This window comes from Pararhizobium sp. DWP1-1-3, from assembly GCF_049896125.1.
Lineage (GTDB): Bacteria > Pseudomonadota > Alphaproteobacteria > Rhizobiales > Rhizobiaceae > Pararhizobium.
The window spans coordinates 500860-558037 of sequence record NZ_JAFCTR010000002.1 but is presented as its reverse complement, the minus strand read 5'-3'; the positions used below and the strand labels follow the sequence as shown (position 1 = coordinate 558037).

The 57178-nt window shown below is 60.3% G+C and carries 51 protein-coding genes (2 of these 51 running past the window's edge); 35 read left to right on the top strand and 16 right to left on the bottom strand.

Annotated features, from left to right (window positions below; translation table 11 throughout):
* The 12 genes from flgK to ACP7BS_RS07190 form a co-directional block, all read left to right on the top strand.
* On the top strand, window positions 1-920 hold the 3' portion of the coding sequence (gene flgK / locus ACP7BS_RS07245) for a flagellar hook-associated protein FlgK (protein ID WP_426229077.1). Its footprint begins 523 nt before the window's first position; 920 of the gene's 1443 nt are visible here — the last part of the coding sequence; its start codon lies off the left edge, out of view; the stop codon is at window positions 918-920.
* Window positions 921-924: 4 nt separating this feature from the next.
* On the top strand, window positions 925-1998 hold the full coding sequence (locus ACP7BS_RS07240; RefSeq protein WP_426229076.1) for a flagellar hook-associated family protein: 1074 nt from the start codon (window positions 925-927) through the stop codon (window positions 1996-1998).
* A gap of 37 nt (window positions 1999-2035) precedes the next feature.
* A complete protein-coding gene (flaF, locus tag ACP7BS_RS07235; protein WP_426237257.1) occupies window positions 2036-2383 on the top strand; it encodes a flagellar biosynthesis regulator FlaF in 348 nt (115 codons plus the stop codon).
* A complete protein-coding gene (gene flbT / locus ACP7BS_RS07230) occupies window positions 2380-2829 on the top strand; it encodes a flagellar biosynthesis repressor FlbT (protein ID WP_426229074.1) in 450 nt (149 codons plus the stop codon). The genes flaF and flbT overlap by 4 nt, the downstream gene beginning before the upstream one ends.
* Window positions 2820-3227: a flagellar hook assembly protein FlgD gene (gene flgD, locus ACP7BS_RS07225; RefSeq protein ID WP_426237255.1), complete on the top strand. Its 408-nt coding sequence runs from the start codon at window positions 2820-2822 to the stop codon at window positions 3225-3227. The genes flbT and flgD overlap by 10 nt, the downstream gene beginning before the upstream one ends.
* Before the next feature lie 6 nt (window positions 3228-3233).
* Window positions 3234-3500, top strand: a complete 267-nt coding sequence (fliQ, locus tag ACP7BS_RS07220; RefSeq protein ID WP_426229072.1) for a flagellar biosynthesis protein FliQ — start codon at window positions 3234-3236, stop codon at window positions 3498-3500.
* 163 nt (window positions 3501-3663) lie between these two features.
* Window positions 3664-5751, top strand: coding sequence for a flagellar biosynthesis protein FlhA (gene flhA, locus ACP7BS_RS07215; protein ID WP_426229071.1), 2088 nt, complete (start codon window positions 3664-3666; stop codon window positions 5749-5751).
* A complete protein-coding gene (fliR, locus tag ACP7BS_RS07210; RefSeq protein ID WP_426229070.1) occupies window positions 5748-6500 on the top strand; it encodes a flagellar biosynthetic protein FliR in 753 nt (250 codons plus the stop codon). Before flhA ends, fliR begins: the two co-directional genes overlap by 4 nt.
* 3 nt (window positions 6501-6503) lie before the next feature.
* Window positions 6504-6917 (top strand): hypothetical protein, encoded by a 414-nt coding sequence (locus tag ACP7BS_RS07205; RefSeq protein WP_426237253.1) that lies wholly within the window; start codon window positions 6504-6506, stop codon window positions 6915-6917.
* A 120-nt stretch (window positions 6918-7037) separates the two neighbouring features.
* Window positions 7038-7601: a rod-binding protein gene (locus ACP7BS_RS07200; protein ID WP_426237251.1), complete on the top strand. Its 564-nt coding sequence runs from the start codon at window positions 7038-7040 to the stop codon at window positions 7599-7601.
* Between the two features lie 106 nt (window positions 7602-7707).
* The gene (locus ACP7BS_RS07195; RefSeq protein ID WP_426229067.1) at window positions 7708-8076 is read left to right on the top strand and encodes a hypothetical protein; all 369 of its coding nucleotides are present in this window, start codon (window positions 7708-7710) and stop codon (window positions 8074-8076) included.
* Complete coding sequence (locus ACP7BS_RS07190; protein WP_426237249.1) at window positions 8076-8645, top strand: hypothetical protein; 570 nt, start codon at window positions 8076-8078, stop codon at window positions 8643-8645. The genes ACP7BS_RS07195 and ACP7BS_RS07190 overlap by 1 nt, the downstream gene beginning before the upstream one ends.
* Window positions 8646-8664: 19 nt before the next feature.
* Here the strand turns inward: ACP7BS_RS07190 and ACP7BS_RS07185 are convergent, their stop codons facing one another.
* Entirely contained in the window at window positions 8665-9654 is a 990-nt protein-coding gene (locus tag ACP7BS_RS07185) for a glycosyltransferase family 2 protein (protein WP_426237247.1), read from the bottom strand.
* Between the two features lie 159 nt (window positions 9655-9813).
* On the opposite strand from ACP7BS_RS07185, the gene ACP7BS_RS07180 reads away from it, so the two are divergent.
* The 3 genes from ACP7BS_RS07180 to ACP7BS_RS07170 are packed head-to-tail and all read left to right on the top strand — an operon-like array spanning window position 9814 to window position 12793.
* Window positions 9814-11091 (top strand): glycosyltransferase family 4 protein, encoded by a 1278-nt coding sequence (locus ACP7BS_RS07180; protein ID WP_426237245.1) that lies wholly within the window; start codon window positions 9814-9816, stop codon window positions 11089-11091.
* Window positions 11088-11903, top strand: a complete 816-nt coding sequence (locus ACP7BS_RS07175) for a WecB/TagA/CpsF family glycosyltransferase (RefSeq protein WP_426229063.1) — start codon at window positions 11088-11090, stop codon at window positions 11901-11903. The genes ACP7BS_RS07180 and ACP7BS_RS07175 overlap by 4 nt, the downstream gene beginning before the upstream one ends.
* Window positions 11904-11914: 11 nt before the next feature.
* The gene (locus ACP7BS_RS07170; RefSeq protein ID WP_426229062.1) at window positions 11915-12793 is read left to right on the top strand and encodes a DUF6492 family protein; all 879 of its coding nucleotides are present in this window, start codon (window positions 11915-11917) and stop codon (window positions 12791-12793) included.
* Between the two features lie 4 nt (window positions 12794-12797).
* On the opposite strand, the gene ACP7BS_RS07165 is transcribed toward ACP7BS_RS07170, so the two are convergent.
* Window positions 12798-14063: a lipopolysaccharide biosynthesis protein gene (locus tag ACP7BS_RS07165; RefSeq protein ID WP_426237243.1), complete on the bottom strand. Its 1266-nt coding sequence runs from the start codon at window positions 14061-14063 to the stop codon at window positions 12798-12800.
* A gap of 185 nt (window positions 14064-14248) precedes the next feature.
* Here ACP7BS_RS07165 and ACP7BS_RS07160 point away from each other — a divergent pair, with 185 nt between their 5' ends.
* Together ACP7BS_RS07160 and folD are read left to right on the top strand one after the other, a co-directional pair.
* Window positions 14249-16348 (top strand): GumC family protein, encoded by a 2100-nt coding sequence (locus ACP7BS_RS07160; RefSeq protein WP_426237241.1) that lies wholly within the window; start codon window positions 14249-14251, stop codon window positions 16346-16348.
* Between the two features lie 186 nt (window positions 16349-16534).
* A complete protein-coding gene (folD, locus tag ACP7BS_RS07155) occupies window positions 16535-17434 on the top strand; it encodes a bifunctional methylenetetrahydrofolate dehydrogenase/methenyltetrahydrofolate cyclohydrolase FolD (protein ID WP_426237239.1) in 900 nt (299 codons plus the stop codon).
* Window positions 17435-17456: 22 nt separating this feature from the next.
* Here the strand turns inward: folD and ACP7BS_RS07150 are convergent, their stop codons facing one another.
* A complete protein-coding gene (locus tag ACP7BS_RS07150; protein ID WP_426229058.1) occupies window positions 17457-18488 on the bottom strand; it encodes a LacI family DNA-binding transcriptional regulator in 1032 nt (343 codons plus the stop codon).
* 296 nt (window positions 18489-18784) lie between these two features.
* On the opposite strand from ACP7BS_RS07150, the gene ACP7BS_RS07145 reads away from it, so the two are divergent.
* The 7 genes from ACP7BS_RS07145 to ACP7BS_RS07115 all read left to right on the top strand — a co-directional run bounded on the left by ACP7BS_RS07145 (window position 18785) and on the right by ACP7BS_RS07115 (window position 26518).
* Window positions 18785-20143 carry an ABC transporter substrate-binding protein gene (locus tag ACP7BS_RS07145; RefSeq protein ID WP_426237237.1) on the top strand — a complete coding sequence of 453 codons (1359 nt, stop codon included), beginning with the start codon at window positions 18785-18787 and terminating at the stop codon, window positions 20141-20143.
* 312 nt (window positions 20144-20455) lie between these two features.
* Complete coding sequence (locus ACP7BS_RS07140; protein WP_060504665.1) at window positions 20456-21466, top strand: carbohydrate ABC transporter permease; 1011 nt, start codon at window positions 20456-20458, stop codon at window positions 21464-21466.
* A 1-nt stretch (window position 21467) separates the two neighbouring features.
* The gene (locus tag ACP7BS_RS07135; protein ID WP_426237235.1) at window positions 21468-22613 is read left to right on the top strand and encodes a carbohydrate ABC transporter permease; all 1146 of its coding nucleotides are present in this window, start codon (window positions 21468-21470) and stop codon (window positions 22611-22613) included.
* Window positions 22614-22657: 44 nt separating this feature from the next.
* On the top strand, window positions 22658-24310 hold the full coding sequence (locus ACP7BS_RS07130) for an alpha-glucosidase (RefSeq protein ID WP_426237233.1): 1653 nt from the start codon (window positions 22658-22660) through the stop codon (window positions 24308-24310).
* A 60-nt stretch (window positions 24311-24370) separates the two neighbouring features.
* Window positions 24371-25459 (top strand): ABC transporter ATP-binding protein, encoded by a 1089-nt coding sequence (locus tag ACP7BS_RS07125; RefSeq protein WP_426123712.1) that lies wholly within the window; start codon window positions 24371-24373, stop codon window positions 25457-25459.
* A 145-nt stretch (window positions 25460-25604) separates the two neighbouring features.
* Window positions 25605-26012 carry a hypothetical protein gene (locus ACP7BS_RS07120; RefSeq protein WP_426229055.1) on the top strand — a complete coding sequence of 136 codons (408 nt, stop codon included), beginning with the start codon at window positions 25605-25607 and terminating at the stop codon, window positions 26010-26012.
* Window positions 26013-26152: 140 nt separating this feature from the next.
* A complete protein-coding gene (locus tag ACP7BS_RS07115) occupies window positions 26153-26518 on the top strand; it encodes a GFA family protein (protein WP_426229054.1) in 366 nt (121 codons plus the stop codon).
* Window positions 26519-26802: 284 nt separating this feature from the next.
* Here the strand turns inward: ACP7BS_RS07115 and edd are convergent, their stop codons facing one another.
* The 5 genes from edd to ACP7BS_RS07090 all read right to left on the bottom strand — a co-directional run bounded on the left by edd (window position 26803) and on the right by ACP7BS_RS07090 (window position 33844).
* A complete protein-coding gene (gene edd / locus ACP7BS_RS07110) occupies window positions 26803-28623 on the bottom strand; it encodes a phosphogluconate dehydratase (RefSeq protein ID WP_426237232.1) in 1821 nt (606 codons plus the stop codon).
* A 187-nt stretch (window positions 28624-28810) separates the two neighbouring features.
* Window positions 28811-29509 (bottom strand): 6-phosphogluconolactonase, encoded by a 699-nt coding sequence (gene pgl, locus ACP7BS_RS07105; protein WP_426237230.1) that lies wholly within the window; start codon window positions 29507-29509, stop codon window positions 28811-28813.
* Between the two features lie 10 nt (window positions 29510-29519).
* Complete coding sequence (gene zwf / locus ACP7BS_RS07100; RefSeq protein WP_426237228.1) at window positions 29520-30995, bottom strand: glucose-6-phosphate dehydrogenase; 1476 nt, start codon at window positions 30993-30995, stop codon at window positions 29520-29522.
* 109 nt (window positions 30996-31104) lie between these two features.
* A complete protein-coding gene (locus ACP7BS_RS07095) occupies window positions 31105-32391 on the bottom strand; it encodes an NAD(P)/FAD-dependent oxidoreductase (protein ID WP_426237226.1) in 1287 nt (428 codons plus the stop codon).
* A 16-nt stretch (window positions 32392-32407) separates the two neighbouring features.
* Window positions 32408-33844, bottom strand: a complete 1437-nt coding sequence (locus tag ACP7BS_RS07090) for a glutamine synthetase family protein (RefSeq protein WP_426229049.1) — start codon at window positions 33842-33844, stop codon at window positions 32408-32410.
* A 172-nt stretch (window positions 33845-34016) separates the two neighbouring features.
* On the opposite strand from ACP7BS_RS07090, the gene ACP7BS_RS07085 reads away from it, so the two are divergent.
* From ACP7BS_RS07085 to ACP7BS_RS07075, 3 genes are all read left to right on the top strand, one after another.
* A complete protein-coding gene (locus ACP7BS_RS07085) occupies window positions 34017-35201 on the top strand; it encodes an NAD(P)/FAD-dependent oxidoreductase (RefSeq protein ID WP_426237472.1) in 1185 nt (394 codons plus the stop codon).
* A gap of 223 nt (window positions 35202-35424) precedes the next feature.
* Entirely contained in the window at window positions 35425-35580 is a 156-nt protein-coding gene (locus tag ACP7BS_RS07080; RefSeq protein WP_426237224.1) for a hypothetical protein, read from the top strand.
* A 355-nt stretch (window positions 35581-35935) separates the two neighbouring features.
* Window positions 35936-38464 (top strand): methyl-accepting chemotaxis protein, encoded by a 2529-nt coding sequence (locus ACP7BS_RS07075; protein ID WP_426237222.1) that lies wholly within the window; start codon window positions 35936-35938, stop codon window positions 38462-38464.
* Window positions 38465-38531: 67 nt separating this feature from the next.
* Here the strand turns inward: ACP7BS_RS07075 and ACP7BS_RS07070 are convergent, their stop codons facing one another.
* Complete coding sequence (locus tag ACP7BS_RS07070; RefSeq protein ID WP_426237220.1) at window positions 38532-38684, bottom strand: hypothetical protein; 153 nt, start codon at window positions 38682-38684, stop codon at window positions 38532-38534.
* Window positions 38685-38850: 166 nt separating this feature from the next.
* Here ACP7BS_RS07070 and ACP7BS_RS07065 point away from each other — a divergent pair, with 166 nt between their 5' ends.
* The gene (locus ACP7BS_RS07065) at window positions 38851-39723 is read left to right on the top strand and encodes a LysR family transcriptional regulator (protein WP_426237218.1); all 873 of its coding nucleotides are present in this window, start codon (window positions 38851-38853) and stop codon (window positions 39721-39723) included.
* A 65-nt stretch (window positions 39724-39788) separates the two neighbouring features.
* On the opposite strand, the gene ACP7BS_RS07060 is transcribed toward ACP7BS_RS07065, so the two are convergent.
* Both ACP7BS_RS07060 and aceA read right to left on the bottom strand, forming a co-directional pair.
* Window positions 39789-40028 carry a hypothetical protein gene (locus tag ACP7BS_RS07060; RefSeq protein WP_037119629.1) on the bottom strand — a complete coding sequence of 80 codons (240 nt, stop codon included), beginning with the start codon at window positions 40026-40028 and terminating at the stop codon, window positions 39789-39791.
* A 191-nt stretch (window positions 40029-40219) separates the two neighbouring features.
* Window positions 40220-41509, bottom strand: coding sequence for an isocitrate lyase (aceA, locus tag ACP7BS_RS07055; RefSeq protein WP_426237216.1), 1290 nt, complete (start codon window positions 41507-41509; stop codon window positions 40220-40222).
* A gap of 228 nt (window positions 41510-41737) precedes the next feature.
* On the opposite strand from aceA, the gene ACP7BS_RS07050 reads away from it, so the two are divergent.
* Window positions 41738-43147 (top strand): helix-turn-helix domain-containing protein, encoded by a 1410-nt coding sequence (locus tag ACP7BS_RS07050; RefSeq protein ID WP_426237214.1) that lies wholly within the window; start codon window positions 41738-41740, stop codon window positions 43145-43147.
* Window positions 43148-43160: 13 nt separating this feature from the next.
* On the opposite strand, the gene ACP7BS_RS07045 is transcribed toward ACP7BS_RS07050, so the two are convergent.
* Window positions 43161-44114, bottom strand: a complete 954-nt coding sequence (locus tag ACP7BS_RS07045) for a fatty acid desaturase family protein (protein WP_426237212.1) — start codon at window positions 44112-44114, stop codon at window positions 43161-43163.
* A gap of 344 nt (window positions 44115-44458) precedes the next feature.
* Between ACP7BS_RS07045 and ACP7BS_RS07040 the strand changes: the two genes are divergently transcribed.
* From ACP7BS_RS07040 to ACP7BS_RS07025, 4 genes are all read left to right on the top strand, one after another.
* Window positions 44459-45553 carry a polyamine ABC transporter substrate-binding protein gene (locus tag ACP7BS_RS07040; RefSeq protein ID WP_426237210.1) on the top strand — a complete coding sequence of 365 codons (1095 nt, stop codon included), beginning with the start codon at window positions 44459-44461 and terminating at the stop codon, window positions 45551-45553.
* 93 nt (window positions 45554-45646) lie between these two features.
* On the top strand, window positions 45647-46789 hold the full coding sequence (locus ACP7BS_RS07035) for an ABC transporter ATP-binding protein (RefSeq protein ID WP_426237208.1): 1143 nt from the start codon (window positions 45647-45649) through the stop codon (window positions 46787-46789).
* Window positions 46790-46793: 4 nt separating this feature from the next.
* Window positions 46794-47705, top strand: a complete 912-nt coding sequence (locus ACP7BS_RS07030) for an ABC transporter permease subunit (protein ID WP_426229040.1) — start codon at window positions 46794-46796, stop codon at window positions 47703-47705.
* 2 nt (window positions 47706-47707) lie between these two features.
* Window positions 47708-48523, top strand: coding sequence for an ABC transporter permease subunit (locus ACP7BS_RS07025; protein ID WP_113313256.1), 816 nt, complete (start codon window positions 47708-47710; stop codon window positions 48521-48523).
* 25 nt (window positions 48524-48548) lie between these two features.
* On the opposite strand, the gene ACP7BS_RS07020 is transcribed toward ACP7BS_RS07025, so the two are convergent.
* A complete protein-coding gene (locus ACP7BS_RS07020) occupies window positions 48549-48809 on the bottom strand; it encodes a DUF6460 domain-containing protein (RefSeq protein ID WP_426229039.1) in 261 nt (86 codons plus the stop codon).
* A gap of 69 nt (window positions 48810-48878) precedes the next feature.
* Window positions 48879-50717 (bottom strand): AsmA family protein, encoded by a 1839-nt coding sequence (locus ACP7BS_RS07015; protein ID WP_426237206.1) that lies wholly within the window; start codon window positions 50715-50717, stop codon window positions 48879-48881.
* 173 nt (window positions 50718-50890) lie between these two features.
* Between ACP7BS_RS07015 and ACP7BS_RS07010 the strand changes: the two genes are divergently transcribed.
* Window positions 50891-52843, top strand: coding sequence for an acetoacetate--CoA ligase (locus ACP7BS_RS07010; RefSeq protein ID WP_426237204.1), 1953 nt, complete (start codon window positions 50891-50893; stop codon window positions 52841-52843).
* A gap of 284 nt (window positions 52844-53127) precedes the next feature.
* Here ACP7BS_RS07010 and ACP7BS_RS07005 read toward each other — a convergent pair whose 3' ends face one another.
* Window positions 53128-54195, bottom strand: a complete 1068-nt coding sequence (locus ACP7BS_RS07005) for an alpha/beta hydrolase family protein (protein ID WP_426237202.1) — start codon at window positions 54193-54195, stop codon at window positions 53128-53130.
* Between the two features lie 148 nt (window positions 54196-54343).
* On the opposite strand from ACP7BS_RS07005, the gene ACP7BS_RS07000 reads away from it, so the two are divergent.
* The gene (locus tag ACP7BS_RS07000) at window positions 54344-55369 is read left to right on the top strand and encodes a helix-turn-helix domain-containing protein (protein ID WP_426237470.1); all 1026 of its coding nucleotides are present in this window, start codon (window positions 54344-54346) and stop codon (window positions 55367-55369) included.
* 30 nt (window positions 55370-55399) lie between these two features.
* Here ACP7BS_RS07000 and ACP7BS_RS06995 read toward each other — a convergent pair whose 3' ends face one another.
* Window positions 55400-57178 carry the end of an ATP-binding protein gene (locus ACP7BS_RS06995; RefSeq protein WP_426237200.1) on the bottom strand. 2055 nt of this gene lie beyond the right edge of the window, so only the last 1779 of its 3834 coding nucleotides appear in the window; the start codon falls outside the window, past its right edge; the stop codon is at window positions 55400-55402.

The following is a 57178-nucleotide window of genomic DNA, read 5'->3' as shown; positions in this document are numbered from 1 at the left end:
ACGCAGTACAGGGCGCGACAGCCAGTGGCACGGACGCAAGCGATGCGCTCGACCAGCGCGACAAGCTGCTTCGCCAGATTTCCGAGATCGTCGGTATTTCCACTGTAACACGCGCCAACAACGATACGGTCATCTTTACGTCCGATGGCACGGTCCTGTTCGAAAACAGCGCGCGCGCGGTGACTTTTCAGCCAACGCCCGGTTTCGGTGCATCGATCAACGGCAACGCGATCTACGTCGATGGCGTACCGATGAAGCCAGGTAAAGGCGCCGACACCAGCGCCGAAGGCAAGCTTGCGAGCCTGCTCCAGTTGCGGGATGAGACGGCACCAAAATTTCAGTCCCAACTCGATGAAATCGCCCGCGGTTTGGTGACGCTCTTTCAGGAAAACACCACACCCGCGACCACGGCCAAACCGGGTCTCTTCACCTGGGCAGGTGGAACCGTGCCTGCGGCCGGCACAACTGTCACCGGCATGGCGGCATCACTGACGATCAATCCATTGGCCACAAGCAATCCGACGCTGGTCCGCGACGGCGGCTTCAATGGCCCCACCTACAAGTCGAATACTGCAGGAAGTTCCGGTTACACGGCACTTCTGGACAAATTTGTTACATCGCTCAGCGCCGATATGCCTTTCGATCCTGCGACGGGGCTCGACGGCTCAAGCAGCATCCTGGATTTTTCCGCTTCCTCGATCGGTTGGCTGGAAGAGCAGCGAAAGACGGCATCGACCGCCAATGACAACAAGACGGCCATGCTGTCGCGCACGCAAGATGCGTTGAGCAACGTCACAGGCGTCAGTCTCGATGAGGAACTATCGCAGTTGCTGGACCTTGAGCAGTCTTACAAGGCATCGGCGAAATTGGTCAGTACGGTGGATGCCATGATGGCGGCCCTTCTGCAAGCTGTAGGATAAAATCATGAAAACGTCTTTCGTTTCCAATCTGGCCATTCAAAATGCCATGCGCCTGACCATCCAAAGAGGTCAGACGGAAATGATCAAACTGAACAACGAAATCGCGACCGGCGTTCACTCGGATTATGGTCTGGCGCTTGGGGGCTCTACCTCCCGCTCGGTCAACATTTCATCGCAGATCGATCGGTTGGCGACGCTGAAAAGCACCAATTCCATTGTGACGCAAAGGCTTTCCGGATCGCAGGAGGCGTTGAAGACGACGCTGGACGCTGCCCAGAAGTCGCTGTCGTCGCTGATGGCTTTCCGGGATAGCGGCACCGATAACCTTTTGAAAATCGCGCAGGACCAGAATACGGCAGCGATGACGACATACACATCGGCCGCCAACACGTCTCTGAATGGTGAATATCTGTTCTCGGGCATCAATACCGATGTCAAGCCTGTCACCGGCTATACGGATACATCCGCCGCCAAGGCGTCCTACGACGCGGCATTGACGACTTTTATCGGCGCGCAGCCCGTTCAGGTGCCGCCGCTGACGTCGGTCAGCCAGTTCACCAAGGCGCAGATGAACGACTTCATCGAAAATACCCTGGAACCGATGTATGCCGACCCGTCTGTGGCCGGGTCGAAATGGACGGATTGGTCGAGCGCCTCCAGCCAGAACATGACCAGCCGTGTCAGCGTCAACGAAGTCATTCAGAGTTCGACAAACGTCAATACCGAAGGCTCCCGGAAATTTGCTCTCGCAAGCGTGATTTCCAAGGAACTTCTTAGCGCCAACTTAAGCAATGAGGTTCGCGGCGCGGTCACCGACAAAGCCGTCGAATACATGGGCGAAGCCGTCACCGGACTGATCAGTATGCAGAGCAATCTTGGCCTGTCGGAAGAGCGCGTCAAGAAAGCGAACACGTCGATCGACGCGCAAACCAAGATTGTCAAGTCATACCAGCTGGACCTGGAGGGGATTGATACCGTCGGGGCGGGGACCATGCTGAAGACATTGCAGACCCAGCTCGAGGCTTCCTACACGCTGACCTCGCGGCTTCAGCAGCTGAGCTTGATTAACTTCCTCTGATGCGCTGAGGGACAGGACAAACATGAAGGATGTCTGAATGTATCAGTTTTCATATGCCGAGATCATGGAGGATGGCGTTGCCGACTCCAAGGATCGCGAACGGCAGGTGCTCGATCGCTCGATAGCGCTGCTCTCAGCCGCAAAGCGACAGAAGGGCTATTCGCGGGAGGCGATCGAGGCGATTTACTACACGCGGCGGGTCTGGATCCGGTTTATCGAGGATCTTCGTGCTTCTGACAATCAGCTAAACGACGAACTGCGCGCCAATCTTATTTCCATAGCCATCTGGATTCTCGGTGAGACAGAGAAGATCCGCAAACGCGAATCCTCGAATTTCCAGGGCGTAATCGATATCACAACCATCATCAGGGATGGACTCAAATGAAAAGCACACTGCGTATTTCGCTAAAGTCTGGCGAGCGGATTTTTGTCAACGGGGCAGTGCTGCGTGTCGACCGCAAGGTGGCCGTCGAATTCCTGAACGACGTGACATTCCTCCTCGAAAACCATGTTCTCCAGCCTGAAGATGCGACGACCCCGCTGAAGCAGCTCTATTTCATCGCTCAGATGATCCTGATCAATCCGGAAGGCGCCGAGCAGTCGACGAACATGTTCCGCAAGTCGGTCGTCATGCTTCTGACTTGTTTCAAGAACGAGGAGATCGTTACCGAGCTGAAGAAAGTCGACGGAATGGTGACACAGGGCCGGGCCTTCGACGCCCTGAAGGCGATCCGCGGTCTTTATGCTCTCGAAGACAAGATCTTGAACAATCAGGAAATCACCCCTGCAACGATCGAACAGATTCGCAAGGAGATTGCACCATGGCGGTAAGCGGCGTTAACAACAGTTACATACCCTCGGCGTCCGGCACGGAATCAGGGACCGACAAGGCAAAGGCAAGCCTGAACTATGACAGCTTCCTGAAGCTGCTCGTGGCCCAGATGAAGAACCAGGATCCGACCCAGCCGATGGATTCGACCCAGCAGATCGCCCAGCTCGCGACCTTCTCGCAGGTCGAGCAGACGATCAAGACCAACACCAATCTGGAAAGCCTGCTGCAGCGCACGTCGCTGAGCGAAGCCAATGCCGTGATCGGCAAGACGGTGACCAGCGCCGACGGCAAGACAACTGGTGTCGTCAAGGAAGTGAAGCTATACTCGGATGGAATCATTGCCGTCCTCGATAACAAGAAAGAACTGGTTATCGGACCCGGCGTTACCATAAAGTGATAGCTCATGAATGAGGCGGATGCCCTCGATATCGTGCAGGCGGCGATCTGGACAGTGGTCGTCGCTTCCGGGCCCGCCGTCGCTGCCGCCATGGTTGTCGGCGTCGTCATCGCCTTCATCCAGGCGCTGACCCAGGTCCAGGAAATGACCCTGACCTTCGTACCGAAAATCCTCGCAGTGCTTGTCACCATCGCGCTTTCCGCCTCGTTTGTCGGTGCGCAAATCTCGATTTTCACCGATGTCGTCTTTTCCCGCATCCAAACCGGCTTCTGACGTTCCGGCGAAGCTGAAATGGGCGCACCGAGAAAAGCGCGTCGCCTTTCCTCCTTTCGACATCGATGCCACCTTCGCGCAAGTTTGGTGCGTTAGGCCTGCTGCTTAGTTTGGGCAGCAGGTATGAATGCTGTCCGCCTCTCATGACGAGACGGAATTTCCGATGGCACAACCTCCTGCTCTGATCATCCCGAAAGTCGCGCCCAAGGGCCGCGATGTCGGCTTTGCCCTCGGCATCGTCGCGATCCTGTCGATTCTCTTTCTACCGATTCCGCCGTTTCTGATCGACATCGGGCTGGCCTTCTCCATCGCATTCTCCGTGCTCATCCTGATGGTCTCGCTGTGGATCCAGAAGCCGCTGGATTTCTCCTCCTTTCCGGTCATTCTGCTGATCTCCACCATGACCCGCCTGGCGCTCAACATCGCCACGACGCGCGTCATCCTTTCGCATGGTCATGAAGGACACGATGCAGCCGGCGGTGTCATCGCCGGTTTTGCGGAACTGGTGATGGGTGGCGATTTCGTCATCGGCCTGATCGTCTTCCTGATCCTGATCACGGTGAACTTCATCGTCATTACCAAGGGTGCGACGCGTATCGCCGAAGTCGGCGCGCGTTTCACCCTCGATGCCATACCCGGCAAGCAGATGTCGATCGACGCCGACCTTTCGGCTGGTCTGATCGACGAGAAGGAAGCCCAACGGCGCCGGCGTGAGCTGGAAGAGGAAAGCTCCTTCTTCGGCTCGATGGACGGTGCGTCGAAATTCGTGCGCGGCGATGCGATCGCCGGCCTTTTGATCACCGCCATCAACGTCTTCGGTGGCATTATCATCGGCTACGTTCGCCACGACATGTCGATCGGCGAAGCGGCCGACGTCTTCGTCAAGCTGTCGGTCGGTGACGGTCTGGTTTCGCAGATCCCGGCTTTGATCGTATCGCTGGCCGCCGGCTTGCTCGTTTCGCGTGGTGGCACGTCGGGTTCCACCGATCAGGCCGTCATCAACCAGCTCGGCGGCTACCCGCGGGCGCTGATGGTGGCGTCCGGGCTGATCATCATGCTGGCGTTCATGCCGGGTCTGCCATTCTTCCCGTTCGCCATTCTTGGTGGAGGCATGGCGTTTCTCAGCTGGGTCATCCCCCGTCAGCTGGCTGCGGCCAACAAGCTCAAGCGTGATCAGGACCAGCAGACGGCGCAGCTGAAAACCGATAGCGAAAAGGACTCGGTCAAGTCGGTCCTGAAGACGGCCGAGATCGAACTGCTGCTCGGCAAGCAGGTCTCTACCCGCCTTCTCGGCGCCCACCAGGAACTGGCCTTCCGCGTCGGCAAGATGCGCCGCAAGTTCGCCGGGCAATACGGTCTCATCGTGCCGGAGATCAAGGTCTCCGACGATATCAGCATTCCCGACAAGGCCTACCATGTCCGTATCCACGGTACGACGATCGCGTCGAACACCGTGCGTGTCGGCGAAGTCATCGTCGTCACGGGCGGCGGCCGCAAGCCGAGTGTGCCGGGCGACGATATCCGCGAACCCGCATTCGGCATGCCGGCCGTGTCGATCCTCGAAACCTTTACCGAGGACCTGAAGCGCGAAGGCTTCCATCCGATCGACAATGTTTCGGTGGTGCTGACGCATCTGTCGGAAGTGATCCGCAACAACCTGCCGCAGCTTCTGTCTTACAAGGACGTCAAGATCCTGATCGAGCGGCTGGACCCGGAATACCGCAAGCTCGCCGACGAAATCTGCACCTCGCACATGTCCTATTCCGGTCTGCAGGCGGTGTTGAAGCTGTTGCTGGCAGAGCGCGTCTCGATCCGCAATCTGCATCTGATCCTCGAAGCGGTCGCCGAACTCGCACCGCATGTCCGCAAGACCGAACAGATCGTCGAGCATGTCCGCGTGCGCATGTCGCAGCAGCTCTGCGGCGATCTTGCCGATAACGGCACGCTGCGCGTCCTTCGTCTCGGCAGCAAATGGGATATGGTCTTCCACCAGGCGCTGAAGCGCGATGCCAAGGGTGATATCGTCGAATTCGACATCGATCCGCGCCATCTGGAGGAGTTCAGCGAGCAGGCGACCAAGGTTATCCGTGAACATCTCGACCGCGGCATGCCGTTCGTACTGGTAAGTTCGCCCGAATCCCGCTCTTATGTGCGCATGATCATCGAGCGTCTTTTTGCAACATTGCCGGTTCTCTCGCATGTCGAGCTCGCCAAGGGCCTCGAGATAAAGATCATTGGCTCGATTTCATGATCACCGACCCTGAAGGCACAGTGCTGGCGCTCTTCGCCGCATTCTGCCGGATCGGCGCCTGCATCATGGTCATGCCCGGATTTTCCACCGCACGTGTGTCGGTGCAGATCCGCATCTTTGTCGCCCTGGCGATCTCGATGGCCATCCTGCCGATCATGTGGAACGAAATCTATCCGCAGATTTCCGGCAAGGGCCACACCTATATCTACATCGTCGCCACCGAAACCGTCATCGGCGGCGTCATCGGCCTGATCGCACGTTATTACGTGCTTGGGCTGCAGTTCACCGGCACGGTGATCACGATGATGATCGGCTTCAACGCCCCGCCGGCCAACGACGTGTTAGAAGATACCGCCGAAAACCAGTTGACCAACATGATCAGTTTCGCCGGTCTGATGGTTCTGTTCATGCTGGATTTCCACCATGTCATCCTGGCGAGCATCGTCGATTCCTACAAGGTGATGCCGCTCGGCGTCGGCTTCGATCCGCAGGGTGTGCTGATCACGCTCACCAATGCACTCGAGACGACGTTCTACATCATGCTGCGGCTGGCGAGCCCCTTCATCATCTACGGCCTGCTGTTCAACGTCGCGATCGGCATGGTCAACAAGCTGGCGCCGCAGATGCCGCTCTACTTCATCTCGCTACCCTATCTGATCATGGGCGGCATGTTCCTGCTCTATCTTGGCATCGCCGCGATGCTGAAGCTGTTTGCCGATGGCTTCGGTCCGATGATGCAAGGGATCTAGCCCATGAAAAGCCGGTCCGAAAAACTCAAGCGCCTTGTCGTCGTTCAGCGGCATCTGGAACAGATGGCGGAAAACGAGCGGGCGGAAACCGCCAGGCAACGCCGTGATCTGGCTGAAACCATTGATGTGGTGGTGGACGCCATGGGGTCGGCAAGCCCGTTGCACGCGATGTTTTCCGGGCATTATGCCTCGCAGCTCGGCCGCCTTGCGATGAAGGACCAGATGCTTCTGGATATCCAGCAGGGGCATGAGGCCCGGGTTCTGAAGGAGCGGGCAAAGGGCGACCGGCTCGAGGAAAACATGAAGGACGCCCGCGTTCTGGAAGACCGGACTGAAGCGGACGACGCCATCTACGATCTCCTCGATCAGCATGTGATGAGCGGATCACCAGCTTCCGGTAAGGTTGGCCGGTCATAGTACGGCTCAGGAGCAGCGGCCTTTTGCGGCCGAACTGTTCCCCAAGATGCTGATTTTATGGAGTTATCTCAGGCGTTCATAAGGCGCTTGCGGCAGACTCCGTGACCGAGAGGATACCGCATGGCCATTTCTCCTCCAAGCGACCTTGTGCTGGATGTCGTGCGCGCCGCCGATCCGGCTCAAGTTCAGGAAGCGCAGGCGCGGTTGAAGGCCAATCGCGCCGCATTCCAGGCGACGAGCCTCGCCGAGAACGGAACCGGCTTCGCCAACACGGTCGCAGTTCTCAATCAGGACAGCCCGACCAACAGCCTTGGCGACATCACCAATCGGGCCGAGGCCAAGAAAATCCCGGAAAGCTATCGCAAGTTCGAGGCCATGGTGCTGCAGAACTTCGTCAAGTCGATGCTGCCCTCCGAAAGCGAAGAGGTTTACGGCAAGGGTACGTCCGGCGACATGTGGAAGAGCATGATGGCCGAGCAGATCGGCAACGTCATGGCGCAGGGCGATGGTGTCGGCATCGCCGAGCGCATGGTCACGGACCGCATTGTCGGCGAAGGCCCCAACCGGGTCAGCGCCTCGCTCGACGGCAATAGCAGCAATGTCGCGCTGAGCATGGTGCAGGAATACGAGCGCAAGGCGGTCGCCAATTTCATGGGCACGCAAGACACTAACGATCAAGCCTGAGGCGAGACCGGTCATCGGCCGGACTGACCTTGTACAGAAGTTTCGCGCATATATCACGCCAGGGGATTGGACCCAGCGTGCCGACAGCGCCAATGGGAGCCAAATGATGGAAGTTGCAGCATCGAGTGACGTACGTATCCAGAACGTGCTGGGCCGTCTCGAAATGATCCTCGACAACGAGAATACCCGCATCGGCGTCGATCCGAGTTTTGACCTGAAAACGTCGAACGCCCGCAAGAGCCGCTGCCTCTACGAACTGACGATGCTTCATCGCGACGCTTCCCCGGATGAAATTTCGCCGGCATTCGTGTCGCAGACCCGGCACATCCAGACCAAGCTGATGACCAATTCGCAGAAGGTGAACGCCCATATGGAAGCCTGCCGTTCGGTGGTCGACCTGCTGAAGGCTGCCGTCCAGGACGCCGACGCGGATGGCATCTACACCGAACAGCAGTTCCGCTACGGCGATTTCTGATGTTGAAGCTTGTTTTCACCGGTGTCTGGATTTGCGCCGTATCGCTCGGATCCGTCTATTTTTCGATCCAGCATGCCTCGGCACCGGTGGAATCGGATGCGGAGGCAGAACGCCGCGCATTGCAGGAATATATACCCGGCGAGCTGATCACCGTTCCGGTGATCACCGACGGCGCGGTGCAGGGTTACTTCCTCACCAAGCTCTCGTTCTCGGTCGACAAGGCCAAGGCCAAGAACATGGAAGTGCCGTTCAAGCAATCGGTGACCAATGCCTTGTTCGACATTCTGGTCGGCCAGAAACTGATCAACGTCGCCGATACCAGCAATTTCGACCTCGCCAGTTTCAAGACGATCGTCAAGGACCAGTTGAACAAACAACTGCATGACGAGGTGATCTTTCAGGTTCTGGTCGAGCAGCTCGAATATCTGTCGAAGGCCGATGTTGCCCGCGTTGCCAATGCGGCGAATGAAAAACAGCGCAAGCCTGTGCCGATCGTCGACAAGAACGGCGACACCGCCCACGATCAGATGCCGGAAAGCGAAAAACGCGCCGCAGCTGCCGGCCATTGAGCCGGCGAACAGGTGCGGTTCAGTTTTTCTCCGGGTTGCGATATTGTTCGTTGACGAAGCCGAACTCCATCATTAAACGCCCGCACGCCACATAAAAATGGTAGAGCCCTGCCGATGGCAGGCCGGATGATTTCCAAAGTGAAATGCCGCGAAACGGCGAGGCGGCCAAAAGGGCCAGCGATTTGGCGATCGTTCTCGCCCGTCCGGCAAGGCCTGGGGCTGCGCGGTGTTCCAGCAAAGCGGAAATTGCCCCGTTTCGCAGACTGCGCGATCTGATCCACGACAGTTCCGTCCGCCGTGCCGGAATGGTCTCGGCCACCCAGGCTTCCGCCGCCCAGGCAAAAGAAAACCCGTTTTCCTTGCACCGGCGATAGAAGTCGCTGTCTCCCCCGCCGATGAAGTTGAACAATGGGTCGAGGAATGGTCGCGGCATGGCGTCGAGCACATGTCGCGTGATCAGCACATTCCCCGATGAATAGAGGATAGCAACAGGCCCAGTCGTGTCATAGTGGGGCATGAAGACCGGATGCCGCTTGCGGTCATGGCGGGTCTTGTCCTCGAAATCGGGAAGCTGAGGCCCGCCGATCAGGTCAGCCCGCGTCTGCCGATGTACCGAAACGAGACTGTCGAGCCAATCGGGGGCTGCCAATTCGTCGTCGTCGATCACGGCGATGGCCTGCAGGTTGGGATAGTGGGCAAGCGCCATCGACCAGCCGGCATTGTACGCATGGCAATTGCCGCGCTGATGCGCGATCACCACCAGCGCGTTGACCCGGTGGTCGGCAAAGAACATTTTTGCAGCGTTCGCCCCTTCCAGTCCGACCACGTCGTTCTCCATCACGACGATGGCGAAGGGACAGCCGGGGGCCTGTGAAATAACGGTTCTCAGGGTTTTCAGCAGATGCTCGGGGCGCCGGAACGTTGGCAGCGTGACGACGAGCTCGATGCTGTCATTGTCATCCACCGCCGTCCTATAAAATTCGGTCACATCCTGGGCGGGCGGGGTCATGGCGGGTACCTGTTGAAGGCGGGAAACTGGCAAGCACTAAAGCAAATGTTCCTAAACAGATGCTGAATCTCCGAATTCGCTTTCGAATGAATGGCTTAAAGCTCGCTTCACGCCGTGTTGCTACAGTCGGGCAATTGTTCTCAAGGCTCGCGTGACAGCATGCATCTGGTCTTCGTTTCCTCGCTGGTACCGGTGAAAAACCCTTCGTCAGGGTTCGACATCGCCAACCGGGCCGTCTTCGATGGTCTTCGCGCCCTTGGCCACAGGGTGAGCGTGATCGGCTATCTGCAGCCGGGGCAGACCGCTGCTGGCGGCGAGGACGTGCATCTGCTGGGCGAGCTGGAGGTCACCAATGCCAAGGTCGGCGCAGCGACCAAATTGCGCTGGCTGGCAAAGGCCGGTCTTCATCGCACGACGCTGTCCTCGGCGAAGATGCTGGAGACCAGCCGCGCGTATATGGAAACGCTGTTGCAGCGCCTGCAGCCGTTCGACGGCATCGTTCTCAACTCCGTGCAACTGCCCGGAGCCTTTGCCGCCTCATTCCAGAAACACAAGACGATCTACATCGCCCACAATGTCGAGGCCGGTTCGGCGCGGGAAAACGCTGCCACCGCATCCGGTCTGTTGGAGCGGTGGCTGTTCAAGCGCGAAGCGCATTACCTCGACCGGCTTGAACGGACACTGACACGAGCCGCCTCGGCGGTATGGACCTTTGCGGAGGCGGATCGCCTCGGGTTTGGCCACGCCGTCGCCACTCGTGCAACCGTCTTGCCGCTGGTAACCCGATGGGATCTTGCCGCGACCGGTCCGGAAAAATCGCCGGAATACGATCTGGCTTTGATCGGAACCTGGAGCTGGCATTCGAACCGGATCGGCCTCGACTGGTTTCTCTCGAAAGTGGTGCCGCTGCTGCCGGCCGGCATGTCGATCGGCATTGCCGGCCAGTTGCCGGACGCGCCAGCCATTTCCCATCCGGGGATACGCCTGCTCGGCCGGGTGCCTGACGCACGTGCCTTCGTCGAATCCGGTGCCGTTCTGCCACTGATCAGCCGTGGCGGTACGGGCGTGCAGTTGAAGACCATCGAGACCTTCGAACTCGGCATGCCCTGTGTCGCGACGCGCGCATCCTTGCGCGGCATCGACGCACTTCCCGGCAATTGCGCGGTTGCCGACGATCCCGCCGAATTCGCAAAACTGCTGGTCGAAAAAGTTGCGCAGGTGCGGACGGGCAATCGCCAGCGTCTGTCGGGATCGGTTTTTCATCAGGCGCAGAAAACCAGGCTGCTTGAGACGCTGGATGAGGGCTTGTCGCGGTTCGGAATGCCTGCCGTCGCATCCGACCTCGCCTTGACGAGAGACGAAGCACGGCAGCGGGCAAGCAAAACTGCCGGCGCACCTTACGGCCTTGCAGTGCATGAGGGGGGGCAATCCCGATGAACGTTTTCCCGGGGACATCGATCGTCGCCTCGCAGCGCATGATCCTCGACATACCGGTCTGCGATTTCGGCTGGGCCGACGCCTTCGCCTTTGCCGACGAAATCGCCTCGCTGCCGATCGGGCAGACGGTGATATCGTTCCTCAACGCCCACAATGCCAACCTGATGATGCAGGATCCGGAATACCGCGCCGTGCTCAACCGGCACATCGTTTTGCCCGACGGGCATGGCGTCGATCTCGCCTCCTGGCTGTTCCATGGAAAGACGTTCCCGGCCAATCTGAATGGCACCGATTTCGTCCCGGCGCTGATGACCTATATGACGACACCGAGGCGCATCGCCATGGTCGGCGCACGTCCGGACGTGCTCAAGCGCGCTGCCGAAAACTTTCAGAAACACGCGCCATGGCACGAGTTCATCGCCGTTTCCGACGGGTTTTTCGACCCGGCGCAATCCGACGAGGTCATGGCCAAGGTTCGCGCTGTGAAGCCGGATATCCTGTTGATCGCGATGGGCAGCCCGAAGCAGGAAAAATGGATCGACCGCCATGTCGGTCCCGGCCACGCGCGGCTGGTGATCAGCGTCGGCGCGCTGTTCGATTTCATGGCCGAGGAAGTGCCGCGCGCCTCTCCCGTCGTCCGGCGTCTGCGCCTGGAATGGCTGCACCGGCTGGTCCAGGAGCCACGCCGGCTGTGGCGGCGTTATCTGCTCGGAAACCCGTTGTTCATATATTATGTTCTCCGCCATAAGCTGAATGGGCGTCAGCCGCCGCCGCAAGTCGGCGGTCAGCGCGCCGGGTCGCGATCGTTCTAACGGAAACCATCATGCGCACTGCTGTCGTTACGGCCTCCTACGCCAATGATTTCGAGCGCTGCCGGCTGCTGTGCGAAAGCATGGACATGCGGCTGAAGGGCGATTGGGTTCATTATCTGCTGGTGGCGCCCTTCGACGTCGCACTCTTCCGGCAGTTGGAAGGTTCGCGGCGGCAGGTCATCAGCGAGAGCGATCTCCTGCCGTGGTGGCTGCGCGCCATTCCAGACCCGCTCTCGGCGGGCCGGCGCAAGCTCTGGATAAACCCTTACAGCCTGCCGCTGCGCGGCTGGCATGCGCAGCAACTGCGCCGGCTGGCGCTGGCGCGGCATATCGGCGAGGCGACGATGTTCGCCGTCGATTCCGATGTGGTTCTGTTGCGTGATTTCGATCCGGCCGATCTCTGGCAAGGCGACCGCCTGACGCTCTACCGCAAGGATGGCGCGATCGGCGAGCGCATGCGCTCCAACCATCTCGAATGGCTTGCTCATTCCGACCGGCTGCTGGGGATCGGTCCCTTCAGCCTGCCGGCCAATGATTACATCAATACGCTGATTGCCTGGCGCACCGACACCTGCCGGGCTCTGCTCGACCATATCGAGGCCCTTCACGGCCGAAACTGGATACGCGCCTTCCTTCGCTCGCGCCAGTTTTCGGAATGCCTGATCTATGGCCGTTTCGTCGATGAAGTGCTGATGGGGCAGGGGCACAGCGCCTCACCGGACGGGCTCTGCCACGTGCTCTGGTTTGACGACAGCTATGCGCGTGATATCGGCGGTCTCCGGCATTTCATGCGCGAAATGGCGCCGCATCAGATCGGCATCGGCGTCCAGTCCTTTGTCGGTCACGATCTTGCCGATATCCGCAATATCGTTCTCGAACGCGCCGCCTGATCCGTCAGATGACCCGCCCGGTTTCGCGCCGCAGGGCCGTGTAGGTGAGGGCGAAGGACGCGGCATACAGGGCCAGATAGACGCCGTTAAGCAGCGGCGCCCAATAGGCGACATCCGTGCTGGTCTTGAAGACGATGGCGAGCAAGGACACCTTGACGATCCCCGCGATCACCAGGTTGACCATCCGGCGCACCGTGCGGCCGGTCGCATAGAGCAGTTCGGAGTGATATTCGACAAGGTTGCGGAACGATGGCACCAGCAGCACCGCCATCAGATAAGGCGCTGCCTGCGCGACGTTGTTCCCCAGCCCACGCGGGAAGATCCAGAGGTAGACCGCCATGGCGGCTATCGCCAGCAAGGATATGGCCGCCACCAATGTCTCGATCGTCAGCCGGGTGCGCCAGGATGAGATCGTTGCCGGCGTGCGCATGATCTTCTGCACCAGAAGCGTGTTGAACGAACGCACCGGCAGCGCCGTCAAGTCGGCAAGCCGCATGATGATCGCGTAAATGCCCGAAACCTCTGGCCCGCCGATCGCCAGCACCGCGATCTTGTCGAATTCCGACTGGATGTAGAACAGCACCTCCGCCCCGGCGACCGTGACCGAATCCGCCCAGCGGCGGACATAGAGCGCCGGCCGCCAGCGAAGCCGGACTTTCGGAAAGAACCAGATAAGCGCGATCAGCAGCGCAAGTAGGTTGGCACCCAGGTAGAACAGCGACCAGGTGCCAAGTGATGCCGGCTGCGACAGAGAGAATGCCAGTGCGGCGGCGGTGCGGATGCCGGTGCCGATCACCACCAGAAGGGCGGCGCGGCCAAACCGGCCGAGACCGTTGAGGACGATGACCACGACCTCCAGGCCACGCCAGCAGAGAATTTCCGCGGCCATGAAAGCCAGGAACACCACAAGCGCGATATCGCCTGCGAAAACGGCATAATAGACCGCTAGGGAGAGAACGGCGATCAAGGGCAGAGACAGCAGCGCACCGGCAGCAAAGCCTGCACTATAGGTACCCACCAGCAAGGGTTTGACGGTGGCGACCCGGTAGAGCGGGGACATGAAGCCGAAGGCAAGCACGCGCGAGATCATGATGCCGGCGGCCGATGCGGTGGCAAACAGGCCGAATTCCGCGATCGAAAGCCCGTTGGCAATGCAGATGAAATAGACCAGCGACAGCACAAGCCTGCCCGCAGACCCGCTCGTCATCGAGATATAGGCGTTGATAACGCTGCGGTTGCGTGCGTAGAGGGTCTTGGCGAAATCGATCACGAGTGGCGTCCGGATGTGCTGTTCCCGTTTCTAACCGGGAAAGCTTAATGAGCTGTTTGGCCTTGGGAATTTCCCTCCATGTGCGGCCCGCAACCTGCTGTCTGTTAACGGTTTGTTTTCCACAAAAACTTATGCTTCGTTCACAATTCGTCACTTTGCCCCGGTGCGGGCGTTTGCAGGCATTGATGTTCGATCCGGAAGACAACAAACGGACTGTGGTGCGTCGCTCCCCCGCCGATCTTGGGTCGAATGCCGGGGACGCGTCTTCGCGTTCCCGCGCGCAGACGCGAACCGGAGCGCCGGTTGCGCGCACTACCGGCGAGTTGCTCGAGCGTCTGGGCAGCCCCACCGTCAAGCCGAAAACATCCGGCGTTCGGCAGCAGCCGGCAGGGGAGCCGGCCAAGGCGGGCCTGGAAAAAGCTGCCGGGCGGTTTAGGGATTGGTTCAAGGGTGAAAAGACAGCGGCTGCACAGGACAGCCCATTTCAAGCCGAAGCTGCCGTCCCGTCGCCGATGGACGATCTAGACGCCTATTATGGAGAGCGTCAGAATCGGCCGCTGATCGACATCGCCACGATCATGAGATCTGTCTGGCAGGTTCGAAAGACCATCGTGGGGCTGACGGTCGCCGGCGCGATCGGTGGCGTGTTGCTCGCGATGTCCACCCCGAGCGTCTATGTTTCCCAGAGCAAGCTTTATGTCGATCCGCGCGAAGTCCGCTTGACGGATTCCGATCTTTCCAAGGAAAGCCTGGCCACCGAAGCGCTCCTGGCGCTGGTCGACAGTCAGCTCGAAGTGCTGCGGTCGCGAACGGTTCTGGAAAAGGTCGCCATCGATCTGGGGCTCGACCGCGATGCTGAATTTGGCGGCGTCTCTACAGGCAAGGGCGGCTTTGCCGCCGGCATTGACGTCATCCGCGATATCGTTTCCCCCGGCAAGGCCGCGCCGGCGCCCGCGTCCGGGGTCAATCCGCGCACTTTGGAAAAACTCAGCGATGCGGTCGCCGTGTCGCGTGATCCGAAAACCTTTATCGTCACCATCGAGGTCAAGAGCCGGGATCCGGCCAAGTCCGCACTGATCACCAATCGCCTCGTTTCGACCTTTCTCAATGAGGAGCAGGCAGCCCAATCCGGCTTCTTCCAGCGCACGACGCGGGCGCTCGACAGCCGGCTGGCCGAGTTGCGCAAGGAGCTCGATGCAGCGGAAAACGCCGTCGAGAGCTTCAAGGCCGAGCACGACATCGTCGGCGCTGCCGGCGAGCTGATCTTCGATAAGCAATTGCTGGCCCTCAACGATCAGGTCGGCGCCGTGCGCAACCGCATCGCTGATGCTCGGGCGAAAGTTGATATCGCCACGAAGATCGGGTTGAACGATGTGCTGAGCGGCGCATTCCCGGAAGAGGTCAGTTCCGTGACGCTTCAGGAACTGCGCAAGCAATATTCCGAGGCGCGCGCGCAGTTGGGCGCGCTGGATGCGAGCCTTGGCCCGCGTCATCCGCAACGGCTGGCTGCCGTCAAGTCGCTTCATGTCGCGCGCTCCGAAATCGGCAACGAGCTTCGCCGCATCGAAGCGACGGCCCAGACCGAGCTCGACCGGGCGATCCGGACCGAAAAAGATCTCGTCCAGCAGCTGGCGGTCCAGAAGGCGCAGCAGATGAATTCGTCCACCGGCTTTATCGAGCTGCGGGAACTGGAGCGCAAGGCCAACGCGACGCGGACGATCTACGAATCCTTCCTCAAGCGGGCAAGCGAAACCGGCCAGGAGGAAAAGCTGACCTCGAAGAACATCCGTGTGATCTCGTCGGCGCAACCGCCGCTTCAGCCCACCGGGCCGTCACGCAAGCTGATCGCCATAGGCGGCATGATTTTCGGCTTCATGGCCGGGGTCGGGTTGGGCATCGCGCTCGGCGCTTACCGGAGCATAAGCGATTTGTTGCAGCGGTCGAGCCGGCCAGCTGTCGTGGTTCCACAGAGGGATCCGCCCGGCCATGACGATCATCATCCGGATGGCCCGGGCACGCCGAAGAATATCGAAGACCTGTTGCCTGCGCCCGTCGAGCATCGAACGCGCATGCCATCGGCGCATCACGCAGCGGCATCTGCCGCAGCGCTCAATGCCTTCCCCCAGCGCACCGATGCTGCATCGGCAAGTCTGCAGGATTATCTGCGCCAGATGCAGGACAGTGATACGGACGATCGGGATATGGCGGAGGTCCAGGAAAACCTGCGGGCTCTACGGTCCCGCGTCGAGCACTACGCCAAACTGCGGGCCGGCGGCCGGCGGTAGTGAAATCCTGTCTCAGACGATCCCCTCAGCGATGATGGAAAATGCGGGCATCGGCGGCATTTCTCCGGCCTTTCGCGGATCAGCCTTGAATTTATTCGATCTGGACAGCATAGGACGCATTGAGGCGACCGTTATTTTTTGCTGAAACTAGAGTGAACAGAACAAACGAGAATCTGGGAGAGCACCGTGACGACCGTGATTGATGGCAGAGAAGTTGCAGCGTCGGTGATCGATGCCGTGAAAACCGCATCGCAGGCATTGACCGAACAGACCGGCGTCAAGACCGGTCTCGCTGTCGTCATCGTCGGCAACGACCCGGCAAGCCACGCCTACGTCTCTTCCAAGAGCAAGATGGCCAAGGAGTGCGGCTTCACCTCGGTCCAGCACACGCTGCCGGAAGAGACGACGCAGGAAGAGCTGGCCGCTCTGGTCCAGACACTCAACAAGGACGAAACGCTTCACGGCATTCTCGTGCAGTTGCCTCTGCCGAAACATTTCAATTCGGAAGCCATCATCCAGTCCATCCTGCCGGAAAAGGACGTTGACGGTCTGCATGTCGTCAATGCCGGCAAGCTGGCGACCGGCGATCTCGATGGCGGCCTCGTATCCTGCACCCCGGCCGGCGCCATGGTCTTCGTCAAGCGCACGCATGGCGAGGACCTGTCAGGCCTCAACGCCGTCGTCATCGGCCGCTCCAACCTGTTCGGCAAGCCGATGGCACAGCTGCTGCTGGCCGCCAATGCGACGGTAACCATCGCCCATTCGCGCACCAAGGACTTGGCCGCCGTCTGCCACAACGCCGATATCCTGGTCGCCGCCGTCGGCCGTCCGGAAATGGTCAAGGCCGATTGGATCAAGCCCGGCGCCACCGTCATCGATGTCGGCATTAACCGCATCGCGGCGCCGGAAAAAGGCGAGGGCAAGTCCCGCCTGGTCGGCGATGTCGCCTTTGAGGAATGCGCTGAAGTTGCTGCAGTCATCACGCCGGTGCCCGGCGGGGTCGGTCCGATGACCATCGCCATGCTGATGGCCAACACGGTGATCGCCGCCTATCGCAAGGCCGGCAAGACCGCGCCGAAGTTCTGATCGCGCGCGGAAGGCTGCGGCCTTAAGATTTCGGAGCAGGGCCTGTCGAGGCTCTGACGATTAGTTCCGTGCGCCACAGTTCCTGCTCCGGATATTCGCCGGTCTTGAGAATGCGCGAAATCAGCCGGGTAGCGATCCGCGCGCCGGCCGCGCGCAGGGATGAGCGCGTCGTGGTCAACGGCACGCTGAAGTTTTCGGGCTTCAGCATCGGCAGCACGTCGTCATGGGCAATCAGCGAAATATCGCTGCCCATGTGCAGGCCGGCCCGGTTGATCGCCCTGACTGCGCCGAGCGCGATCACGGTACTGGAGCAGAGGACGGCGGTCGGAGGCTGATCCCGCTCGAGGAATTGCTGCATGGCCCGGTGCCCGTATTCGTCGGTCATCAACGAATTCTGCACCAGGCCTTCATCGAACCGCAGTCCGTTTTCCTCAAGCGCGCGCCGCATCCCCTTCATGCGGCGAATGGAGAAGGTCAGGTTTCCCGGCCCGTTGATCAGCGCGATCCGCCGGTGTCCCAACTGGATGAGCAGGCGGGTTGCGTCATAAAAGGCGCCGGTATTGTCGATATCCAGAAACGGATAATCGGCCGGCTGGTCGATCGCCCGGCCATGGACGACGAACGGAATCGACAGAGATTTCAGCATGGCGATGCGTGGATCATTGGCACGCACATAGGCGAGAAACAGCGCATCGACATTGCCGCTGGCGGCCAGCCGCTTGAAAGTGGATTCCTCGTCGTCGGGTGCGCTCGGATTGATGACGAAATGAAAATCGTGCCGGACGGATTCTTCACCGAGGCCGGCCAGAAATTCGCCGAAATGCACGTCGGAATCGATGCCCCGGGCGATCGGCATCACCAGTCCGATCGATCCGGCCCGGCCTGTCGCCAGCCTTTGGGCGGCGCGGTTCGGCCGGTAGCCGGTTTCGCGCACGGCATTCAGGACTCGCTGGCGCGTTTCGGCGTTGACTTCCGGATAACCGTTGAGCGCCCGGCTGACTGTCGTTTGCGACAGGCCCAACATCTCCGCCAGCTGCTTCAAATTCACGTTCATGACAAGCGCGCACTCCCAAAGCGCTTTGATTTTTATTTTGTTTTTGCTTTCAATCTTCATGCGCGACGAATTTTGTATCATCGGCTTTGCTCATCAACCAGAAAAATCAGCTTCAGTGCAGCGCAAACCTTCGCTGCACTGCAGGAAAGAGGCCTTTGTTCGACCGTTGCGGGAAAGCTCTTGACTTGATACCTATCGCAATGGTTTGTTAGCAAACTCAAAGCGCTTTGAATTTTGGCGGCGCTGTGGTGTTCGCCCGGCATCAATGGGTCGGGTCTTTCTTGGGAGGAAATGACGTGAAGAGAACATTCTTGTTGGGAGTGGCGGCGCTTGCGCTTGTGGCAGGAGCCACGCATGCGGCCGAACTGAAATTCAAGCCGGGCGAAGATTCCAAGTTCAACTGGGCAAGCTTCGAAGAGTTCAAGAAGAGCCATGACCTGAAGGGTCAGACGCTGACCATCTTTGGTCCATGGCGCGGTGAAGACGAAGCGCTGGCCGAGTCCATGCTCGACTATTTCCGCGACGCGACCGGCGTCGAGGTGAAATATTCCTCGTCCGAAAACTACGAACAGCAGATCGTCATCGACACCCAGGCCGGCAGCCCTCCGGATGTCGCCATCCTGCCGCAGCCGGGCCTGATCGCCGATCTGGCGTCGAAGGGTTACCTGACGCCGCTTGGCGAAAAGACCCAAAAGTGGCTGCTCGACAATTATGCCGCTGGCCAGTCCTGGGTCGATCTATCGACCTATGCCGGCAAGGACGGCAAGAAGGAACTCTACGCATTCCCCTACAAGATCGACGTGAAGTCGCTGGTCTGGTACGTGCCGGAAAATTTCGAGGATTCGGGCTATGAAATTCCGAGGACCATGGAAGAACTGAAGGCCCTGACGGAAAAAATCGTCGCCGATGGCGGCACGCCGTGGTGCATTGGTCTGGGTTCCGGCGGTGCAACCGGCTGGCCGGCCACCGACTGGGTCGAGGACATGATGCTGCGCACGCAGCCGGCCGAGGTCTATGACAAATGGGTCACCAACGCGATCCCGTTCAACGATCCGGCCGTCGTCGGCGCCATCGATGAATTCGGCTGGTTTGCCAAGAACGACAAGAATGTCGATGGCGGTGCAGCAGCCGTTGCCTCCGCCGACTTCCGCGACAGCCCGAAGGGTCTGTTTGCCTCGCCGCCGAAGTGCTACCTGCACCATCAGGCATCGTTCATTCCATCGTTTTTCCCGGAAGGCACCAAGGTCGGCGAAGACGCGGACTTCTTCTACATGCCGCCTTACGCCAGCAAGCCGGACCTCGGCAATCCGGTGCTCGGCGCTGGTACGCTGGCGATGATCACCAAGGACACTCCGGCGGCTCGCGCCTTCATCGAGTTCCTCGAAACGCCGATCGCGCATGAAGTCTGGATGGCTCAGTCGAGCTTCCTGACGCCGTTGAAAAGCGCCAACAAGGATGCCTATGCCAACGGCCCGATGAAGAAGCAGGGCGAAATCCTGCTGAACGCCACGACTTTCCGCTTTGACGGTTCGGACCTGATGCCCGGCAAGATTGGCGCCGGCGCATTCTGGACCGGCATGGTCGATTATGTCGGCGGCAAGTCGGCCAAGGACGTCTCTGACGGCATCCAGAAGGCATGGGATTCGATCAAGTAGGATCGCCAGCCTGTTCATCTAAAAGCGGCTCCGGGCGAAATATCCCGGAGCCGAAATCAAAAGACTGCCGGGCCTGAAATGCCGCCTGCCCAGCCGCTCGGTAGAGTGGGTGCGGTGGAACGGCTCGGGGAAAGCTGACACAAGAAGCCCTTTTGAATGAACGCACCCTTGCCAGCCGCATATCCGGTTAAGGCAAAACAAACGGTGTGACTATTCTGGTCGCGTGTGATCTCCCGAAAGGCCGGGATATTGACGCAACAAGGGCAGGCAGGCCGCGTATCCGGCCTTACATTCCTGGGGGAGGAAGTTGCCATGCAGCAGTTGATATTCGCCATCGCCACGATGGCCGCCGGGGTTCTCGGCTGCGCCGCCTATTTCTTCGGCACGAACTGGATCCTTGACAAGCTCTTTCCGTCGAAGGGTTTGACGGGTCCGGTCGCCTCGCGCAACCTGCGCATCACCAATGCCATCCGGCCATGGCTTTTCCTCGGTCCGGCGCTGTTGTCGCTGACCATTTACCTGATCTATCCGGTGATCGCCTCCGTCTGGCTCAGTCTGCATGACAGGGCGGGCGAGAATTTCGTCGGCCTGAACAATTTCATCTGGATGTTCAACGACGGCGAATTCCGTCAGTCGATCTACAACAATTTCCTCTGGCTGCTCGTCGTGCCGGCCGCAGCGACATTCTTCGGCCTGATCATTGCAGCTCTGACCGATCGCATCTGGTGGGGCAATATCGCCAAGACGCTGATCTTCATGCCGATGGCGATCTCCTTCGTCGGCGCCTCGGTCATCTGGAAATTCATCTACGACTACCGCGCCGAAGGCACCGCTCAGATCGGCCTCCTGAACGCCGTCGTCGTCTATTTCGGCGGCACCCCGGAAGCCTGGGTGACGCTGCCCTTCTGGAACAATTTCTTCCTGATGGTGATCCTGATCTGGATCCAGACCGGCTTTGCCATGGTCATCCTCTCGGCCGCCCTGCGCGGCATCCCGGAAGAAACCATCGAGGCTGCCGTCATCGACGGCGCCAACGGATTGCAGATTTTCTTCAAGATCATGATCCCGCAGATGTGGGGCACGATCGCCGTCGTCTGGACCACCATCACCATCCTGGTGCTCAAGGTCTTCGACATCGTGCTCGCCATGACCAACGGGCAGTGGCAAAGCCAGGTTCTCGCCAATCTGATGTTCGACTGGATGTTCCGCGGTGGCGGTGACTTCGGTCGCGGTGCTGCGATCGCCGTCATCATCATGGTGCTGGTGATCCCGATCATGATCTGGAACATCCGCAACGCTGCCAAGGAAATGGAGGGCCACTGAGATGATTGCTTCTTCCCGCTCGCCACTGGTCTGGGTCGTCCATATTTCCGTCATCCTGCTCGTCGTCCTCTGGACCCTGCCGACCGCCGGCCTGTTGATTTCGTCGCTGCGCGACAAGGACCAGCTTGCCGTGTCCGGCTGGTGGACGGCTCTATCCACGTCGTCGCAGAACCTGACCGGCCGCGCCGCCTCGCCCGACGAGCAGGTCGAACGTGACGGCAAGTTCGTCATCGCCGGCAATCTTCTGGAGAGCAGCAATGCGAAGGTTTCCGCCTTCGGTTTCCGGCCCCTGCAGCCCACTGCATTCGAGGCCGGCGCGGTCGCCGACATCGGCGACGGCCAGACATTGACCGTCAAGGACGACGGCAGTTACGAGATCGTTTCGCCGGCCCGCATGGAAGGCTCGCGCGGCCAGCGTATCTTCTATACCGCCGCCGTCCCGCCACGCTTCACCTTCGACAATTATCGTGAAGTCATGCGCGCCGCCGGCATCGGTTCGTCTTTCATCAACTCGCTGACCGTCGCCATTCCCGCCACGATCATCCCGATCCTCGTCGCAGCCTTTGCGGCTTACGCATTGGCCTGGATGAAGTTTCCCGGCCGGGCCATCCTGATCGCCGTGGTCGTCGGCCTTCTGGTCGTGCCCTTGCAGATGTCGCTGATCCCGCTCTTGAAACTCTACAATGGCGTCGGTGCGTTTCTCGGTGTTCCGGCCAAGACCTATGTCGGCATCTGGCTGGCGCATATGGGCTTCGGCCTGCCGCTCGCCATCTATCTGCTGCGCAACTACATGGCCGGCCTGCCACGCGAAATCATGGAATCGGCCCGCGTCGATGGCGCCAGCGATTTCGACATCTTCATCAAGATCATCCTGCCTCTGTCGTTCCCAGCGCTGGCATCCTTCTCGATCTTCCAGTTCCTCTGGACCTGGAACGATCTGTTGGTCGCCATGGTGTTCCTCGGAACCGGCAACGACGAGCTGGTGCTCACCGGCCGTCTGGTCAACCTACTCGGCTCGCGCGGCGGCAACTGGGAAATCCTCACGGCCTCGGCCTTCATCACCATCATCGTGCCCCTGATCGTCTTCTTCACCCTGCAGCGCTACCTCGTGCGCGGCCTGCTGGCGGGATCGGTCAAGGGCGGCTGAGACTTTTCGATAGTACAAGGACGTCTACAGGAATGAATACGAGCATGACCCAGGCAAGTGGTTCGACATTGCAGCCCGACCGGGACTGGTGGCGTGGCGCGGTGATCTACCAGATCTATCCGCGCTCCTACCAGGACAGCAACGGCGATGGCATCGGCGACTTGAAGGGCATCACCGCCCGCCTGCCGCATGTCGCCTCGCTCGGTGTCGATGCGATCTGGATCTCGCCGTTCTTCACCTCGCCGATGAAGGATTTCGGCTATGATGTGTCGAATTATACCGGCGTCGATCCGATCTTCGGCCTGCTTGCCGATTTCGACGCGCTGATCGCCGAGGCCCACCGCCTCGGCATCCGCGTGATGATCGATCTGGTTCTCTCCCATACCTCGGATCAGCATCCGTGGTTCGTCGAGAGCCGTTCCAGCCGCTTCAATCCGAAGGCCGATTGGTATGTCTGGTCGGATTCCAAGCCGGACGGCACGCCGCCGAACAACTGGATGTCGATCTTCGGCGGCTCGGCCTGGCAATGGGACCCGACGCGGCTGCAGTATTACATGCACAACTTCCTGACCTCGCAGCCGGACCTCAACCTGCACAGTCCCGAGGTTCAGGATGCGCTTTTGGCCGTCGAACGCTTCTGGCTGGAACGCGGCGTCGATGGTTTCCGGCTGGATACGATCAATTTCTACTTCCACGATCTGGAACTGCGCGACAACCCGGCGCTGGCGCCGGAACGCCGCAACGCCAACACTGCACCGGCGGTCAATCCGTACAACTATCAGGAACATCTCTACGACAAGAACCGCCCGGAAAACCTTGCATTCCTCAAGCGCTTCCGCGCCGTGATGGACGAGTTTCCGGCAATCGCCGCCGTCGGTGAAGTCGGCGACAGCCAGATCGGTCTCGAGATTGCCGGGCAATATACGTCCGGCAATGACAAGATGCACATGTGCTACGCCTTCGAGTTTCTGGCGCCGGATCCGCTGACGCCGGCTGGTGTAGCGCAGGTGCTGCATGACTTTGCCCGTGCAGCCCCCGAAGGCTGGGCCTGCTGGGCGTTTTCCAACCATGACGTCGTGCGCCACGTTACCCGCTGGGGCCAGGGTATCGCCGATCATCAGGCGCATGCGAAATTCCTCGCCAGCCTGCTGATGACCCTGCGCGGCTCGGTCTGCATCTATCAGGGCGAAGAACTTGGCTTGACGGAAGCCGATCTCGCCTTCGAAGACCTGCAGGATCCCTACGGCATCCAGTTCTGGCCGGATTTCAAGGGCCGCGACGGCTGCCGCACGCCGATGGTTTGGGACAAGGATGCCGTCAATGGCGGTTTCAGCACCGGCAAGCCATGGCTGCCAGTCCCGCCGGATCATGTACGCAGCGCCGTATCGGTGCAGCAGACGGACCCGAACTCGGTGCTCAACCACTACCGGCGTTTCCTGGCCTTCCGCAAACAGCATCTGGCCTTTGCCAAGGGGGAGATCGAGTTTCGCGCCTACGAAGCGCCCCTGCTCGGCTTCGAGCGGACGTTCGGCAATGAGACGATCCTGTGCCTGTTCAACATGAGCGGCGAAACAGTGACCGTCGAGCGGCCGATTGAAAGGCTCGAAGTGCTCGAAGGCCACGGTTTCGGATCGCAACTGAGCGAAAACAAGATCACGCTACCGGCCTGGAGCGGCTTTTTCGCCCGCGTCCAATAAACGGAACAAGCCGGCATCCACGGATGTCGATAAGAACGAGAGAATGAAGGGGAGGATGACATGGCAGGTTTGCAACTGAAGAATATCCGCAAGTCCTATGGCGCGGTGGATGTCATCCATGGCATCGATCTGGATATCAAACAGGGCGAGTTCGTCGTTTTCGTCGGACCGTCCGGCTGCGGAAAGTCGACGCTGTTGCGGATGATTGCCGGCCTTGAGGAAATCTCCGGCGGGGAAATGTACATCGCCGAACGGCTGGTCAACGAGGTGCCGCCATCGCAGCGCGGGATCGCCATGGTCTTCCAGTCCTATGCGCTTTATCCGCATATGACGGTCTATGACAACATGGCCTTCGGCATGCGCATCGCCAAGGAATCGAAGGAAGAAATCGACCGCCGCGTCCGCGCTGCTGCCGATATCCTGCAGCTGACCGCATACCTCGACCGTCTGCCCAAGGCGCTTTCCGGCGGCCAGCGCCAGCGCGTCGCCATCGGCCGGGCCATCTGCCGCGATCCGAAAGTCTTCCTGTTCGACGAGCCGTTGTCGAACCTCGATGCCGCTTTGCGTGTTGCCACCCGCATCGAGATCGCCAAGCTCAACGAATCCATGCCGGATACGACGATGATCTACGTGACCCACGACCAGGTCGAGGCGATGACGCTTGCCGACCGCATCGTCGTGCTCTCGGCCGGTCACATCGAGCAGGTCGGTCCGCCGTTGGAACTCTATGAGCGTCCGGCCAATCTGTTCGTTGCCCGCTTCATCGGTTCGCCGGCGATGAACATCATCCCGGCCAAGATCGTCGGAACCGGTGCCGAGACCACGGTCGAATTGCCTGGCGGCAAGACGGATGTTCTCGATATTCCAACAGCGGCTTCCGAAAACGGCAAGGCGGCAAGCTTCGGCGTGCGGCCGGAAGACCTGCGCGTCTCGACCGGCGACAGCTTCCTGTTCGAAGGCACTGTCGCCATCATCGAGGCGCTGGGCGAAGTGACGCTGCTCTATATCGAAGGGCTCGTTGCCAACGAGCCGATCATCGCCAAGGTGCCGGGTATCCTCGACATCAAGCGCGGCGAGAAGGTGCGCTTCACCGCCGATAAGGCAAAGCTGCATCTTTTCGATGCGGGCGGAAAAAGCTACCGGACTTAGAACGGGGCGGAATGTTTAAAACCCGCCTGGGCTGTAGGTCTGGGCGGTTTTTTTATGCGTGTCGTGTGAGAATCGGTCACCGACTCACGCTCTGTTAAATCTCCGCCGCTAAAGTTTCAAAAAACAAAGGGCGTGGAGCAGAAAGATGCGGGGACAGGCATCCGATAGACCGACATATCTCAGCAAGGAAGAGTCCTTCATGTACGATCGGGAAGCCAATTTCCCGATGGAGGACACGCGCAACGATGCCCGGATCGAGTATACCGAAAACGGCATGCTCAACCTCACCTCGCGCCGCTGCGAACTCTTGAAAATATCGAAAAGCAGCGCTGTTATTGGTATCGCCACGCAATTCAAGCTGCCGCAGAATTTCTATCTCGATGTTCCCAGTGCCCGCATCGGCATGGTCGGCTGCATCGTCAAGCGCGTGCATGCCAACAACATCATCGAGGCGCGCTTCCTGCGCCTGATGTCCGAGCGCGACCTCAACCGCATCTTCGTCTATTCGACGCACCCGAACCATCGCAACCGCGTACTCGATATCTACCGCTGATTTCCTCTTCCTATCGCCATGGTTGCGCGCGCTGTTTTTCTCCTGCGAAAACCGCGCGCGCATCGCCGTGACCTCCGCTTGACTTCGCAGCCGAGAGGCGGATTGATAGGGTTTGAGCGAGAGAAGCGAGACAAGTTCCGATGAACCGACCCTATCGCCTTTCATGTCATTGTGGTGATCTCTGCCTTGAAGTCGATGATGAGATTTCCGAGGTCGTCGAATGCAACTGCTCGACTTGCAGGCGTTCCGGCTTCCTGCATTGGAAAATATCCGCGAGCAAGGTAACGCTTGTCAGCGAAAAACGGCGCATGTCCACCTATGTCTGGCGCTGCATCACCGAGGGTCATCATTTCTGCCCGACCTGCGGCGTGGCCCTGATGCGCAGTGGCTATCCGGGTGAACGGGTGTCAGTGAACGCCCGCTGTATCGAGGGCATCGATATTTTCGAACTCAGCATCGAACGCTATGACGGCCGGACCGATATGCATCCCGGGCCGTTGCCCTAAGCATCGAGCTAGGCTGCCGAGAAGGTCATTTTCGCATCATTTATCAGGTCAAATGGGAAATTATGCGATTGCCAAATCCTGCGTCATCTCTGTGCTTGTCACAGAGATCCAGCCAGCCCAAGTCATTGGGCTGAAAGGGTCTTTTGACCCGACGGACGTCGGGTTGCCGGATCCCCGCCACAAGGGCGAGGATGACGGAGAGAGGGGTGCCGCTCTCTCGAGATAATCGGGTTACGATTCGTTAGCAGCCTTGCTCTCGGCCTTGCGGTCGAGAGCTTCCCAGTTCAATGAAAGAACACGCTGGCGCCGTGATCGGCGGAACCGGTTGCGGCGCGGAACGGGGCAAACAGCTCGCGGCCCATGCCGAACTCGTTGTCCGACAGATCGGCCTCGGCCGGAGCCCGGCCAGCCAGTTCCGCAGCGTCCACCAGCACCTGGATCGTGCCGTGGATGGCATCCAGCCGGATGATGTCGCCCTCGCGGATCTTGGAGATCGGCCCGCCATCCTTGGCTTCGGGCGTCATGTGGATCGCCGACGGCACCTTGCCGGAGGCACCGGACATGCGGCCGTCGGTGACCAGCGCAACCGTCTGGCCGCGATCCTGCAGAATGCCGAGCACGGTGGTCAGCTTGTGCAGTTCCGGCATGCCGTTGGCCTTCGGACCCTGGAAGCGGACGACGGCGACGAAATCGCCTTCGAGCTTGCCGTCCTTGAAGGCCGTCTGTAGTTCCGACTGATCGTGGAAGATCTTCGCCGGCGCTTCGATGACATGGCGTTCCGGCTTGACGGCCGAAATCTTGATGACGGCCTTGCCGAGATTGCCGGTCAGCATCTTCAGGCCGCCGGAATGCTGGAAGGGCTGTTCGACAGTCGATAGCACTTTTGGATCGTGGCTGACGTCCGGCGCCGGTTGGCGCGCAACGGTGCCGTTTACCCCCAGCTTGACGTCGATCGCATAGGCGTCCAGCCCCTGGCCGAAGACGGTGCGCACGTCGTTATGCAGCAGGCCGTGCTTCAGAAGCTGGCTGATCAGGTAGCCCATGCCACCGGCCGCATGGAAATGGTTCACGTCGGCAAGGCCGTTCGGATAGACGCGGGCGAGCAGTGGGATGATGTCGGAAAGCTCCGAAATATCCTGCCATGTCAGCGCAATACCGGCCGAACGGGCCATGGCGACAAGGTGCATCGTGTGGTTGGTCGAGCCGCCGGTGGCATGCAGGCCAACGACGCCGTTGACGATCGAGCGCTCGTCGATCATTTCGCCGGCCGGCGTGAACTCGTTGCCGAGCGCGGTGATTGCCAGTGCCCGCTTGGTCGCTTCCCGCGTCAGAGCGTCGCGTAGCGGTGTGCCCGGGTTGATGAAGGAAGCGCCGGGCAGGTGGAAGCCCATGATTTCCATCAGCATCTGGTTGGAATTTGCAGTGCCGTAGAAGGTGCAGGTGCCCGGACCGTGGTACGACTTCGATTCCGCTTCCAGCAGTTCGTCGCGGCCGACCTTGCCTTCGGCAAACAGTTGACGGACGCGCGACTTTTCGTCGTTCGGCAGGCCTGTGGTCATCGGCCCGGCCGGAATGAACACGGCCGGCAGATGACCGAATGTCATCGCGGCGATCATCAGGCCGGGAACGATCTTGTCGCAGACGCCGAGATAGACCGTCGAGTCGAACATGTTGTGCGACAGGCCGACACCTGCGGCCATGGCGATCAGGTCACGGGAAAACAGCGACAGCTCCATGCCCGGCTGTCCCTGGGTGACGCCGTCGCACATGGCCGGAACGCCGCCGGCCACCTGCGCCACGCCACCGGCTTCATGGGCCGCCTGGCGGATCAGTGCCGGATAGGTCTCGAACGGCTGATGGGCCGAAAGCATGTCATTGTAGGAGGTGATGATGCCGAGGTTCAGCACCTCGTCGCCGGAAAGGGCGACCTTCTCGGAGGGGGAACAGACGGCAAAGCCATGGGCAAGGTTGCCGCAGCCGAGAACCGACCGGGTGACGCGCTTGGATGCTGCCGAGCGAACGCGGGCGAGATAGGGCTCGCGGTATGGCTTCGAGCGTTCGACGATGCGGGCGGTGATCGCGGCAATACGGCTGTCGGCGGACATGGCAATCCTGTTCCGGAGTGTTCGGCACTCCTGTGGTCGGCATGGTTGCGGTTATCCGGGTCTTGGGTCCCCGGATGTCGGGCTTAAAGCATGTCGCGCAAAAGTGTGCAGCGGGTTTGCGATAACGACATGCGTAGAATCAAAGCCCTAAAGCTCGGGAAGCGATCCCCAGAGATCGCGACCCGCTTCAGGGTGCCCAGTAGATCTGAAGCGGCGAGGCGGCCCGGCGCAAAATCGCCCGGATCGGCATCTCCGCTTCGTCACCAGGCGCTTCAGCCTTGGCAAGAACGTCCTTCTTGGCCGCTCCCTCGATATGAAGCACCAGAAGTCGGGCATCCTGAAGGCTGGAGAATGTGAATGTCAGGCGCGGCTCGCCCGCTCCTTCGGCTTCCATCGTCATCAGGCCGCGTGGCGTGGCCGGATCAAGCGCCTCTGCAAGGCGCGAACCACCCGGAAAGAACGAGGCCGTATGGCCGTCGCCGCCCATGCCGAGAATGGCGACGTCGAAGGGGCGACCGAGCGAGGCAGTCTGCTTGGCGGCCGCAGCCGCTGCTTCTTCAGCCGTCGCCGCCGGATAGTAGAGAGGCTGGAAGATCGCGGACGCAGCGGCATTAATCAGCAGGTTGTCTTTAACGAGCTTTTCGTTTGAGCGGTCTGTATCGGGCGCAACGAAGCGCTCATCGACCAGGGTCACGGTGACCTTTGGCCAGTCGATCGCCTTGCCCGATAAAGCCTTGAAGAACGCTTTTGGCGTCGAGCCGCCGGAAACCGCGATGCTCGCTTCACCACGCGCCGCAATGGCCGCGGACAGGGCCGTGGCCACGGCTTGCGCAAGGCCATCCGCCAGGGCCGTACCATTGTCGAATACATGCATCGCAGCCGTCATGGCCTTATCCTCAGATCACTTCATGCCAGGTACGGCCGTCCCGCTCGATCAGCGCGATGGCCTGGCTCGGTCCCCAGGTGCCGGCCGTATAGGCCTGAACCTGCTGGTTGACGGCTTCCCAGGATTTCAGGATCGGATCGACCCAGCGCCATGCGGCCTCGACTTCGTCGCGGCGCATGAACAGCGTCTGGTTGTTGCGCACCACGTCGAGCAGCAGGCGCTCATAGGCGTCGGCGCTGCGGGCATTGAAGGCTTCGGCGAATGTCATGTCGAGCGAGACGTTGCGCAGGCGCATGCCGCCCGGGCCCGGGTCCTTGATCATCAGCGACTGCTTCACGCCTTCGTCCGGCTGCAGGCGGATGATCAGCTGGTTGGCGGCGATCCGGCCGGCGGCCTCGTCGAAGATCGAATGCGGGATCGGCTTGAAGCTGATGACGATTTCCGACATGCGGCCGGCCATGCGCTTGCCGGTGCGGATGTAGAAGGGTACGCCAGCCCAGCGCCAGTTGTTGATTTCGGCCTTGATGGCAACGAAGGTCTCGGTGTTGGACACGCCGCCTTCAAGCTCTTCAAGATAGCCCTTGACCGCACCGCCGGCCGAGGCGCCCGCCTTGTACTGGCCACGCACCGTCATCTTCTCGACATTGCTGGGATTGATCGGCTTCAGCGCGCGCAGCACCTTCAGCTTTTCGTCGCGCACGGCTTCCGCGTTCATCGACGGCGGAACTTCCATGGCGACGAGGCAGAGAAGTTGCAGAATGTGGTTCTGCACCATGTCGCGCAGCGCGCCGGCCTTGTCATAGTAACCGGCACGGCTCTCCAGACCGACCGACTCGGCAACGGTGATCTGGATATGGTCGATGTAGGACGAGTTCCACAGCGGTTCGTACAACGTGTTGGCAAAGCGCAGCGCCATCAGGTTCTGCACGGTTTCCTTGCCGAGATAGTGGTCGATGCGGAAGATCTGCTCTTCCTTGAACACCTTGCCGATCGTGTCGTTGAGTTCGAGCGCCGAGGCGAGGTCGCGGCCGATCGGCTTTTCGACGACGATGCGCGTCATCTTGGTGATCAGCTTGTGGTCACGAATCTTTTCCGAGATATCGCCGAAGATAGCCGGCGCAACGGCGAGATAGAAGGCGCGGACGCGGTCCCTGCCTTCGTCCAGCAGAGCCTTTAGCTGGTCCCAGCCACTGTCCGACTTGGCATCGACAGGCACATAAAACAGGCGGTCGGTGAAGGTCTTCACCTGTGCGTCGTCATACTCGCCTGGCTTCAGATGTTCCTTCAGCGCATCGGTTGCAAATTTGCGGTATTCTTCGTGGCTGAGCACGCTGCGCGATGCACCGATAATGCGGGTTGGATCGGTGAGTTGGCCATCCAGCTGGCGATGATAAAGGGCAGGAAGCAATTTGCGTTCGGCAAGGTCGCCGGTGCCTCCGAAAACCACATAGTCAAAGGGTTCCACAGGAATGATCTGGCTGCTCATGAGAAATCTCGATCTCGTTCTGGTCTGAGGAGTGTATAATCTAATCGATTTAAAAGCGCTAGGGTGCGACGCAACAAAATGCGTTTCGTCGGCTTTTCGAGGGCCGCTTTTAAAACTTGTCGCGCAAGGCATACCAGCTGAGTGCAACGAACAAAAGCACGGAGCGGAACCGCGCGCCGCCCGGAAATGCCGGAATGTTCAGCTCCCGGAACAGGTCGAGGTCCGATCGGTTGCCGGTCACCATATCGGAATAAAGCTTGCCGCAATAGTTTGACAGCATGACGCCATGGCCGGAATAGCCGCCGATCGAGGTGACGCCGGGCATGACCTCGCGCACGAAAGGCTGTCGCGGCAGGGTGATGCCGACCGAGCCGCCCCAGGCATGGGTCATCTCGACATTTTCGAGCGGCGGATAGATTTCGCTGATCTGCCGGCGGATATGGTCGGAAATGTCGCGCGGATTGTCCGCAGTATAGGCCTCGCGGCCGCCAAACAGCAGACGCCCGTCCTGTGATTTGCGGAAATAGCGCACGACGAAGCGCGAATCGGCCACCGCTTCGCCGCCCGGCAACACGTCGGGAAAATCGCTGAGAACCTTGGTGGCGCCGATGAAGGAGCGGATCGGCATGACATGCCGTGCCGTCACCGGTTCGAGATTGCCGATATAGCCGTTGCAGGCAATCAGTGCCCGTTCGGCGCGAATGGTCCCCTTGTCCGTCTCGATGGTGACGCGGCCACCGGCCTGGTTGATCTTCAATGCGTTGGTCTGCTCGTGCAACGCGGCACCAGCAAGAGCCGCCTGCTTTGCCAGCCCGACCAGAAGTTTCATCGGCTGGATATGGCCGGTGCCGGTATCGCGAATGCCGAACAGATAGCGCTCCGAGCCGAGCCGAGCCACCGTCTCGTCGCGGCCCATGAAGTTCTGGTGGGCATAACCATAACGCGACGCGGCGATCTCGACGCTGTCGCGGTACTCTTTTTCGAGGCGAGGCTTATGACAGACGTTCAGTTGTCCCTCGACATATTCGATGTCGATGCCATGTACGGATGCGAACGCAAGTAGATGCGCCTTTGCGTCTTCGGCGAGATCGAACAAAGCCTTGGACCGCTCGAAGCCGAGCGTGCCTTCCATCTCTTCGGGAGACCAGCGCTGGCCGGTACCGAGCTGCCCGCCATTGCGGCCGGACGCACCGTCGCCAAACCGGCAGGCGTCGATCAGCGTCACACGCACGCCCTTCAAGGCCAGATTGTACGCCGCCTGCAGCCCGGTGAAGCCTCCGCCGACGATCGCGACATCGGTCTCGACCGAGCCGGAGAGGGCCGGATATTCCGGCCGCTCCAGCATATTGGACTCATACCAGGAGATCCCCGGCGAGATCGGGCTTTGCCAAGGCATGGCTGTGCCTTTCGTATCAGACATTGAGAAGCAGGTATTCGCGCTCCCAAGGGCTGATCACCTGCATGAAGGTTTCGAACTCGCCCCGCTTCACCCCACCATAGATGGCGATGAATTCCGGGCTGAAGATCTCGGCAAAGGCTGGTTCTGCTTCGAGCAGTGATACCGCTTCCAGCAAACCGCGCGGCAGATCGACCGTGCCGCTATCGGCCGAAGCCTCGGCAGGTGGCGATGGCTCCAGCCCCTGCACGATGCCGAGATAGCCGCAGCCGAGCGACGCCGCGAGCGCCAGGTAAGGATTGGCGTCCGAGCTTGGCAGGCGATTTTCGACACGCCGGGCGACGGGCTCGGAAACCGGAATGCGAAACGCCGTCGTCCGGTTGTCATAGCCCCAGGCATTGTTGACCGGTGCCGACATGTCCGGCGTCAGTCGCCGGTAGGAGTTGACGTAAGGAGCCATCATCGACAGCGCCTTGGGAACAAATGTCTGCATGCCGCCGATGAAGGAGAAGAACTCCTTGGACGGCGAGCCATCGGCGTTGGAAAACAGGTTCCGGCCGGTGTTCACTTCGATGACCGACTGATGGATGTGCATGGCCGAACCGGCTTGGGCTTGCATCGGCTTGGCCATGAAGGTGGCATAGATGCCATGCTTCAGTGCCGCTTCGCGGATGGTCCGCTTGAACATGAAGACCTGGTCGGCAAGCTCGATCGGATCGCCGTGGCGAAGGTTGATTTCCAGCTGCGCCGGACCTTCCTCATGGATCAGCGTATCGATCTCGAGACCCTGCTTTTCCGAAAAATGGTAGATGTCGTCGATCAGTTCGTCGAATTCGTTGACGCCGGCGATCGAGTAGCCCTGCCCACCCTGGATGGCGCGTCCGGAACGGCCCTTCGGCGGATGCAGCGGATAATCCGGGTCCTCGTTCTTGGCAACCAGGTAGAATTCGATTTCCGGTGCGACGACCGGCTTCCAGCCCCTCTGGTGATAGAGGTCGAGCACATGCTTCAGAACGTTGCGCGGCGTATAGGGAACCTTCTCGCCCTGCGAACCCGCAATGTCGCAGATTACCTGCGCCGTCGGGTCGCTTTCCCAGGGAACGACCGAAAGGGTCGAAAGGTCGGGCACCAGCTTGATGTCGCTATCCCGGCTGTCATAGCGGAAATTGCCCGTCTCTTCGGGATATTCGCCGGAAATCGTATGACGATAGATCGCCGAGGGCAGCGCCAGAGAGGTGTTGGAGGTAAACTTCGAGGACGGCATCATCTTGCCGCGTGGAACGCCGGCGATATCGGGCGTGATGCATTCGATATCTTCGATGCCGCGGATCTTCAGCCAGTCGGCTGCTTCCTTCCAGGTCTTCACTCCACGTGGAGCTTGCAGTGCGGCGGGTATTTTCGAGCTCTTGACAGTCCTTGCGGTTGGTTGGGCAGCATTTCTTCTGACGGGCATAAATCACCGGTTTTGGGTTCGGATGGGGCATCATAGCCACAGTTTGGCAATTGGCTAGGGTGAAAACCGGGACTTTTGCCGCCGTACAGGCTGTATTCGCGCTCATCGCAGCAACAGCGATTGACTTTGGCGCCCTTGCCTTCGAAAGGAAACTGAAACGGGAATGGATGTCTTGGCCGAACAGTTCGACGTGGTGATAATCGGGGCAGGGGCTGCCGGCATGATGGCGGCGATCGAGGCGGGCAAGCGCGGCCGCCGCGCCGTCGTGCTTGATCATGCCAAGGCGCCGGGCGAGAAAATCCGCATCTCCGGCGGCGGACGCTGCAACTTCACCAATATCCATGCGAGCCCGAAAAACTTCCTCTCAGTCAATCCGCATTTCTGCAAGTCGGCCTTGGCGCGCTATACGCCGCACGATTTCATCAGCCTGGTCGATCGCTACACTATCGCCTGGCATGAAAAGACGCTTGGCCAGCTTTTCTGCGACGATACTGCCAAGGACATTATCCGCATGCTCTTGACGGAGATGAAGATGGTTCGCGCGGTTCTGCGGCTTGGCGCACAGATCCAGACGGTCGACAAAACCGTCTCCGGCTTCCGGATCGTGACGGCTGATGGCGCGATCGATTGTTCATCGCTGATCGTTGCCAGCGGCGGCAAGTCGATCCCGAAAATGGGTGCGACCGGTTTTGCCTACAAGATTGCCGAGCAGTTCGGCCTGCCATTGATCGAAACCCGCCCAGGACTGGTGCCGTTGACGCTCGACCCGGTGCAGCTTGAAAGCCTGAGTGCCCTCGCGGGCGTTGCCGTCGATGCGCAGGCGCGCTCCGGCAAGACGATGTTCGAGGAAGCCGTGCTGATCACCCATCGGGGCTTGAGCGGTCCGGCCATCCTGCAGATATCCTCCTATTGGCGCGAGGGCGGCGATATCCGCCTCAACCTTTTGCCGCATGTCGATATCGCTGCTGTGTTGAAGGCGGCGCGCAAGGAAAATGGCCGTCAGGCGTTGCAGACCGCGCTCGCCGAACCGCTGCCGAAAAGGCTGGCGCAATTCTTCACCGAGACGGCCGGGCTCAGCAACCGGCCGCTTGCCGATCTCTCAGACAAGGCCATCGATGCCTTTTGTCTCACGATCAAGGATTGGGCCATCACACCCGCCGGCTCGGAAGGTTACCGCACCGCCGAAGTGACGCTGGGCGGCGTCGATACAAGGGCGCTCGATTCCCGCACCATGCAGGCACGCGATGTTCCAGGTCTCTATTTCATCGGCGAGTGCGTCGATGTCACAGGCTGGCTCGGCGGCTACAATTTCCAGTGGGCCTGGGCATCGGGCTTTTCGGCCGGTCAAGCGGCATAAGCCGACAAAGCGAAGGCCGCTTCAGCACTTGTTAAGACATCTGACGGAACCTGTTCGACACGCTGGCTCAGCGGCTTTGCGGCGCGGCAAGGATGCAGTTTTCAAGAATTGTTTCAGAAAAGTGACATTTTTTCCGCTTTCGTGAGCGGTCGCAACATGAAGTGGGCTAGCGGTCCCGGTCATCCGGGTCTATTGTTGGTTTTGGTCGAAAGGACATGATGCCATGAATCAGTCACGCAGCCGTTCCACAGCCCGCGCTATCGCCATCGCTAAGGCCGATGAAAGTGCGCAGCGTAAGGCTTTGCTGATCCGCGTTTCAGTGATCGCCATGTTCGCCCTTGCAGCACTCGTGGCCCTGCCGGCTTTCTGGTCCTTCTAAGAGTCCGATCTCGCGTCACTTGGGAATGACAGCGGCAATGTTCCGCCACTGCTTCGGCGCATAGTCTCGTGAAAATCGTACACGGCCGCCTTGCCTGCCAATATGCGGCGCAATCCATCTGAAACGATTTAGAGAGCATTTATTCAAATATTAATCGTTGCCGTTGAAGATCGTTTTTCAACGGAGCCTGCCGTGATCTCAGCCCCCGGAGGTGGCGGATCATGCAATGAATGCCTGGCAGGCTGGCGGCGATGCGCCGCATGATTTTCAGTCAAATCACCAGCTTGTTGGCGCACCGGGAAAGCCTGTCAAGGCTTGAGGAAGGCGGACGCAGGCTGCGAGCCAAGGTGCGTTCATGTTCATCGACAAGATTCTTGCCCGCTTCAAAATCCAGACCAAGGTCCTGCTGTTCATCCTGCCGTTCGTCGTCAGCATTTGCGCCGTCGGCATTACCGGGCTCTATGCGTCCGGCCTGCTGCAGGGGCGGATGGAGATTTCCAACAGCGTCCTGCAGTCGCTGAGCGGCTTCAAGGATGTCTATGCCGGCATGAACAGCTTCCTTCAGAAGACATCGGAGGAAAGCCGGCAGGCCGTCGTCGAAAAGCTGCAGGCGCAGCAGGCGCTGCTGGCCGATACGCTGGCCCAGGTCAATGATGAAGAGGGCCGCCGGCAATTGCAGGAGGCGGTCGAGGGCAGCACCAAGATCGGTGACCGCGTCGGCCAGCTCTGGACCCTCTATGAAGAAGAGGTGGCGTTGCGCAAGTCGATTTCCAACAGCCTTGGCAGCCTGCTCGGCGAGCAGATGAAGGTGCTGGAGGAAGCGACCAAGATGGAGCGCGTCGTCCGCAAGGATGAGGAAGCGGCAAAATCGATCCTGCGCGAGGCCGATCGCCTGACCTCGTCGAGCGATACGCTCGTCGCTTTCATGTCGGCCTTTGCCAAGGCTGCGACGCCCGAAGAGAAAATCAAGCTTGCAGGCAGCTCCTATGGCGACCTGACCAAGGTCCAGCGCAAGATCGCCTCCGGCCTGCCGGCAAATCAAAAGGCGGTTGCCGAAACCTTCAAGACCACAATCGCCGAGATGAAGGCCCTGATCGACAGCGGCGATCTCAGCGAGGAAAACGCAACGGCGGTTGGCCGTCTGGTTGCCCGTTTCCGCCAGAACAGCATCCAGCTGCAGACGGCAGCGACCGTCAAGATGCGCGACGCCACCGCCACCTTCGGCAAGCTCGACGCGCCGCTGGTCAAGGCCGCGACGGTGTTGACCGATACCCGCAAGCTGGTCAACTCGGTCTATTCCATCCGCATCGCGGCTGCGAGCTTCCTTGAAAAATCCGACGAGGAAGGCCGCAAGCGCTTGGCCCGCGAATTTTCCATCATGGGTCAGGACGTACAGAGCCTGGCACAGACGGCCGGTGACCTGAAGTTCTTCACGGACTTGGTCGGCTCGCTGAAGCCGATCATCGAGAAGATGGATCGGGACAGCATGGCCCTGGTCGCGACCAGCCAGAAGCGCGAGGCCGAATTCACGGCTGCCGCAGCTGAAATCGACAATATTTGGGGGCAGCTGACAGCCTTTGCCGAAGGCCAGAAGACCACGGCTTCCGTCGAACGCGACAAGGCCAACCAGGTGTCGGTCCTTGCAACGGTCGTGGGTATCCTGATCGCACTTCTCGCCGGCGGTGCGCTGGTGCTGACGCTGAAAGGCCCGATCGGCCAGATCACCGCCGCCATGCGCCGTCTGGCTGAAGGAGCCCTCGATACCTCGATCGACGGCGGTGCCCGCCGCGACGAGATCGGCGACATGGCCCGGGCCCTCGGCATCTTTAAGGAAAATGCCCTGTCCAAGGTCCGTATCGAAGCCGAAAGTGAGGAGCAGCGCGCCCAGGCCGATGCCGAACGCACCCGCAACGACACGGAAAAGCGCGCCCTCGACAGCCAGATCGATTTTGCCGTCAGCCAGCTCGCCGCCGGCCTCGGCCGGTTGGCCCAGGGGGACCTTTCGCAGCAGATCGACACACCGTTCACCGGCCGCCTCGAGCAGCTGCGGATGGACTTCAATGGTTCGCTGATCCGGCTGCAGGACACATTGCTGCAGATCCGCAACAATGCCCTGTCGATCCAGCGCAGCGGCAACGACATGCATGCGTCGGCGGATTCGTTGTCGAAGCGCACCGAGGCACAGGCCGCTTCGCTGGAAGAAACGGCGGCGGCCGTCGACCAGATCACTGTCACCGTCCGCTCGTCGGCCGAACGCGCCCACGAGGCCAATATCGCCGTCACCCATACCAAGAAGAGTGCCGACAGTTCCGCGGTTGTCGTCAGCAACGCCATTGCCGCCATGGGGCGCATCGAAGATGCCTCGCGCCAGATCGAGCAGATCATCGACGTCATCGACGAGATCGCCTTCCAGACCAACCTTCTGGCGCTCAATGCCGGCATCGAAGCGGCGCGCGCCGGCGATGCAGGCAAGGGTTTTGCTGTGGTGGCGCAGGAAGTCCGCGAGCTTGCCCAACGCTCGGCGGGAGCCGCCCGCGAGATCAAGGGCCTGATCAACAAGTCTGCCAACGAGGTGAATTCCGGGTCGCAACTGGTTCAGGAAACCGGCGCGGTTCTGGCGTCGATCAGCCAGCAGATCGTCTCGGTCAGCAGCCATGTCGAAATGATCGCCACCGCCAGCCGCGATCAGGCTGCCGCCCTGCACGAGGTCAATGGGTCGGTCAACCAGATGGACCAGATGACCCAGCAGAACGCCACCATGGTCGATCAGGCGACCAGCGCCAGCCGCGAGCTCGCCAATCAGGCCGACACGCTGATGATGCTGGTCGAACAGTTCCGTCTGGAGCCGGTCAGCACGGGCCGCCAGATCGGCCGGGCAGCCTGATAAACCGGATCGTTCGACGAAGGAAAGCCCGGCATCAACAAGATCGCCGGGCTTTTTGTCTTTGGCCTTATCGCACCCAGCGCCGGGCGAGCCGGCGCAACGCGGTGGACATCCTGTTGGGCAGCCGGTTCCGGTTGATTAAATCCTGGAACTCGTGCGGCTTGCGTGCGTCTTTCGCCAGCATATCCGCCAACAAAACTATTCCCATCATCTCTTGCATCGCAGGTCTCCTCGGCAACAGAAAGCCGTTGCCGGACCGGGTGTCCTTCAGGAAGCTTTCCTCAATTTGGGATGAGGCGGGCTGTGGCCGCGCTCTGTTTACGCCTCGAACCTATGCTTCAAAAATGAGTTTATAAACGGAAGAATACGGAGTATGTTTTTCATTGATGAAAAACATATCCTGGGATGCCTATCAGATATTTCTGGCGGTTGCGCGCCATGGCGGATTGACTGGCGCTGCACAGGCCACGGGTTCAAGCCCTGCCACGATCGGCCGCCGGGTGCTGGATTTGGAGCAGGGGATCGGGCGGCAGCTGTTTGTCCGCAGCCAGACCGGATACCGGTTGACCGCCGATGGGCAGGCTCTGTTCGAACAGCTGCAGGCCATGGATGCTGTGGTGCGCAAGGTCGATAGCTGGCGGCAGGAAGCGCATGGCGCGTCCGTAGTGCGGCTGATGGCCGGCACCTGGGTGACGTGGCTGGTCTGCGAAAACATCCAGGCGATCTGGAGCGAGCGCGACGGGTTCCGCCTCGACATGTCCGTTTCCGAGCGCCGGGCGACGCTGGCGCACCGGCAAAGCGATGTCGGCGTGCGGGCCGTTGCACCGGAAGAGCCGCATCTGGCCAGCCGTCATACCGGCGACGTCGCCTATGCCGCCTACCGCCAGCGCAATGCGCCGGAAGGGCTCTCATCTGCCTGGCTTGCCGTGTCGGAGGAGGACGCGATCTCGCCCTATCTGCGCTTTCCGCATGAGCAGGCGGCGTCGATCGCCGTCATCGTCAGCCGGCCGCGCTCACTGCTCGATCTTGCAAGGGCAGGGGCGGGGCAGGCGGTTTTGCCCTGTTTCGTCGGCGATCTCGATCCGGGCCTGGAGCGGGCTGGGGAGGAGCTGAAACAGCTGCGTCACGGCCAGTGGATCGTCACCAACAGCGAAGACCGCCACCGCCGCGAAATCCGCACGGTCTCCGAACGCCTGTTCCGGCTGCTCAAAAGCCACGCCGATCTTTTCGCCGGCAAGAGGGCAAGCCGAAGTCTTTAGGCGCTAAACGCAAAATCCCGGCGGGAAAAGTCCCGCCGGGATTTCCGTGGACAGGGTGCCATGCCTCAGCCGCGCCCCTGCGTCACGATGACGGGGATCAGCAGATCGCCCCAGTTGCCTTCGCCGCCGTGATGCCGGGCCGAGCGGACGAGTTCGACGGAAACGCCGGCATCCACGGCCTTCATGACGGCCTGGTTGAGCCTGTGCAGGTCGTTGGCGACCATGCGGATCATCGCCTGCTGTTCCGGTGTCATGGCCGAGGATTGTTCCTCTGCCCGTTCCTTGACGCGTGTCTGGACTGTCATGCTCGTTCCTCCTGGTTGATGTTAGTCTAAGGCCCCTCCCCAACCCCTCCCCACAAGGGGAGGGGCCTGGTATGCCGCACCTCGCTGCTCAAGCCGACATCTCCGAGAGCTCAGAGAAAATTGGCCGGACCCGGAGGTGCCGCAAGTTAGTCCCTCCCCCCTGTGGGGAGGGGTTGGGGAGGGGAATTTTGTTACTCCGCCGCCGGGCGGAATTGTTCGTGTTCGGTCGATTCATGCATGGCGGTGGTCGAGGACTTGCCGCCTGATATCGCCATCGAAACGGCGTCGAAATAGCCGGTGCCGACTTCGCGCTGGTGTTTGGTCGCGGTATAGCCGTTGACCTCGGCGGCAAATTCCGCCTCCTGCAGCTCGGAATAGGCAGCCATCTGCCGGTCCTTGTAGCCACGCGCCAGTTCGAACATGCCGAAGTTCAGCTGGTGGAAGCCGGCAAGCGTGATGAACTGGAACTTGTAGCCCATGGCGCCCAGCTCGCGCTGGAACTTGGCGATCGTTGCGTCGTCGAGATTTTTCTTCCAGTTGAACGACGGCGAGCAATTATAGGCGAGCTTCTTGCCCGGATGCACCTTGTGGACCGCCTCGGCAAACCTGCGGGCCTGTTCGAGATCCGGCTTGCCGGTCTCCATCCAGATCAGGTCGCAATAGGGCGCATAGGCAATGGCGCGGGCGATGCAGGGCTCGATACCGTTCCTGACCTGGTAGAAGCCTTCCGTGGTGCGGCCCGCATCGTAGTCGACGAATGGCTGGTCGCGTTCGTCGATATCGGATGTCAGGAGCTTGGCGGCTTCGGCGTCCGTGCGGGCGATGACCAATGTTGGCGTGCCCATGACGTCGGCGGCCAGACGCGCGGCATTCAGGTTGCGGATATGGGCGGCCGTCGGGATCAGAACCTTGCCGCCGAGATGGCCGCATTTCTTTTCCGATGCCAACTGGTCCTCATAGTGGACACCGGCGGCGCCCGCTTCGATAAAGGCCTTCATGATCTCGAAGGCGTTGAGCGGTCCGCCGAAACCGGCTTCGGCATCGGCAACGATCGGGGCGAACCAGGTATCGACAGACAGGCCCTTGCCTTCCGCGGTCTCGATCTGGTCGGCGCGCTGCAATGTCCTGTTGATGCGTTTGGCCAGTTCCGGTGCGGCATTGGCCGGATAGAGCGACTGGTCGGGATACATCGACGAGGCGGTGTTGCTGTCGGCGGCGACCTGCCAGCCGGAGAGGTAAATCGCCTTCAAGCCGGCACGGACCTGCTGCATTGCCTGGTTGCCCGTCATCGCGCCCAGCGCATTGACGAAATCTTCTTCATGGATCAACTGCCACAGCCGGTTGGCGCCCATTTCGGCAAGTGTGTGGCGGATCTGGATGGAGCCGCGCAGCCGCTTGACGTCCTCGGCGGTGTAGGGGCGATCGAGGCCATCGAAACGGCCCTGCGGGGCGCCGGGAACGAGATTGTAAAAATCAGTCATAATTTCCTCCTGCAATTTTTCGAGGGCCATTCGACTTTAGTTTGATGCCGCTCGATCGTCGATCTGATGTGACGAGTTTTACAGTGCACCGCACAAACCTGCTAGAATAAAAGGGTTTCTGTTGCATTCAAAAGGGTTATCATGTCTTGTCTTTTACAAGGACCGTCTGTAATTTTGTAAAATCTGTAAATAAGATGGTCGTGGCCAAAATTGTAAAAGGCGTGACAAATGGCTGAGAACAAGATTTTTGCCGGAGCCCGCGTTCGGCGCATCCGCAATGGCCTGTCGTTGACGCAAACGGCGATGGCGGAGGCGCTCGGCATCTCGCCGTCCTATCTCAACCTGATCGAGCGTAACCAGCGGCCTTTGACTGTACAGCTGCTGCTAAAACTCTCCTCGGTCTACAAGGTCGATCTCGATGAATTGCAGGGCGAGGCGACCGGCAGTGTCACGCAATTGCGTGAAGTCTTCGCCGATCCGTTGCTGTCAGGCGAACTGCCGGGCGATCAGGAGCTGATCGAGGTGGCGGAGGCGGCACCCAATGCCGCGATGGGCGTGCTCAAGCTGTACCGTGCCTACCGCGAACAATCCCTGCGGCTGAAGGACCTGAGCGCGCTCCTGTCCGATCACGGGCATATGGCCGCACTGTCGGAAGCGCGTCTGCCGATGGATGAAGTGCGCGACATCTTCGAAAACCGGCCGCATTATTTTGCCGGGATCGATGACGCCGCCGAAGCGTTTCATGCGCAGCTGTCGCCCGGCGACGATCTTGCCGGAGCCCTCAAAAGCTGGCTGCGCAAGGAGCATGGCCTGACGGTGCGGACTTTGCCCGTGCATGTCATGCCGGACCTGCGCCGCCGCTTCGACCGCCATTCGATGCGGCTGTTTTTATCGGAACGGCTGTCGGCGCAGGAGCAGCTGCGGGAGATCGCCATGGAGGCGGCGCAGATCGCCTTTCCGCAGGCCATCGCTGCCGATCTCCAGCAATTGGCATTCTCGACGGGCGAGGCGCGCCGCATCGGCCGCTTCGAGCTCGCCCGCTACGCCGCCCATGCGATCATGATGCCCTATGGCGGGTTTCTCGCCGCAGCACAGCGGGCGAAATACGATATCGATGTCCTGAGCGCCCGGTTCCAGGTCTCGTTCGAACAGGCAGCGAGCCGGCTGGTGACGCTACAGCGCCCAGGGGCTGCCGGATTGCCCTTCTTCCTGATGGAGATCGATCATGCCGGCAACCGGCTGCGCAAGGCCGGTGCGTCGGGCTTTCCGCAGGCGCGCTTCGGCGGCAATTGTACCAAGCTCAATGTCCATGCGGCGTTTGCGCAAGCCGGACAGGTGCTGGCTGATCGCGTAGAGATTTTCGGAGGCGGGGAGTTCTTGACGGTTGCCCGGACCGTCGAGGGGCCACGGGCGAATTTTCAGGAGCGCGTCCGCCGCACCGCGATCCTCATTGGCTGCGATGCAGTTCAGGCAGCGGAGACCGTCTATGGTGGCGTGCCGCTGGCGCTGGTTGCCGGTGGCACGGCGTGCCGCCTCTGCGAGCGGCAGGGCTGTCTTGCCCGGGCCGAGCCGCCGGTCACCCGGCCGCTCGGGCTCGATGAGATGGTGACCGGTTTAAGCGCCTTTGATTTTCAATAGATGATTGGGATTTTCAGTAGCTGACCGGATGATGGGCCGGCAGCAGCGGCGCGTTCGGAGCAAAGCACTCTGATGCAAGCCCCGTCGTATAGCCGCGAGTAATATGGGCCCGGCTGGCGTAAGTCGGGTTCTTCATCAGCACCGCATGCAGTTCCGGCAGGTTGTAATAGGGCACGCCGGGATAAAGGTGATGTTCCAGATGATAGTTGATGTTGTGGGGCGCAAAGAACAGCTTTTCCCAGAGATAGGGATAGACCGTGCGCGAGCTGCCCAGTTCGTCGGAATAGTCCATGCTGCCGAAATGCTCGGCGACGCTGCGGACATAGAGGAACAGGCAGAAGAAGGTGAAGAACGGCACCAGCCAGTAGAGCGTGACATCCGTCCACAGCCCGAACACTGAGAAGATAACGGCAGCAGCGGCGTAGAAGCCGATCCGCAGCAGCTTGTAGGTCCGGGTCGAGCGGTCATGCTTGGCGATGCGCTTGGCCATGTGCAGGATATCGCGCACCGAATTGATCGCGACGAGATAGCCGAGCAGCTGCACCACGCCGCGCCAGACTTTTTGCGGGAAGGTGAACTGCGTCATGCCGAGCTTGGCAGCCCAGTCCGGATCGTCGTCGGTGTTGGTGTGCTGGTGATGGGCCAAGTGGTTCATGCGGTAACCATCGACGGTCGCCATGATCGGCCATGCGAGCAGAAGATCGCTCATCCAGTCGCTGATAGTGCGGTTCTTGATGATGCGGTAATGGGCGGCCTCGTGCATCAGGCAGCCGAAGGCGTGCATGCGTCCGGCTATGACCAGCACGGCGGCGAAATAGGCAAGCGGATGTTGCATATATTTGCTGAAGGCGATGGCGCCGGCAATCAGCGCCCAGTCGAAACCGATGGCGAGAAGCGTCCTGTGGGATTGCAGCACCGACAGTCGCTTCAGTTCCCGTGGATCGATCCGCTGCGACTTCACACTCATGATCACCAACTCCGAACGCACAACCGTTGCGGCGCAAAATCGCATTCCAGACATGGTTAAGCAATCGTAAACGCGGCGGCCCGGGATCGATTTGAGCTTATGGTTAATTTGCGCCGGCAGCCCGGTCTCGCAGGTCATCGGTCCGGCATGGCGCACTGAAAAGATTCGCCTTTTGCCAATGATCGCCAAAATCCGAGATGTTGCCGGATGGTTCGCGCGGGGCCAGTAAAAGCGCTTGTGGTTGTTGGAAAACATGCCTAACTTCCAAACGCGCATACGGAGGGACAGACAGGCAGGCGACGGCGGCGTGCCTGGACTGACCCGAAAAAATCAAGGGGAATTCTATGCCGCGTACGATTGCCACCGCCTTTGCCGCGTTGATCCTCAGTGGATCCGCAACGATTGCCACCGCGCAGGAGCGCGTGGTCAATGTCTACAACTGGTCCGACTATATCGATGCCAGCATTCTCGAAGACTTCACCAAGGAAACCGGCATCAAGGTCGTCTACGACGTCTTCGACAGCAACGAAATTCTTGAAACCAAGCTTCTCGCAGGCGGCACCGGCTACGACGTCGTCGTGCCGACGGCCAGCTTCCTGCAGCGCCAGATCGCAGCCGGCGTCTTCCAGAAGCTCGACAAGTCGAAACTGCCGAACCTGTCCAACATGTGGGACGTGATTTCCGACCGCATCCAGAAATACGATCCCGGCAACGAATACGCCATCGACTACATGTGGGGTACGACCGGCATCGGCTACAATGTCGAGAAGGTGAAGCAGATTCTCGGCACCGACGAGGCGCCGACCTGGGATGTGATCTTCAAGCCGGAAGTGGCTGCCAAGTTCAAGGATTGCGGCATCCACATCCTCGATTCCGCGTCCGACGTGCTGCCCTCGGCGCTTGCCTATCTTGGCCTCGACCCGGATAGCCGCGCCCCGGACGATCTCAAAAAAGCCGAGGAACTTCTGGTCTCCATCCGTCCCTCCGTTCGCAAGTTCCATTCGTCGGAATATATCAATGCGCTCGCCAATGGCGATATCTGCCTTGCTGTCGGTTATTCAGGCGACATCTTCCAGGCACGTGATCGTGCCGCCGAAGCCAATGCCGGCGTGACGGTCAACTATGTCATCCCGCCGACCGGCGCGCAGATGTGGTTCGACGTCATGGCCATTCCGGCCGATGCGCCGCATGTCGCTGAAGCCCATGAATTCCTCAACTACATGATGAAGCCGGAAGTCGTCGCCAAGGCGTCGAACGTCGTCTTCTACGCCAATGGCAACAAGGCCTCGCAGCAGTTCATCGATAAGGCCGTGCTTGAGGATATCGCGATCTATCCGACGCCGGAGGTGCTGGCCAAGCTCTTTACGGTGACACCCTATGACGCCAAATCGCAGCGTCTGGTGACGCGGCTCTGGACCAAAGTGGTCACCGGCCAGTAAGTCGAAAAGAATTGCCCGGACCTGAAATCCGGGCAATTTTCTTTTGTGGCGCCGGGGACGGTGCCGTTTGTGCAAGTCATTCGGGGATAGATGATGAAGTCACTTGGCAGTATCCGGCGTTCCTTTGCGCCCTGGGCAGATCCCAATTCCGTACCGTTCATCGCCGTCAAGAACGTCACCAAGAAATTTGGTGATTTCGTTGCGGTCGATGATCTGTCGCTGAACATCTATCCGCGCGAATTCTTCGCGCTGCTCGGCGCGTCGGGCTGCGGCAAGTCAACGCTTTTGCGCATGCTCGCCGGTTTCGAGCAGCCGACCTCTGGCGAAATCATCCTCGATGGGCAGAGCCTTGCCGGCATTCCGCCCTACAAGCGGCCGGTCAACATGATGTTCCAGTCCTATGCGCTGTTTCCGCATATGACGGTGGAGAAAAACATTGCCTTCGGCCTCAAGCAGGACGGCATGCCGAAGTCCGATATTGCCGCGCGTGTCGAGCAGATGCTGAAACTGGTCAAGCTCGACAAATTCGCCAAACGCAAGCCGCACCAGCTCTCCGGCGGCCAGCGCCAGCGCGTGGCGCTTGCCCGTTCGCTGGCCAAGCGTCCGAAGGTGCTTCTGCTGGATGAGCCGCTCGGCGCACTCGACAAGAAGCTGCGCGAGGAAACCCAGTTCGAACTGATGGACCTGCAGCAGGAACTTGGCCTCACCTTCGTCGTCGTCACCCATGACCAGGAAGAGGCAATGACCATGGCCGACCGCATTGCGGTCATGGCGCATGGCAAGGTCGTGCAGGTCGCGACTCCGCCGGAAATCTATGAAGCCCCCAATTCGCGTTTCGTGGCCGATTTCATCGGAGACGTGAATATTTTCGACGGCACGGTCTCATCCGCAGGCAATGGCACCGTCGAGATCGCCACGCAAACCGGTTTTACCGTTCGTGTGGCCTCGACGGAACCGCCGGCCGTCGGCACCAAGGCCGGCTTTGCGGTTCGCCCTGAAAAGATCCGCGTCGGCCGCGACCGGCCGGCCTGTGCGCCGCTCAATGCCGCGCAGGGGGAAATCTGGGATATCGGCTATCTCGGCGACATGACGGTTTTTCACGTCAAGCTGAAGGACGGCAAGGTGGTCAAGGCATCGTCGCTCAATGCCGTGCGCGCCGTCGAAGACCCCCTCGGCTACGATCAGGAAGTCTGGATTTCCTTCGATGAAAATGCCGGCGTCGTGCTGAAGGATTGAAGCCATGGCAAAATTCGGATCGGCTTTGTTCAACCGGCTGGTGATCGTCATCCCCTATGCCTGGTTGCTGTTCTTCTTCCTGATACCGTTTTTCATCGTCATTCGGATTTCGCTGTCGGAAACCGCGGTCGCGATGCCGCCCTATCTGCCGGTGTTCGACCTTGCCTCCGGTTTTGGCGGGTTCATCGACAATATCAAGCAGTTCTCGATCGACAACTATATCTGGCTGACCGAGGACGCGCTCTATACCAAAGCCTATGCCTCCAGCCTCTGGATCGCCGGTGTCTCGACAGTCCTGACGCTGCTGATCGCCTATCCGGTGGCCTACGGCATGGCGCAGGCGCCCAGCACCATCCGCCCGACGCTGTTGATGCTGGTCATCCTGCCGTTCTGGACGAGCTTCCTGATCCGCGTCTATGCCTGGATTGCCATCCTGAAGCCGGAGGGGCTGCTCAACCAGCTGCTCCTGACGCTCGGCGTGATCGATCAGCCGCTGATCATCCTCAACACCAATTGGGCGATCTATATCGGCATCGTCTATTCCTACCTGCCGTTCATGGTGCTGCCGATCTATTCCTCGCTGGAAAAGATGGACCACAGCCTGACGGAGGCGGCTCAGGATCTCGGCTGCACGCCGATACGGGCGTTCTGGCGGGTGACGTTTCCACTCTCCATGCCCGGCGTGGTGGCGGGCTGCATGCTGGTGTTCATTCCGGCCGTCGGTGAATTCGTCATCCCGGATCTGCTGGGCGGCTCCGAGACGCTGATGATCGGCAAGACCTTGTGGAATGAGTTCAACGCCAATCGCGACTGGCCGGTCTCCGCCGCTGTGGCAACCATCCTGCTGCTGATCCTGGTGGTGCCGATCATGTTCTTCCAGCATGCGCAGTCCAAAGCCGACGCGGAGGGGAGATAGTCATGCAGCGCTGGTCCCGTTTCAACATCGCTTCGATCGTCATCGGCTTCGCCTTTCTCTATCTGCCGATCGTGCTTCTGGTGATCTTCTCCTTCAACGAATCCAAGCTGGTCACCGTCTGGGCGGGCTTCTCGACCAAATGGTATGTGCAGCTGTTTCACAATCAGGCGCTTCTCGATGCCGCCTGGGTCACCATCCGCGTTGGCCTGATCTCGGCAACCATCGCCACGGTTCTCGGCACGATGGCAGCGCTTGCGATGACGCGCTACACGCGCTTTCGTGGCCGCATGCTGTTTTCCGGGATGATCTACGCGCCGCTGGTCATGCCGGAAGTCATTACCGGCCTGTCGATGCTGCTGCTGTTCGTTGCCATCGGTTTCGATCGCGGCTTCTGGACGCTGACGCTCGCCCACATCACCTTCACCATGTGCTTCGTCGCCGTCGTCGTGCAGTCCCGGCTTTTGAGCTTCGACCGGTCGATCGAAGAGGCCGCAATGGACCTTGGCGCCACGCCGGTGGCGACCTTCCTGCAGGTGACCTTGCCCGTCATAGCACCGGCGGTCTTTTCCGGCTGGGTACTCGCCTTCACGCTGTCGCTGGACGATCTGGTGATTTCCAGCTTCACCTCCGGCCCCGGCGCCACCACACTGCCGATGCGGATCTACAGCCAGGTGCGGTTGGGCGTCACGCCCGAAATCAACGCTGTCTGCACCATCCTGATCGGCATTGTCGCCATCGGCGTGCTGATCGCCTCGGTGGTTTCGCGCCGCCGGGAAATCCAGCGCGTCAAGGACGAGCAGGCGGCGTTCGCACATTGATGCGAATACCGCAGGCGCCGGCGCGTCAGTCGCGCTCGCGTTCTCTTTCGCGTGGCGGCAGGAAAACATAGGTCAGCAGCCAGATCGGCAGCACGATCATCGATCCCAGCATGATGTTGGGCAGCGCCCAGTTGGTAAAGCGCAAAAGGTGAGCCCACAGCACATCCGGCGTCAGCCCGGCCTGCTCAAGGACCTGCACTGACGATATGTTGAAGATCGACAGCCCGGCACCCGTCAGCAGCGATGCCAGCGCGATCTTGAGCAGGGCGGCAAGGAAACGCAGCACGGACACATCTCCTGTGAGCTGATTCGCCTGCTCATCTTAGAACGCCCTGCGGCAAAGTCGATCGACCCGCTAGGGCTGTGTGGTACGCGCGGGCAGCGGGGAAATGACCGGGTTCGGCCAGGACCCGTCGGCAAAGAAGCGCACGGCAGGTGTTGCGCTGTCGTCTGACCGGACGGCACCGGCAAGCGCCAGTTTCCCGTTCGTGAAGGGAATGGTTCCGGCGAGAGACACCATCTTTCCGCCGCCGGTGATATCCGCAGTGGTCACCTCGACAACGCCCTTGCGCAATGTCGCGGCGATGTCCGCCCTGGTAAAGGCGAACGAACCGTTGGTGGCATGGCTGACGTTGAAAACCTGGCCCAGCGTGGTAAGCCGCTCGAATTCCGGCAGGTCGAAATTCACCACGCTGCCATTGTTCGCCGTATAGTGAAACTCTCCGGAAAGGCCGTCCGCCGTCATTTTCGACAGGGGGTCGGCGGTCGACAGGTCGATGCTCAGCATGCCCCGGCCAAGCGGCAACGGCCCTGCAAGGCCAAGACTTGCGGAAACGGACGCGAGATCTGCATTCTTCAGCGCAAGCTGCACTTGTCCGCCTTCGGCGCCGTCATTCGCCAAGGCGACGCGGCCGCTGAGCGAACCATCGGCAAAGGTGCCGTCACCGATGTCGATGGACGCACGGCCGTTTTCCACGATGATACCGGCCGCGACATCGGTCAGGGCCGCCGCACCATAACTGACCTCCTGCGCCGACAGCCGGAGATCAAGGCTGATCAGCTTGAGAAAAGCCATTTCCGGCCCATTTGCGGCGCTGGCCTCCGGGCGAAGCGGGAAAACCGATGAGAGCAGTGGCGTCAGGTCCAACCGGTCGAAGGCAAGCGTGCCATCGATGCGCGGGCCGCGAGACAAATCCCATGCCATGCCGAGGACACCGGTCGCGTCGGAATCATCCAGAGACAGCGAAAGGTTGTCCATCTTCAATGTCTGCGCCGACACGGTCATGCTGGTGTCGATGCTGACCGATCCAGTGGTCGCAACCGGCTGAGGCCCGCCTTTGAACCAGGCCAACAGTGCTCCAACGGATTTTGCCTTGAGCTGAAGCTGGCCGGTCGCGAAAGGGCGGCTTGAAGCATTGCCGTTGCCGTCGAAACTGAAGCTGAGCGGCATGGAATTGAAGGATGCCTGGAACGTGCTGTTCTGGCCCGAAAGCAGCATCAGCGGTTCATCGCAGGTGATGGTCCCTTGAACCTTCTCGCCATTCATGAGGGCCGAAAGCTCTGCGCTCATCCGTGTGGTCGGGGTCCGCCACTGCACGGAGCCGGTGATTGCGCTGATGCGATGCGTGCTGGAGGTCACACGGTCGGTCAGTTCCAGCGTGCCATTGACGATCTCGACATCGCCGATCGGGGTGTTGCGGGCGGTGGACGGCGTCTTTCCCGAGGCGCCGGCGATGGCATCGGCCATCCAGCCGGCCCGCCGCCAGTTGAACGTTCCGTCGAGACGGCGCTCCACGTTGAAAACCGGATTGATCAGATGGAAATCATAGAACACGGGCGTACCGCGCAAGGCGGCAAGAATATCGAACCCTGCCGCAATCGCGTCGGCCTTCGCCAGCAGTTCCGGGGCAGCAGGATCGCCGCCTTCAAAGGTGACATTGCGCAGCGTCAGAACCGGATGTGGCCAGAAGCTGATCTGCGGGTCGCCTACAATATTTGCCCGGGCGCCCGTCCACGACGACAGCACATCCTCCATGTTCGTCTTGACGCTCGCCGTCGAGACGAACAGCGGCAGGGCGATTTTGAACAGCGCAGTCAGGATAACCGCGACGACAAGCAGCCATGCGACGGTGCGCGACAGAAAAAATGCCTGCCACCCGATTTTTCTGCTGCTGCTGGTAAAGAATTGCCTCATGGCCGTCCGGGGCACTTTCAATCGGTTTGAAGGCCTCTGGATAGGCTTTCACCGCTCATAAATCAAACGGTAGACATGCGAAATGTCGCAACTGCCACAGCCATCATTTGCACGGCCTGTTTATCTTGCGTCGCAGCATGATATAGAGGCGGGCGTGGGAAGCGGAGGAAAATATGCAGTCAGATCGGCCCCTTTGGATACCGTCGGCAGAATTCATCGAACAGACGCCGATGAAGGCGTTCATCAATTGGTGCGGACAACGCTTTTCGAGAACGTTTGCGGACTATGACGCGTTCCATGACTGGTCGATCACCGAGCGCGCCGGTTTCTGGACCGGGGTCTGGGATCATTGCGGCGTCATCGGCAATCGTGGTGAACGCGCGCTCATCCATGGCGACGTGATGCTCGACGCACGTTTCTTTCCTGACGCCACGCTCAATTTCGCCGAAAATCTCCTGCGCCATACCGGTAGCGGCGACGCGCTGGTTTTCCGGGGCGAGGACAAGGTGCAGTCGCGCATGTCCTGGGACGAACTCCGTGCGCTGGTGTCCAGGCTGCAGCAAGCCCTGAAGGCACGGGGCATCGGCAAGGGCGACCGCGTCGCCGCGATGATGCCGAACATGCCGGAAACAATTGCTTTGATGCTGGCCACCGCCTCGATCGGCGCCATCTGGTCGTCCTGTTCCCCCGATTTCGGCGAGCAGGGCGTGCTCGACCGCTTTGGCCAGATCGAACCGAAGCTGTTTATCGCCTGCGACGGCTACTGGTACGCCGGCAAGCGCCAGGATGTCGCCGCGAAGGTTCAGGCGGTTACCGGCAAACTCGGCGTCCCCGCCCTGATCATTCCCTATGCCGGCGATGCTGAAACGCTGGCCGGATCGCTGGAAAATGGCCAGACGCTGGCCGGCTTCATCGAACCCTTCGCCGCGCGCGAGATTGAGTTTGCGCCCCTGCCATTTGCGCATCCGCTCTATATTCTCTTTTCGTCGGGCACCACCGGCGTTCCGAAATGTATCGTCCATTCGGCCGGCGGCACGCTATTGCAGCACCTGAAGGAGCATCGCTTCCATTGCGGGCTGCGCGAAGGGGAAAAGCTCTTCTATTTCACCACCTGCGGCTGGATGATGTGGAACTGGCTGGTCTCCGGGCTTGCCTTCGGCGCAACGCTCTGCCTTTTCGATGGCTCGCCGTTCCATCCCGATGGCAACGTGCTGTTCGACTATGCCCGCGACGAGCAGTTCGCCATCTTCGGCACGTCGGCAAAATATATCGACGCCGTGCGCAAGGGCGGCTTCACGCCGGTCTCGACGCATGACCTCTCGTCGCTGCGGCTGATGACCTCGACCGGCTCGCCGCTGTCACCCGAAGGCTTCTCCTTCGTTTATGAAGGCATCAAGCCGGATGTCCAGCTGGCGTCGATTTCCGGTGGAACCGATATCGTCTCCTGCTTCGTGCTCGGCAATCCGCTAAAACCGGTCTGGCGCGGTGAAATCCAGGGACCGGGGCTCGGCCTTGCGATGGATGTCTGGAATGATGACGGCCAGCCGGTGCGTCAGGAAAAGGGCGAACTCGTCTGCACAAGAGCGTTTCCCTCCATGCCGGTGATGTTCTGGAACGACCCGGAGGGCGCCAAATACAAGGCGGCCTATTTCGAGCGCTTCGATAATATCTGGTGCCACGGCGATTTTGCCGAGTGGACCGAACATGGCGGTATCGTCATCCACGGCCGCTCGGACGCGACGCTCAACCCGGGCGGCGTGCGCATCGGCACGGCCGAAATCTACAATCAGGTCGAGCAGATGGACGAGGTGGCCGAGGCGATCTGCATCGGTCAGGACTGGGATGACGACGTTCGTGTCATCCTGTTCGTGCGGCTGGCGACAGGGATCGTCTTGTCCGACGACCTGGTGAAGGCGATCAAGGCGCGGATCCGCAGCGGCGCCTCGCCGCGTCACGTCCCCGCCAAGATCATCGCCGTCACCGATATCCCGCGCACCAAATCCGGCAAGATCGTCGAGCTTGCAGTACGCGAGGTCGTGCATGGCCGCCCCGTCAAGAACAAGGAGGCTCTTGCCAATCCGGAAGCGCTCGATCTCTACGCCAACTTGCCCGAGCTTGGAAACTGACGACGCCGCGTTAACGATTTCCGGCGCCCCGAATTAACCAAGGCTTATGTCTTCCGGGCCGATGCTTAAAATTTGTGGGTCGGCTGGAAAGGTTTTGTTTACGAATGACGGCGCATGGTGATCTCAACTTGAGGCCAGCCGATGTGGGTTGGCTTTGGCAGAGATGCCAGCGCAGACATGACGTCATTACCTCTCGAGCACCTGTTTTAGCATTCAACTTATCGAGGCAGCTTCCCAGCTGCCTCTTTTTTGTCTGCTGTTTCCACGTCGCAAAATGCCGTGTCTTACTGGCCAACCTTGAGCGTTTTCTGCAAAGCCTGCAGCACGAGACCCGTCAGCTCGGCATGGATATCCGCCCGCGACCGGCTGCCGCTATCCGTGCAGATCGGATCGATTTCCCCGAATTCGACCAGCATTTCAGCTGCGCCCGGTTTGCACTCCGGCAGGAAGCTGAAATGATTGCTGTCGTTCACGGCGGCATAGGACCCCTGTGGCGACAGGGCTGCCAGCCGATCGGCGATCACCGCAGCAGGGATTGTTCCGCTACTGCCGAGATTGATGAAACTCATCGGGATCGCGATGTTTTTCAGGCTCTCCGGTTGGTAAGCCTGGGCGAGGCCCGGGTCGATCAGAACGGCTGACTGAATGCGGCGATCGAGGTTTAATTGCTCGAAGCGTATCTTATCGATTGAACGCAGATCGACTTTATCGACTTTTACCGGCTCGTCGTTGACGTATCCCTTGCCACCTGCAAACCAGGCGCAATCCCATTTGGCGCTGGTATCGCAGTAGCGCGCATAGGCATCGAGGTCGGCCCGGGCGCCGGCGATTTCCATGGCGGCGGCACCTCCCAGCGAGAAGCCGACGACCCCGATATGGTCAGCGTCAATGGCGCCGTTCCAGCCCTGGTCGGCCGTCAATGCGTCGATCACTGCAGACAGATCCTGCGTGCGCTCCCAGAGCTTCGGTGTGTTGGCCGGCGTCGAGTCGCCGCTGGTCGTGCCGGGATGGTTGGGGCCGGCAACGACAAAGCCGGCTTTGGCGAGTTCTGTTGCAAGCCAAGTCATGCCTTCAATGCGGCCGCCCGAGCCATGCGACATCACCACCAGCGGAAAATTTCCCTTGATGAGCGGCGCATTGCGAAAGGCCGCAGCCCCCTTGAAGAGCTTGTTGTCACCAACAAGAACATGTTCGCCTCCGGCTTCGGCGGGATACCACACCGTGACAGCCAGATCGCGCCCGCGTTCGGGTGCGGCCACTTTGATTTCACGCATGCCGACCTCGGCGGCGTAGCAGGGAACGGTGAATGTGACGGGAAGGACGACGGAACAAAAAATCTGGAAAAGGTTCATCAGGATCTCACTTGGTTACGAGGAACCCGCAAATGATTTCAGTTGCATGGCCACAGCGCTTCCTTGATCACGATTGAGGTCGTCCCGAATCGCGATATGGGCCACCATTGACCGGTGATAGCCACTCAAAGGACATGTCTTGATCTTCGTGCCGCTGCCCTTCGTCGTCGCCTTGCTGCTTCTGATCCTGCTCGTCGCCCTGTTACGCGGCACCGAACCTTCGAAGGGCAATCGGCCATTCCTTGTCTTGATTGGTCTGTGCGCCTTGCAATCGGTGATCGTTGGCTTGCGCTGGGGCTACGGCATCGAGGAGCTGCGATACGTGATGCCTATTTTGCCGAGCGGCCTGCCGCCCCTCGTCTGGGCAAGTTTCCGCAGCCTGACGCAACACGATGACGCGGGGACGGGCAGGATCAGCTGGTTTCATGCAGCTCCGCCACTTGTTATGGTCGCGCTGGTGCTCGTGGCACCCACATTGATCGACGTTGCCTTGATCGTGCTGTTTGTCGGATACGCGCTGGCGCTGCTGGATCTCGCCCGCAGCGGAACCGATGCATTGGACGAAGCGCGTCTTGAAGGTGTATTCGCCGCACATCGCGCCCTGTATTTCGCGGCCGCATCGCTTTGCCTGTCTGCCTTGTTCGACATTGCTGTTCTTCTGGATTTCAAATGGAGCAGCGGGCAGCACACGGTTTTACTTGTCGGCAATGCGAACCTTTTGGGGCTATTTCTACTGGGTGTAACCGCCCTCGTCGCCGCCCGCGAGCGGGGAGCTCCGTCGCCAGCTTCGAATGATGATTACCGTCCGGCCCAGGCAGCACAGGATCGGGAGGTTCTGGAGCGGGTCGATCGTCTGTTCAAAGACCAGAAATTGTCGCGCGACGAAAACCTCACCTTGTCGCGGCTGGCGCGGCGTGCAGGCGTACCGGCCCGGCAGATCTCCGGCGCAGTCAACCGGCTCGCAGGCAAGAACGTCTCGCAATACATCAACGATTTTCGAATCGCCGAAGCGTGCCGGCTGCTCCGCGAGACCGATATGCCGGTGACCTCGGCCATGTTCGAATGCGGCTTCCAGACGAAATCGAATTTCAACCGCGAGTTCCGGCGGGTGACATCCCTCAGTCCGGCCTCCTGGCGCGAGCAGAACCGGCAACCGCGATCGTCCGGCACGTGACTGCCGCAGCACCCGTGGCCCCAGCCTTGGCTAGTTGGCCAGAACCCGCTGCGACGGGAACGAAATCTCCACCAATGTTCCCTCGTTGGGCGCCGAGTTGATCGAGAACTGCGCCCGGTTCGCCTCGGCCATCGCCTTGGTCAGCGGCAGGCCAAGGCCGGTGCCGTCGCCGCGCTTGCGGGCGCCGGTGGTCACCTGACGGAAAGGCTTCATCGCCTGCTCGAGCTCGGTGCGGGTCATTCCGACGCCGGTGTCGCGGATGCGCAGGATGACGCTGCCATTCGCCTCATAGGCGGTCGAAACGACGATCTGGCCGCCGGATGGGGTGAAGCGGATGGCGTTCGACAGGATGTTCAGGGCGATTTGCTTGATCGAGCGGTTATCGGCAACGACGTTCGGCACCGAACCCGACAGTGAGGTGCGGATGATCACCCGCTGACTGTTGGCCTGTGGCTGGACCAGGGAGACGGCCTCCGAAACGGCATCGTTGATCTCGACGGCGGTGAATTCGAGGTCCATCTCGCCGGCCTCGATCTTCGAGATATCCAAGAGGTCGTTGACGATATCGAGCACATGGCGGCCGGAGCGGCCGATGTCACCGGCGTACTCGACATAGCGCGGATTGCCGATCGGTCCGAAATGCTCGCTCGCCATCATGTCGGAAAAGCCGATGATCGCGTTGAGCGGCGTGCGGATCTCGTGGCTGACGCGGGCGAGGAAATCGCTCTTGTGGGCATTGGCGGTTTCGGCCGCCCGCTTGGCGTTGCGCAGTTCCTCTTCCGTCCGTTTCCATTGGGTAATGTCGCGGATGACGGCGCAAAAGCCGTTGGACGAGGAGAGGCGGCCCATGGTCATGAACAGCGGAATGAAGCCGCCGGAAGCCTCGCGGCCGATGACTTCGCGGCCGTCGTTCAGCACGCTGGCGACACCATGGCCGGAAAGGCCGGCGAGGTAATCGAGAACGGCCTTCTGGCTCTCATGGGCAAACAGCATGGCGAAGGGTTTGCCGCGAACTTCGCCGTCGTCATAATTGAACAGGGCGCTGGCCGAGCGGTTGACCGAGCGGATTTCACCCTCGGCTCCGACGACGACGACGCCGTCCGTTGCGGTCTCGAGAATGGAATGCAGTTCTTCCGCTTCCATGCGCAGCGCCTGGATTTCCGGTGCCTCCGCCGGCTCTTCGGCAACCTCGGCCGGGTGAATGTCTGCAGTCACCACGGGTGCCGGCGCCGTTTTCGTCGCGGAAAGCGCCATCATCAGCGCATTCTTGTCTTCCCAGCGGATCGATTGCAGCCGCGCCGAGACCGGCATGAGCTGGCCATCGTTGCGGATCAGCATCATCGTGCCGTCCGGCAAGTCGAACAGATCGTCCTCGTCGCTGGCGAAAAGCGCATCGATGCCGCCTTCCGTTCTCAATTCGTCCAGATCGCCATAGCCCGTCAGCATCAGGAATTCGGAATTGGCGTGGAACAGATCGTCACCGCTATGGACCAGAAGCGCGAGCGGAAGATTGTCGAGGATCTCCGGCGTCAGGCTGCTGCTACCGCTGGTGCGCGCAGGCACGATCGGGGCGGGCGCTTCGGGCGCGGTGTTTTCGGTTATGCGTTCAGCGCCATCGGCGATGACGGCACGGCCGTCCTCGGAGTTTGTCTCGATTTTTGGCGAGGCGTCATCCTGTGAGGGGTTTGCCGCTGCTTGCTCGTCCGTGGCAGGCACGGCCTCGTTCGGACGTTTGCCGAAATTCTCGCCGAGTTGACGGGCGATTTCGCGAAAGGCGGCCTGTTCGCTGCGGCTCAAAGGTTCGGTGCC

What these genes read in the sequence shown, in the direction of transcription:
- ACP7BS_RS07065 (WP_426237218.1), top strand. Translation starts at nt 38,851, where the DNA reads ATGAAAAACATATCCTGGGATGCCTATCAGATATTTCTGGCGGTTGCG.
- ACP7BS_RS07070 (WP_426237220.1), bottom strand. Translation starts at nt 38,684, where the DNA reads ATGCAAGAGATGATGGGAATAGTTTTGTTGGCGGATATGCTGGCGAAA.
- ACP7BS_RS07125 (WP_426123712.1), top strand. Translation starts at nt 24,371, where the DNA reads ATGGCAGGTTTGCAACTGAAGAATATCCGCAAGTCCTATGGCGCGGTG.
- aceA (WP_426237216.1), bottom strand. Translation starts at nt 41,509, where the DNA reads ATGACTGATTTTTACAATCTCGTTCCCGGCGCCCCGCAGGGCCGTTTC.
- flbT (WP_426229074.1), top strand. Translation starts at nt 2,380, where the DNA reads ATGAAAAGCACACTGCGTATTTCGCTAAAGTCTGGCGAGCGGATTTTT.
- ACP7BS_RS07170 (WP_426229062.1), top strand. Translation starts at nt 11,915, where the DNA reads ATGCGCACTGCTGTCGTTACGGCCTCCTACGCCAATGATTTCGAGCGC.
- fliQ (WP_426229072.1), top strand. Translation starts at nt 3,234, where the DNA reads ATGAATGAGGCGGATGCCCTCGATATCGTGCAGGCGGCGATCTGGACA.
- ACP7BS_RS07240 (WP_426229076.1), top strand. Translation starts at nt 925, where the DNA reads ATGAAAACGTCTTTCGTTTCCAATCTGGCCATTCAAAATGCCATGCGC.
- ACP7BS_RS07045 (WP_426237212.1), bottom strand. Translation starts at nt 44,114, where the DNA reads ATGAGTGTGAAGTCGCAGCGGATCGATCCACGGGAACTGAAGCGACTG.
- ACP7BS_RS07175 (WP_426229063.1), top strand. Translation starts at nt 11,088, where the DNA reads ATGAACGTTTTCCCGGGGACATCGATCGTCGCCTCGCAGCGCATGATC.
- ACP7BS_RS07205 (WP_426237253.1), top strand. Translation starts at nt 6,504, where the DNA reads ATGAAAAGCCGGTCCGAAAAACTCAAGCGCCTTGTCGTCGTTCAGCGG.
- ACP7BS_RS07075 (WP_426237222.1), top strand. Translation starts at nt 35,936, where the DNA reads ATGTTCATCGACAAGATTCTTGCCCGCTTCAAAATCCAGACCAAGGTC.
- ACP7BS_RS07010 (WP_426237204.1), top strand. Translation starts at nt 50,891, where the DNA reads ATGCAGTCAGATCGGCCCCTTTGGATACCGTCGGCAGAATTCATCGAA.
- zwf (WP_426237228.1), bottom strand. Translation starts at nt 30,995, where the DNA reads ATGAGCAGCCAGATCATTCCTGTGGAACCCTTTGACTATGTGGTTTTC.
- ACP7BS_RS07040 (WP_426237210.1), top strand. Translation starts at nt 44,459, where the DNA reads ATGCCGCGTACGATTGCCACCGCCTTTGCCGCGTTGATCCTCAGTGGA.
- ACP7BS_RS07025 (WP_113313256.1), top strand. Translation starts at nt 47,708, where the DNA reads ATGCAGCGCTGGTCCCGTTTCAACATCGCTTCGATCGTCATCGGCTTC.
- flhA (WP_426229071.1), top strand. Translation starts at nt 3,664, where the DNA reads ATGGCACAACCTCCTGCTCTGATCATCCCGAAAGTCGCGCCCAAGGGC.
- ACP7BS_RS07050 (WP_426237214.1), top strand. Translation starts at nt 41,738, where the DNA reads ATGGCTGAGAACAAGATTTTTGCCGGAGCCCGCGTTCGGCGCATCCGC.
- ACP7BS_RS07080 (WP_426237224.1), top strand. Translation starts at nt 35,425, where the DNA reads ATGAATCAGTCACGCAGCCGTTCCACAGCCCGCGCTATCGCCATCGCT.
- ACP7BS_RS07095 (WP_426237226.1), bottom strand. Translation starts at nt 32,391, where the DNA reads ATGCCTTGGCAAAGCCCGATCTCGCCGGGGATCTCCTGGTATGAGTCC.
- ACP7BS_RS07035 (WP_426237208.1), top strand. Translation starts at nt 45,647, where the DNA reads ATGAAGTCACTTGGCAGTATCCGGCGTTCCTTTGCGCCCTGGGCAGAT.
- fliR (WP_426229070.1), top strand. Translation starts at nt 5,748, where the DNA reads ATGATCACCGACCCTGAAGGCACAGTGCTGGCGCTCTTCGCCGCATTC.
- ACP7BS_RS07140 (WP_060504665.1), top strand. Translation starts at nt 20,456, where the DNA reads ATGCAGCAGTTGATATTCGCCATCGCCACGATGGCCGCCGGGGTTCTC.
- ACP7BS_RS07120 (WP_426229055.1), top strand. Translation starts at nt 25,605, where the DNA reads ATGCGGGGACAGGCATCCGATAGACCGACATATCTCAGCAAGGAAGAG.
- flaF (WP_426237257.1), top strand. Translation starts at nt 2,036, where the DNA reads ATGTATCAGTTTTCATATGCCGAGATCATGGAGGATGGCGTTGCCGAC.
- ACP7BS_RS07005 (WP_426237202.1), bottom strand. Translation starts at nt 54,195, where the DNA reads ATGAACCTTTTCCAGATTTTTTGTTCCGTCGTCCTTCCCGTCACATTC.
- ACP7BS_RS07180 (WP_426237245.1), top strand. Translation starts at nt 9,814, where the DNA reads ATGCATCTGGTCTTCGTTTCCTCGCTGGTACCGGTGAAAAACCCTTCG.
- edd (WP_426237232.1), bottom strand. Translation starts at nt 28,623, where the DNA reads ATGTCCGCCGACAGCCGTATTGCCGCGATCACCGCCCGCATCGTCGAA.
- ACP7BS_RS07195 (WP_426229067.1), top strand. Translation starts at nt 7,708, where the DNA reads ATGGAAGTTGCAGCATCGAGTGACGTACGTATCCAGAACGTGCTGGGC.
- pgl (WP_426237230.1), bottom strand. Translation starts at nt 29,509, where the DNA reads ATGACGGCTGCGATGCATGTATTCGACAATGGTACGGCCCTGGCGGAT.
- ACP7BS_RS07130 (WP_426237233.1), top strand. Translation starts at nt 22,658, where the DNA reads ATGACCCAGGCAAGTGGTTCGACATTGCAGCCCGACCGGGACTGGTGG.
- ACP7BS_RS07135 (WP_426237235.1), top strand. Translation starts at nt 21,468, where the DNA reads ATGATTGCTTCTTCCCGCTCGCCACTGGTCTGGGTCGTCCATATTTCC.
- ACP7BS_RS07090 (WP_426229049.1), bottom strand. Translation starts at nt 33,844, where the DNA reads ATGCCCGTCAGAAGAAATGCTGCCCAACCAACCGCAAGGACTGTCAAG.
- flgD (WP_426237255.1), top strand. Translation starts at nt 2,820, where the DNA reads ATGGCGGTAAGCGGCGTTAACAACAGTTACATACCCTCGGCGTCCGGC.
- ACP7BS_RS07185 (WP_426237247.1), bottom strand. Translation starts at nt 9,654, where the DNA reads ATGACCCCGCCCGCCCAGGATGTGACCGAATTTTATAGGACGGCGGTG.
- ACP7BS_RS07030 (WP_426229040.1), top strand. Translation starts at nt 46,794, where the DNA reads ATGGCAAAATTCGGATCGGCTTTGTTCAACCGGCTGGTGATCGTCATC.
- ACP7BS_RS07160 (WP_426237241.1), top strand. Translation starts at nt 14,249, where the DNA reads ATGTTCGATCCGGAAGACAACAAACGGACTGTGGTGCGTCGCTCCCCC.
- ACP7BS_RS07200 (WP_426237251.1), top strand. Translation starts at nt 7,038, where the DNA reads ATGGCCATTTCTCCTCCAAGCGACCTTGTGCTGGATGTCGTGCGCGCC.
- ACP7BS_RS07015 (WP_426237206.1), bottom strand. Translation starts at nt 50,717, where the DNA reads ATGAGGCAATTCTTTACCAGCAGCAGCAGAAAAATCGGGTGGCAGGCA.
- ACP7BS_RS07115 (WP_426229054.1), top strand. Translation starts at nt 26,153, where the DNA reads ATGAACCGACCCTATCGCCTTTCATGTCATTGTGGTGATCTCTGCCTT.
- ACP7BS_RS07060 (WP_037119629.1), bottom strand. Translation starts at nt 40,028, where the DNA reads ATGACAGTCCAGACACGCGTCAAGGAACGGGCAGAGGAACAATCCTCG.
- ACP7BS_RS07150 (WP_426229058.1), bottom strand. Translation starts at nt 18,488, where the DNA reads ATGAACGTGAATTTGAAGCAGCTGGCGGAGATGTTGGGCCTGTCGCAA.
- ACP7BS_RS07190 (WP_426237249.1), top strand. Translation starts at nt 8,076, where the DNA reads ATGTTGAAGCTTGTTTTCACCGGTGTCTGGATTTGCGCCGTATCGCTC.